The sequence below is a fragment of the Pontibacter aydingkolensis genome, from assembly GCF_019443125.1.
GTDB classification, from domain to species: Bacteria; Bacteroidota; Bacteroidia; order Cytophagales; family Hymenobacteraceae; genus Pontibacter; species Pontibacter aydingkolensis.
This window is the reverse complement of record NZ_JAHYXK010000010.1, coordinates 57,672-115,342: the sequence shown is the minus strand read 5'-3', so window position 1 is coordinate 115,342 and position 57,671 is coordinate 57,672. Positions and strand designations below refer to the sequence as shown.

52 protein-coding genes (2 of these 52 cut by a window edge) are annotated in these 57,671 nt (G+C 44.0%); 14 read left to right on the top strand and 38 right to left on the bottom strand.

Annotated elements, in window-relative coordinates:
• The 3 genes from K0O23_RS13120 to K0O23_RS13110 form a co-directional block, all read right to left on the bottom strand.
• On the bottom strand, positions 1-1,479 hold the 5' portion of the coding sequence (locus K0O23_RS13120) for a bifunctional metallophosphatase/5'-nucleotidase (RefSeq protein ID WP_219877884.1). It extends 177 nt beyond the left edge of the window; 1,479 of the gene's 1,656 nt are visible here — the first part of the coding sequence; it begins with the start codon at positions 1,477-1,479; its stop codon lies beyond the left edge, outside the window.
• A gap of 164 nt (positions 1,480-1,643) precedes the next feature.
• Positions 1,644-2,012 (bottom strand): hypothetical protein, encoded by a 369-nt coding sequence (locus K0O23_RS13115; protein WP_219877883.1) that lies wholly within the window; start codon positions 2,010-2,012, stop codon positions 1,644-1,646.
• Positions 2,013-2,153: 141 nt separating this feature from the next.
• Positions 2,154-3,236, bottom strand: a complete 1,083-nt coding sequence (locus K0O23_RS13110) for a c-type cytochrome (protein WP_219877882.1) — start codon at positions 3,234-3,236, stop codon at positions 2,154-2,156.
• A gap of 235 nt (positions 3,237-3,471) precedes the next feature.
• Between K0O23_RS13110 and K0O23_RS13105 the strand changes: the two genes are divergently transcribed.
• The 4 genes from K0O23_RS13105 (at position 3,472) to K0O23_RS13090 (ending at position 8,187) form a co-directional block, all read left to right on the top strand.
• Entirely contained in the window at positions 3,472-5,004 is a 1,533-nt protein-coding gene (locus K0O23_RS13105) for an OprD family outer membrane porin (RefSeq protein ID WP_219877881.1), read from the top strand.
• A gap of 44 nt (positions 5,005-5,048) precedes the next feature.
• Positions 5,049-6,488 (top strand): bifunctional metallophosphatase/5'-nucleotidase, encoded by a 1,440-nt coding sequence (locus K0O23_RS13100; protein ID WP_246597091.1) that lies wholly within the window; start codon positions 5,049-5,051, stop codon positions 6,486-6,488.
• 61 nt (positions 6,489-6,549) lie between these two features.
• The gene (locus tag K0O23_RS13095) at positions 6,550-7,359 is read left to right on the top strand and encodes a bifunctional metallophosphatase/5'-nucleotidase (RefSeq protein WP_219877880.1); all 810 of its coding nucleotides are present in this window, start codon (positions 6,550-6,552) and stop codon (positions 7,357-7,359) included.
• 72 nt (positions 7,360-7,431) lie between these two features.
• The gene (locus tag K0O23_RS13090; RefSeq protein ID WP_219877879.1) at positions 7,432-8,187 is read left to right on the top strand and encodes a 5'-nucleotidase C-terminal domain-containing protein; all 756 of its coding nucleotides are present in this window, start codon (positions 7,432-7,434) and stop codon (positions 8,185-8,187) included.
• Between the two features lie 371 nt (positions 8,188-8,558).
• Here K0O23_RS13090 and K0O23_RS13085 read toward each other — a convergent pair whose 3' ends face one another.
• The 16 genes from K0O23_RS13085 to K0O23_RS13010 form a co-directional block, all read right to left on the bottom strand.
• Complete coding sequence (locus tag K0O23_RS13085; protein ID WP_219877878.1) at positions 8,559-9,482, bottom strand: sterol desaturase family protein; 924 nt, start codon at positions 9,480-9,482, stop codon at positions 8,559-8,561.
• 18 nt (positions 9,483-9,500) lie between these two features.
• Positions 9,501-9,953 (bottom strand): DsrE family protein, encoded by a 453-nt coding sequence (locus K0O23_RS13080; RefSeq protein WP_219877877.1) that lies wholly within the window; start codon positions 9,951-9,953, stop codon positions 9,501-9,503.
• Positions 9,954-9,977: 24 nt separating this feature from the next.
• Positions 9,978-10,412, bottom strand: coding sequence for a rhodanese-like domain-containing protein (locus K0O23_RS13075; protein ID WP_219877876.1), 435 nt, complete (start codon positions 10,410-10,412; stop codon positions 9,978-9,980).
• A 96-nt stretch (positions 10,413-10,508) separates the two neighbouring features.
• Entirely contained in the window at positions 10,509-11,135 is a 627-nt protein-coding gene (locus tag K0O23_RS13070; protein WP_219877875.1) for a TlpA family protein disulfide reductase, read from the bottom strand.
• Between the two features lie 70 nt (positions 11,136-11,205).
• Positions 11,206-12,084 carry a DsrE family protein gene (locus K0O23_RS13065; protein ID WP_219877874.1) on the bottom strand — a complete coding sequence of 293 codons (879 nt, stop codon included), beginning with the start codon at positions 12,082-12,084 and terminating at the stop codon, positions 11,206-11,208.
• Between the two features lie 148 nt (positions 12,085-12,232).
• Positions 12,233-12,601, bottom strand: coding sequence for a hypothetical protein (locus tag K0O23_RS13060; RefSeq protein WP_219877873.1), 369 nt, complete (start codon positions 12,599-12,601; stop codon positions 12,233-12,235).
• A gap of 107 nt (positions 12,602-12,708) precedes the next feature.
• Positions 12,709-13,959: an MFS transporter gene (locus tag K0O23_RS13055; RefSeq protein ID WP_219877872.1), complete on the bottom strand. Its 1,251-nt coding sequence runs from the start codon at positions 13,957-13,959 to the stop codon at positions 12,709-12,711.
• 83 nt (positions 13,960-14,042) lie between these two features.
• Entirely contained in the window at positions 14,043-14,456 is a 414-nt protein-coding gene (locus K0O23_RS13050; protein ID WP_219877871.1) for a DUF6691 family protein, read from the bottom strand.
• A gap of 48 nt (positions 14,457-14,504) precedes the next feature.
• Positions 14,505-15,071, bottom strand: coding sequence for a YeeE/YedE family protein (locus K0O23_RS13045; RefSeq protein ID WP_219877870.1), 567 nt, complete (start codon positions 15,069-15,071; stop codon positions 14,505-14,507).
• 82 nt (positions 15,072-15,153) lie between these two features.
• Entirely contained in the window at positions 15,154-15,480 is a 327-nt protein-coding gene (locus tag K0O23_RS13040) for a rhodanese-like domain-containing protein (protein WP_219877869.1), read from the bottom strand.
• A 186-nt stretch (positions 15,481-15,666) separates the two neighbouring features.
• On the bottom strand, positions 15,667-17,079 hold the full coding sequence (locus K0O23_RS13035; RefSeq protein ID WP_219877868.1) for an MBL fold metallo-hydrolase: 1,413 nt from the start codon (positions 17,077-17,079) through the stop codon (positions 15,667-15,669).
• Positions 17,080-17,183: 104 nt separating this feature from the next.
• Entirely contained in the window at positions 17,184-18,047 is an 864-nt protein-coding gene (locus K0O23_RS13030; protein ID WP_219877867.1) for a sulfite exporter TauE/SafE family protein, read from the bottom strand.
• Between the two features lie 170 nt (positions 18,048-18,217).
• Entirely contained in the window at positions 18,218-18,871 is a 654-nt protein-coding gene (locus K0O23_RS13025) for a Crp/Fnr family transcriptional regulator (protein WP_219877866.1), read from the bottom strand.
• 105 nt (positions 18,872-18,976) lie between these two features.
• On the bottom strand, positions 18,977-20,314 hold the full coding sequence (locus K0O23_RS13020) for an MBL fold metallo-hydrolase (protein ID WP_219877865.1): 1,338 nt from the start codon (positions 20,312-20,314) through the stop codon (positions 18,977-18,979).
• Between the two features lie 139 nt (positions 20,315-20,453).
• Positions 20,454-21,854 carry a porin gene (locus K0O23_RS13015; protein WP_219877864.1) on the bottom strand — a complete coding sequence of 467 codons (1,401 nt, stop codon included), beginning with the start codon at positions 21,852-21,854 and terminating at the stop codon, positions 20,454-20,456.
• A gap of 50 nt (positions 21,855-21,904) precedes the next feature.
• The gene (locus tag K0O23_RS13010; protein WP_219877863.1) at positions 21,905-22,504 is read right to left on the bottom strand and encodes a class I SAM-dependent methyltransferase; all 600 of its coding nucleotides are present in this window, start codon (positions 22,502-22,504) and stop codon (positions 21,905-21,907) included.
• 488 nt (positions 22,505-22,992) lie between these two features.
• Here K0O23_RS13010 and K0O23_RS13005 point away from each other — a divergent pair, with 488 nt between their 5' ends.
• Positions 22,993-25,128 (top strand): elongation factor G, encoded by a 2,136-nt coding sequence (locus K0O23_RS13005; protein WP_219877862.1) that lies wholly within the window; start codon positions 22,993-22,995, stop codon positions 25,126-25,128.
• Between the two features lie 174 nt (positions 25,129-25,302).
• Here the strand turns inward: K0O23_RS13005 and K0O23_RS13000 are convergent, their stop codons facing one another.
• Together K0O23_RS13000 and K0O23_RS12995 are read right to left on the bottom strand one after the other, a co-directional pair.
• On the bottom strand, positions 25,303-26,565 hold the full coding sequence (locus K0O23_RS13000; protein ID WP_219877861.1) for a Y-family DNA polymerase: 1,263 nt from the start codon (positions 26,563-26,565) through the stop codon (positions 25,303-25,305).
• Positions 26,562-27,038 (bottom strand): LexA family protein, encoded by a 477-nt coding sequence (locus K0O23_RS12995; RefSeq protein WP_219877860.1) that lies wholly within the window; start codon positions 27,036-27,038, stop codon positions 26,562-26,564. The genes K0O23_RS13000 and K0O23_RS12995 overlap by 4 nt, the downstream gene beginning before the upstream one ends.
• 272 nt (positions 27,039-27,310) lie before the next feature.
• Between K0O23_RS12995 and K0O23_RS12990 the strand changes: the two genes are divergently transcribed.
• Positions 27,311-27,772: a SpoIIAA family protein gene (locus tag K0O23_RS12990; RefSeq protein WP_219877859.1), complete on the top strand. Its 462-nt coding sequence runs from the start codon at positions 27,311-27,313 to the stop codon at positions 27,770-27,772.
• A 71-nt stretch (positions 27,773-27,843) separates the two neighbouring features.
• On the opposite strand, the gene K0O23_RS12985 is transcribed toward K0O23_RS12990, so the two are convergent.
• From K0O23_RS12985 to K0O23_RS12965, 5 genes are all read right to left on the bottom strand, one after another.
• The gene (locus K0O23_RS12985) at positions 27,844-28,110 is read right to left on the bottom strand and encodes a hypothetical protein (protein ID WP_219877858.1); all 267 of its coding nucleotides are present in this window, start codon (positions 28,108-28,110) and stop codon (positions 27,844-27,846) included.
• A 238-nt stretch (positions 28,111-28,348) separates the two neighbouring features.
• Positions 28,349-29,425 carry an ABC transporter permease gene (locus K0O23_RS12980; protein WP_219877857.1) on the bottom strand — a complete coding sequence of 359 codons (1,077 nt, stop codon included), beginning with the start codon at positions 29,423-29,425 and terminating at the stop codon, positions 28,349-28,351.
• Complete coding sequence (locus tag K0O23_RS12975) at positions 29,422-30,810, bottom strand: ABC transporter permease (RefSeq protein WP_219877856.1); 1,389 nt, start codon at positions 30,808-30,810, stop codon at positions 29,422-29,424. The genes K0O23_RS12980 and K0O23_RS12975 overlap by 4 nt, the downstream gene beginning before the upstream one ends.
• A gap of 9 nt (positions 30,811-30,819) precedes the next feature.
• A complete protein-coding gene (locus K0O23_RS12970) occupies positions 30,820-32,535 on the bottom strand; it encodes an ABC transporter substrate-binding protein (RefSeq protein ID WP_219877855.1) in 1,716 nt (571 codons plus the stop codon).
• Positions 32,536-32,602: 67 nt separating this feature from the next.
• The gene (locus K0O23_RS12965; RefSeq protein ID WP_219877854.1) at positions 32,603-32,776 is read right to left on the bottom strand and encodes a hypothetical protein; all 174 of its coding nucleotides are present in this window, start codon (positions 32,774-32,776) and stop codon (positions 32,603-32,605) included.
• A 335-nt stretch (positions 32,777-33,111) separates the two neighbouring features.
• On the opposite strand from K0O23_RS12965, the gene K0O23_RS12960 reads away from it, so the two are divergent.
• The 4 genes from K0O23_RS12960 to K0O23_RS12945 are packed head-to-tail and all read left to right on the top strand — an operon-like array spanning position 33,112 to position 38,962.
• On the top strand, positions 33,112-34,584 hold the full coding sequence (locus tag K0O23_RS12960) for a hypothetical protein (protein WP_219877853.1): 1,473 nt from the start codon (positions 33,112-33,114) through the stop codon (positions 34,582-34,584).
• Entirely contained in the window at positions 34,545-36,089 is a 1,545-nt protein-coding gene (locus tag K0O23_RS12955; RefSeq protein ID WP_219877852.1) for a hypothetical protein, read from the top strand. Before K0O23_RS12960 ends, K0O23_RS12955 begins: the two co-directional genes overlap by 40 nt.
• Before the next feature lie 5 nt (positions 36,090-36,094).
• Positions 36,095-37,579, top strand: coding sequence for a hypothetical protein (locus K0O23_RS12950; protein WP_219877851.1), 1,485 nt, complete (start codon positions 36,095-36,097; stop codon positions 37,577-37,579).
• A gap of 54 nt (positions 37,580-37,633) precedes the next feature.
• Positions 37,634-38,962 carry an MFS transporter gene (locus K0O23_RS12945; protein ID WP_219877850.1) on the top strand — a complete coding sequence of 443 codons (1,329 nt, stop codon included), beginning with the start codon at positions 37,634-37,636 and terminating at the stop codon, positions 38,960-38,962.
• A 298-nt stretch (positions 38,963-39,260) separates the two neighbouring features.
• On the opposite strand, the gene K0O23_RS12940 is transcribed toward K0O23_RS12945, so the two are convergent.
• A complete protein-coding gene (locus tag K0O23_RS12940; protein ID WP_219877849.1) occupies positions 39,261-40,922 on the bottom strand; it encodes an amidohydrolase in 1,662 nt (553 codons plus the stop codon).
• 21 nt (positions 40,923-40,943) lie between these two features.
• Positions 40,944-41,717, bottom strand: coding sequence for an AMP nucleosidase (locus tag K0O23_RS12935; RefSeq protein WP_219877848.1), 774 nt, complete (start codon positions 41,715-41,717; stop codon positions 40,944-40,946).
• 89 nt (positions 41,718-41,806) lie between these two features.
• Between K0O23_RS12935 and K0O23_RS12930 the strand changes: the two genes are divergently transcribed.
• The gene (locus K0O23_RS12930) at positions 41,807-42,256 is read left to right on the top strand and encodes a type I restriction enzyme HsdR N-terminal domain-containing protein (protein WP_219877847.1); all 450 of its coding nucleotides are present in this window, start codon (positions 41,807-41,809) and stop codon (positions 42,254-42,256) included.
• 152 nt (positions 42,257-42,408) lie between these two features.
• On the opposite strand, the gene K0O23_RS12925 is transcribed toward K0O23_RS12930, so the two are convergent.
• From K0O23_RS12925 to K0O23_RS12915, 3 genes are all read right to left on the bottom strand, one after another.
• Complete coding sequence (locus K0O23_RS12925; protein WP_219877846.1) at positions 42,409-44,217, bottom strand: LTA synthase family protein; 1,809 nt, start codon at positions 44,215-44,217, stop codon at positions 42,409-42,411.
• A 203-nt stretch (positions 44,218-44,420) separates the two neighbouring features.
• Positions 44,421-45,533, bottom strand: coding sequence for an alanine dehydrogenase (gene ald, locus K0O23_RS12920; RefSeq protein WP_219877845.1), 1,113 nt, complete (start codon positions 45,531-45,533; stop codon positions 44,421-44,423).
• A gap of 241 nt (positions 45,534-45,774) precedes the next feature.
• A complete protein-coding gene (locus tag K0O23_RS12915) occupies positions 45,775-46,557 on the bottom strand; it encodes a DUF1573 domain-containing protein (RefSeq protein WP_219877844.1) in 783 nt (260 codons plus the stop codon).
• A gap of 193 nt (positions 46,558-46,750) precedes the next feature.
• Here K0O23_RS12915 and K0O23_RS12910 point away from each other — a divergent pair, with 193 nt between their 5' ends.
• A complete protein-coding gene (locus K0O23_RS12910) occupies positions 46,751-49,159 on the top strand; it encodes an alpha-ketoacid dehydrogenase subunit alpha/beta (RefSeq protein ID WP_219877843.1) in 2,409 nt (802 codons plus the stop codon).
• A 76-nt stretch (positions 49,160-49,235) separates the two neighbouring features.
• Here K0O23_RS12910 and K0O23_RS12905 read toward each other — a convergent pair whose 3' ends face one another.
• On the bottom strand, positions 49,236-49,829 hold the full coding sequence (locus tag K0O23_RS12905; protein ID WP_219877842.1) for a hypothetical protein: 594 nt from the start codon (positions 49,827-49,829) through the stop codon (positions 49,236-49,238).
• A 276-nt stretch (positions 49,830-50,105) separates the two neighbouring features.
• Between K0O23_RS12905 and K0O23_RS12900 the strand changes: the two genes are divergently transcribed.
• The gene (locus K0O23_RS12900) at positions 50,106-51,026 is read left to right on the top strand and encodes a M90 family metallopeptidase (RefSeq protein WP_219877841.1); all 921 of its coding nucleotides are present in this window, start codon (positions 50,106-50,108) and stop codon (positions 51,024-51,026) included.
• Between the two features lie 390 nt (positions 51,027-51,416).
• Here K0O23_RS12900 and K0O23_RS12895 read toward each other — a convergent pair whose 3' ends face one another.
• The 6 genes from K0O23_RS12895 to K0O23_RS12870 all read right to left on the bottom strand — a co-directional run bounded on the left by K0O23_RS12895 (position 51,417) and on the right by K0O23_RS12870 (position 55,910).
• Positions 51,417-52,583, bottom strand: a complete 1,167-nt coding sequence (locus tag K0O23_RS12895; RefSeq protein WP_219877840.1) for a sigma-54-dependent transcriptional regulator — start codon at positions 52,581-52,583, stop codon at positions 51,417-51,419.
• A gap of 181 nt (positions 52,584-52,764) precedes the next feature.
• Positions 52,765-53,157: a c-type cytochrome gene (locus tag K0O23_RS12890; RefSeq protein WP_246597089.1), complete on the bottom strand. Its 393-nt coding sequence runs from the start codon at positions 53,155-53,157 to the stop codon at positions 52,765-52,767.
• Between the two features lie 4 nt (positions 53,158-53,161).
• Positions 53,162-53,848, bottom strand: a complete 687-nt coding sequence (locus K0O23_RS12885; RefSeq protein WP_219877838.1) for an SCO family protein — start codon at positions 53,846-53,848, stop codon at positions 53,162-53,164.
• Complete coding sequence (locus tag K0O23_RS12880) at positions 53,832-54,269, bottom strand: hypothetical protein (RefSeq protein ID WP_219877837.1); 438 nt, start codon at positions 54,267-54,269, stop codon at positions 53,832-53,834. The genes K0O23_RS12885 and K0O23_RS12880 overlap by 17 nt, the downstream gene beginning before the upstream one ends.
• Before the next feature lie 364 nt (positions 54,270-54,633).
• Positions 54,634-55,059 carry a DUF2267 domain-containing protein gene (locus K0O23_RS12875; protein ID WP_246597088.1) on the bottom strand — a complete coding sequence of 142 codons (426 nt, stop codon included), beginning with the start codon at positions 55,057-55,059 and terminating at the stop codon, positions 54,634-54,636.
• A 521-nt stretch (positions 55,060-55,580) separates the two neighbouring features.
• Positions 55,581-55,910, bottom strand: a complete 330-nt coding sequence (locus K0O23_RS12870) for a DMT family protein (protein ID WP_219877836.1) — start codon at positions 55,908-55,910, stop codon at positions 55,581-55,583.
• A 368-nt stretch (positions 55,911-56,278) separates the two neighbouring features.
• Between K0O23_RS12870 and gyrB the strand changes: the two genes are divergently transcribed.
• A protein-coding gene (gene gyrB / locus K0O23_RS12865; protein ID WP_219877835.1) for a DNA topoisomerase (ATP-hydrolyzing) subunit B crosses the window boundary here: on the top strand, positions 56,279-57,671 show its 5' portion. The gene runs 569 nt beyond the window's last position; the window shows 1,393 of its 1,962 coding nt (coding positions 1-1,393); the start codon lies at positions 56,279-56,281; its stop codon lies beyond the right edge, outside the window.

The window sequence follows — 57,671 nt, the reverse complement described above, 5'->3', positions numbered from 1 at the left end:
GCAAAGCATATCGTCAGGTTCACCTCTTCTTAAACAAGCAGCCATAGTATACACACGTTTTGGGTCTAGTGGCTTGCCACCGATTTGGATAGACTGTACACGCTGCCCTTTCGGAGCATTTGCATTAAACTTAAGCTCCATCCCTGAGAAGCGAATCACCCAGCCACCGAAACGCTCAAGCGGTTTCTCGGCAAACACGTTGTGTAGTTCCTTCTCCATCCATTTCTGAATTTGCTCACCGGTGGCTTTACCGGTTTTCACGTTCTCATTCACAGGTAGCATGTTCCAAAGGTCGCTGTAGGTGATGGCTGCTTTTCTGGAAGCGTATGGTACGATAGGGGAGCTGAAGCGGAAGCCATTTGAAATAGCTACATCTACACCCGTTTTCCAGCGCACGGCATCTGTAATCATGTTATCCATTGGGTTTTCTACTACCAGGTAGCGGTAAAGAGGAGTAGAGGTATAGCCTAATATTTGATCAGTCTTGGCCTTATATGGGGCCATTTCTCGCTCCACAATGCTTTTCACGGTTGGGTCAGCAGGGTATTTGGCAGGGTCCACGTCAATCAGGTTATAACGCTGGCCTACTATCTTTCCGTCTTTCACATCTAAGTCAAGGCGGCCTACAAATGAGGCAAAGGCACCTGGCTCAAGCACCTGTGCATATTTGCGTTTTAGGGGCTGGCGAATACGCTCGTGCGTGTCATTTCCCAGTATAAAGTCTACGCCCTTTATCTGTTCCTGGTCCGCCAAATAGATTTGTTTTGAAATTCCTAGGTGTGTCACCAAAAACAGAATATCTACCTTCTTCTCCTCTTTCAGCTCTTTTATAAGTGGTTCCAGATTATCCTCAAGCTCTTTAAAAATGAGGCCTTTGCTAAAAGAAGGGTTCTGGCGGATAGGCACCTCTGGGTCATTGTAGGAAATAAACCCAAGCTTTACACCTTTAACCTCCTTGATAAAATAAGGTGGGTATAGCATGTCTGTGGAGGCCTCATCGTAGATATTAGCGCAGATGATAGGTTTGCCGAAAGCCTGCAGCACACTTCTCATTTTCTCATTTCCATATATCACCTCCCAATTGCCCGGAATCAGGAAGTCATAATCCATTGCCTTAATAACTGGCGCTATAGCCTTACCTTCAGAGAGCGCAGCCACAGCACTTCCCTGAATTAAGTCACCACCGTCTACAATTACAGTTCCGTTCGGGTTCTCGGCTTTTACTTGCTTGAATATGGTCTGGATACTGGCCATACCTCCACGCTCTTTAAATACAAATTCTCCGTTTTCTATGAAAAATTCTTGGTGTGGCAGCATCTGGCCATGGATATCGGCTGTTTGTAGTATGGTAATGGTTTGAACGTAAGACTCTTGTGCTTCTGTGGTTTTTGCAGAGTTTCCAGACTGGCATGCTCCCAGCACCAGAGCTGCAATAAAAGGGAAAACCGCTCCGGCAGTTTTCTTAAGGTTAATTTTCATGGTATTAGATGTTTAAGTTAAGTGTAGAGTAAACTTAGACACAGTACAGCCCACACAGATACTTCAGTCTTAGTAGTATGACAGTTTATCAGCAGGTAGTTGTGCCCCGAAGGTGGTAAGTAGATCGGTTAAATAATTGATATGGGGTGAGACAAAGTTCTGCCTCAAGCAATTTGTGGGGGATCAGGCTCTATTCCGTATGCTATAGAGTGGTAAGCTGATGCTAAGAATTGGGAAACAGTTAGGCCAATGCTAGAGGCCTGTACAAATGCAAGAAAGTGATCTTGATTTGTATAAAGCCTGGATTCTTCGGTTTCCTCTTCCGTTTCTTCCTCTGTTTGACCGTTCTGAAAATAAATCTGGGAGTAAGTTTGAGGCTCCTGCTCTGCTACAACCGTTATGTTTTGACGGGGATTAGATGCACTATGATTTGCACCGGCTGTTGCTTGAAAGGGTAACGCACAAATAACTATATGCGAGCATAGCTGCAAAAGAAACATCATCATATTTATGTAGTATGAATAGCGCTTCAAAGTTATCTTGTGATTAATTTTAACTTAATAGTTTATTAAGCTCTGCAAGACAAGATAATATAAAAACCCAACCCGCTTGTGTGACTTTTGTCACACAAGCGGGTTGGGTTACTTAAATACAGGGAATTTTAAAGCAAATAGTTACTTTTTCTTCTCCTTTGCAGCTATAATCTCCTGATATGGGCCAAACTTATGTTGCTCTTCACTAAATGAGTCAGCATAAGGACCAAATGGGTGGTCAAATGGTTTCTTGGAGATATCTGGCCAATCTTTCCCTTTGGTATTGTCTGATGTTTTTACAGGCCGTGGAATAGAGTTTACATAAGCTGCCAAATCCCATGACTCCTCGTCTGTTAATTGCGGACGATCATATGTAGCTCCTAATGGCATGTTGGCTTTTACATATTTTGCGAAGTTCGACAAGCGATATAAGCCAGCGCCATTGTTGTAGCTATGCTTACCCCAAAGTGGAGGGTACTGGTATTCCTTGCCATCAGCCATCATTTGTCCTTCTCCCTCTTCTCCATGGCAAACCTGGCATTTCTGGGCATAAATCAGTTTTCCTTTTTCTGGGCTGGCTGCTCTATCTAGTAGCTCAATGTCTATCAAGCCTGCCCCTTTTGGCTTTTCATCTTTCTTTACGTCTTTACCTACCCAGTTAATGTAGGCAACAATAGCCTGCATCTCTTTCATATCTGCTTCTAGTGGCTGACCATTTAAGCTACGCTCAAAGCAATCATTCACACGTTTTACAACATCCTCTTCGGTTCCAGATCTTGCCCTGAACTTAGGATAGGTAGATGCTACACGCGAATAATTATTACCAAAAGGCTTGGTGCCGGCATCGAGGTGGCAGTTCTGGCAGTTCATGCCGTTAGATATTTGTAACACACTTCCCTCTGGACCTAAATACTGGGCAGTATGAGCAATTAACTCACGTCCGTACCGAATCTGGTCTCCCTCTGGTGTGGCTGGCAATTCATCAATATCCGCAGCATGCCACATGTCATCTGCAGGGGCCTCGGTAGTGTTTGCAGCAATGGCATCAACAATAGTGTCTGAAGTATTGCTTTGGGCAAACTCTGGAAGTTTTACAGAAGTAGGACTAACAAGCAGTAAAATAACAAGCCCTAGCAGCAGAACAACCGCAAATGTAATAAGGCTAACTATTCTGCTTATTTTAACAAGGACTCCTCCAAACTCCTGATCTTTATTCTGTTTCATACTTTTCTTTTTAAGTGGCCTATATAACTGAATACTAATTTAGGCTTCAAACTTTGCGTTGTACGTGACTTTTGTCACAAACAGACTAATTGGTAAAAGTCATATTGCAATACTAATACAGTATTAATTGCTTAATAATTATTTAAGGGTAAACTTCTATAAAGTTTAAGCTGATTATTGTTTTAGCCGTAATAATTCAGTCGAATAATTAGTTTTTACTTATTAACAATAGATAATGGTGCATACAAATTCAGCTATTTTATGCCGTAATATATCCAGAGGCGTTTTTTTGGTGATTACTGCTACAATAGCACAATTGGGCTCGGTGCAAGCCCAAAGCATAATACAGGACATTAAAAAAGAAGAAAATACTCAAGTCAAAGAAAAAATAGAGGTAAACAGTGCCAACACCTTTCAAGCACTTGATACAATAACTGCACAAGCATCTATAAAAAAAGATTTACCCCCGCCAACCTTAAAAGCATTTCTGAAGCAGGGTAAATTCAGTGGGCAGGTGCGTAACCTGTTTATGTATACTAACAATGAGGGGGATTTACCTGACTACCATTCCCTGGCATTAGGCACAGGGCTGGGTTACGAGTCTGCCATGTTTCATGGTTTTCAGGTTGGGGTAAGCGGTTTTTTCATCTTCAATGTCTGGTCTAGCAACTTAGGAACAGACCCCGAAACGGGTTTTAAGAGCCGCTACGAAATAGGAAACTTTGACCTGCTTGACCCTGATGACCGGCATGATCTAGGCAGGCTGGAGAATCTATACCTGCGTTATTCTTTCAACACATCTAAAGTAACGGTAGGTAGGCAAAAAATTAATACTCCGTTCATCAACCCACAAGACGGAAGAATGCGACCTACACTCGTTAATGGGATTTGGGTAGAGTACAATGAGCTGGAGAAGCTGAGCTTTAACGGTGGCTATATTATTGGTTTTGGACCACGTTCCACAGCCGACTGGTTTAGTGTAGAAGAAAGCATCGGTTCTATTCCGGCAGCTCGCAGCGTGTACGGGAAGCCCTCGCAGTACGTGGGGAATATAAACAGCGATGGCGTTGCCATTGCCAATGTTACCTATCAACCTACCCAAAATATTAAAACTGTTTTGTGGCACTATTACGTGGACAACCTGTTTAACCTTTCCTTTTCCCAAACTGATGTTGCCATACCAGTAAATCAGGATAAAAGCAGAAGTATTGTGCTTGGCTTTCAGGCTGGTTACCAAAAAGTGTCTGGCAATGGGGGGAATGCAGACTCGCTGAAAGCATATATGCCTAAAGGTGCAGAAACATGGCTGTATAGTGGGAGGTTGGGTTTTAAAACAAAGAAAGTAGAAACTAGCCTGAACTATACCCAAATAGCAGACAAAGACAGGTTTCTGTTTCCGAGAGAGTGGGGGATTGAGCCTTTTTACACCTTTTTACCAAGAGAGCGCTTTGAGGGTGGAGCTGCTGGTAAAGGCATTGCCCTTAAAACCGACTTAAAGCTGCACCCACAATGGAAAGCAAGTATAGGATATGGCCTTTTTGATACCCCAAGTGTAAAAAACGCTAGACAAAGCAAGTATGCTATGCCATCTTACAGTCAGCTTAATATAATGGCGAATTATGCCTTAAAAGGTTATTTAGATGGACTGGTTTTGCAGGGCCTTTACGTGTATAAAGGTGCTAGAGGAGAAACTTTTGGTGACCCACGATTTATAGAGAACAAGGTAAATATGTCGCATTACACCTTTGTGATGAATTACCAATTTTAATTGCCGAATGGAGATTATAAGTAGAAGCAACCTCAACCTATACTATGAAAAAACTGACCATTTTACAGCTAAACGATAGCCATGCCTATTTAGAGCCTCATCAGGAAATGTTTTGGGAGGGAGGAAAGAAAGTGTACCGCAAAGCCGGTGGATTTTCTCGAATTGCAGGGTATTTAAACAAGCTAAGACAAGAAAAGGAAGGGGCAATACTAACCCTGGACTGTGGCGATACGTTTCATGGCACCTATCCGGCTGTGCATACAAAAGGCGAAGTGATGCTTCCGGTACTAAACGCTTTAGGCCTTGATGCCATGACAGCCCACTGGGAGTTTGCCTATGGACCTGAGCAGTTTCGGAAGTTAACTGCAGCGCTGAACTACCCCATGCTGGCCATAAACATTTACGATAAGCAGACGGATGAGCTGGTATATAATCCATATATCTTAAAAGAAGTGAATGGCCTTAAGGTTGGCGTGATAGGCATTGCCTGCAATATTGTAGACAAAACCATGCCCCCGCATTTCAGCAAGGGCCTATATTTTACCCTCGGAAACGACGAACTGCCGGGTTATATCAAAAAGCTGAAAAAAGAAGAAAACGCTGACTTGATTGTACTGATCTCGCATCTGGGCTTTCCTCAGAATATGAAATTGCTCTCAGAAGTACCTGGTGTGGATGTTTGCCTCAGCAGCCATACCCATTACCGAACGCAACAACCCATAATGCAAGGCAACACCATTGTGATTGAATCTGGTTGCCATGGCTCTTTTTTAGGCCGCTTAGACCTGACGGTGAAAGATGGGAAAATAACAGACTTTACACATGAGATGGTGGAGGTATCAGATGATTTGCCAGCCGATGCAGCTGTTGAAAAGCTGGTGCAAGAAGCGACAGCGCCATTTCAGGAAAAATTGCAACAGGAAGTAGGGCAAGTCACCACACATCTGGACAGGAATAATATCCTTGAGGCTACAATGGATAATTTCCTGCTTCAAAGTATGATTTCGGCAACAGGAGCTGAACTCGCTTTTTCGAATGGGTGGCGATACGGTGCTCCAATTGTGCCAGGGCCAGTAACGCTTAACGACTTGTATAATATTATCCCGATGAACCCGCCGGTTCAAACAGCAGAGATTACAGGACAGGAGTTGTGGCAAATGCTGGAGGAAAACTTAGAAAGGACATTTGCCCCTGATGCATACAACCAGCTAGGAGGCTATGTGAAACGGTGTCTAGGTTTGAAGGCATTTATCAAAATCGAGGCTCCGAAAGGTACGCGCATCCAAAAACTTTTTGTGGATGATGAAGAGGTAATCTTGAGTAAAAACTATAAAGCTGCCTTCGTTACTGAGCAGGGGATAAGCAAGAAGTATGGTACTAACAGGCAAGAATCAGGTATAAAGGCCATTGACGCCATGTTGCAGTTTTTAAATAATAACTCGCCAGTTGAGGTAAACTTACGAGGCACGTTTGAAGCAGTATAAATACTATGATAGCAGTCTTTAAATAACAGAATTTAAGATGTACTTATAAAGCAGATAAACTATGAATTTAAACAAGAAAAATTTCCTGACATTCGGCTTGGCACCGCTGTTTTTTGCAGCATCCTGCACAAGCTCTACGGCTCCAGCCAGTCAAACTACTGATTCGCAAAGAATGGACAACACACAAGCGAATGCAAAAACGATTACCATTCTGCATACCAATGATATGCACGGCTCTTATATGCCATTCCGGGCAGTGGATGGTAACTCGACGGCACAAACCGGAGATGAAGGGCGCGATACCTTGATCACTTTTGGAAAGGCATCGCTTATCGGTGGTTTTGGCCACATGGCAAGTGCTATCAAAAAAGTCCGCAATGAAAAGGGTGCAGATAAGGTGTTGTTAGTAGATGGAGGAGATACCTTCGGGGATGACCAGTTAGCAAACCTGACAAAAGGAGAGGCCATGATAAAGCTGATGAACAAGGTAGGGTATGACCTGATGACCATCGGTAATCATGATTTTGACTATGGATTGGAAAGGACACGGGAACTGGAGCAGTTGGCGAATTTCCCGATGCGTGCTGCCAATATTATTGATGAGAAAACGCAGCTGCCACTCTTCGGTGAGCCTTACATTATCAAAGAGGTAGACGGTGTAAAGCTGGCTATTCTTTCAGTGGGTTACCGAAACACGAATAAGACAGGAAACCCGAATAATATGAAGGGCCTGAGATTTGAAGTGGGGCAGGAGGTAGTTAAAAAGTATATGCCTGAACTTCGCGAGAAAGCGGATATTGTGGTGGTAGTATCGCATGAGGGTACAGCTGTAGATGATATGATGGCAAAAGAAGTGCAGGGCATAGATTAGATTATCGGAGCGCACAGCCACGACATACTTTTACCGCCTACAAAAATAGGCCAGACTTTTATAGTGCAAGCAATGTCTGATGCTGCGGTGCTAGGCGAAACAGAACTGCAGATAGTGGACAAAAAATTAAAGGATGTGAACGTGACCTACCACAAGTTGTGGCATGACCAGGTTAATCCTGATCAGGAAGTGTTGCAACTGATAGCGGAACTGCGACAGCCATACGTATCAAAACTGGAAGAGAAAGTTGGGGAGAGCAAGGATGAAATAGGCAGACAGTACAAATCCGAAAGCCCTTTTGATAAGCTGGTGGGCAACATGCTATTGGCAGGTTACAAAGGCGAAGTAGCCATGCTTCCGGGAGTTGGCTATGGCATTACCCTGAAGGAAGGACCTATCACAAGCGAAGACGTTTACAAGTTGCTACCGCACCCATCCAAAATTGCAACCCTAACCATGACGGGCGCACAGCTAAAGCAAACATTGGAGCAGTCAGCCAAAAACCTGAGACCAGATAATAAACTCAATGCGGTGGGTGGTCTAATTCAAACGGCAGGTATAAAGTATGAAATGGACCTAACCAAGCCGATTGGCCAGCGAATCAGTAATGTGCGTATTGGCAACACCCCTGTAAGCGATTCGAAATCTTATAAGGTTGTAACGCATGCCGGTATGATGACAGGGTTACACAACTACGATGAAATAGGTAAAGGCAAAAACGTCAACAAAACTGACAAACTACTCACCGAATTCGTGATTGAACAGATAAAATCCAAAGGCCAAATAGAGATGCCAAAGAATATGGGTGAGGTTGTTATAAAGAAGTAGCTTTTAAGCAGCCCAAGTTTATGTTTTCAAGGCAAACTTGTGGTCCGATTAACCCACCCCTACCCCTCCCAATAGTAGGGCCGTTTCATTCTGATAAAACTATCCCCTTGAGGGGATTATAGGGGTGTTGATATCGTAGATGAAAAGCCAATTATTAACTTCATTGCAATTTTTCTGCAAGAGCAAACACCCCTCTCGCTCCCCTCAAGGGGAGAATCCGCTTGAATGAAACGGCCTTGCTCCCGAGAGGGGAACCTCAGCACGAGTAAAAATTCCCCTCCTCGGAGGGGTTAGGGGTGGGTTTGTGTATAGCAGCTAATTAAACATTAGCATAAAAAAAGAGAGCAGCCTAATTGGGCTGCTCTCTTTTTTTATGCTGTTTCCCGTTTCTGATTTATTACAGCTTCGGGTGGTTTAGGTTTAACCTCCACACTCTCCCGAAAAGGATGCAATTGCTGCTCCAAAAATGATTTTGGGTAGTGCTCTACCTCATCAAACCCAAGCTCAATATCACGACCATCTTCTGGCTCGTAGGCTGTGCCAAACAGATAGTCCCAGAGGCTTAGCGTAATGCCATAGTTGGCACCGTAACGGCGTGGCATGTGCTTGGCGTGGTGCCAGATATGCATCTGTGGGTTATTAAACAGAAAGCGAAATGGCCCAAGTGGTACCTTAAAGTTTGAGTGGTTAAAGTGCCCCACAGCAGTAGCAAAAATGTGCACTAAAAAGAAATCCTGAATACCAAAGCCTATCATGGCCAGCGGAATGTACTCCAGGGTGCGGTACACTACCGTCTCGCCCCAATGGAAGCGAAGGTGTGCTGCAAAGCCCATTTGCTGCACAGAGTGGTGCACCTTATGGAAGTTCCATAGGAACTCAAAGCGGTGCAGCAGGCGGTGCACGTTCCATTGAATAAAATCCCGAACCATAAACAGGGTAAGCAGCTGTGCCCATACAGGCCACGACTGCACCTCAAAGGCTACTAAGTTCTCAATTCCGAAAAGCCCCAGAAAATCATTGAAAGCCTCTACGCCAATATTGGAGATGGCATTGAAACCCACCAACGAGAACAGGAAGAAGTTGAAGAACATATAGAAGCCATCGAGCCAGAAATCCTGTCGGAATTTGGCCTGATGCTGTCGCCAGGGAGCCACGATTTCTAGAAGCCAAAAGAACAAGGACAAGCCCAGTAGCCAATAGAAATAGTTGCCCCAGCTGGGGTTCAGGATCTCACTCCAAAGGTAGCCCCCATAGTCGGAGAACGACCTCAGAAATATGTCCCAGTATTTTTCCATTTTACTCAAATTCAAAAATTAAAGCTTAATGTAACTGTAGCCTTCTTCTTGCTTCTCAATGATCTCTACCACGCCCATAGGCACCGTAAGAACACCTGGCAGCAGTTGCTCTTTCTGTACATTGTGTGCACGCATGGCATTTTCGCAAGCTACGAACTTAACGCCCTTATCCTGAAGCACCTTTAGCTGCTCAGCTGCAGTAGCTTTGCCTTTTACCAGCATATCCAAGCCCTTGCCATGCACTACCATTTCTAACTGTGCATCTGGCCAATGGTTCAACATCTTCTCAAGGTGCTTCATTATTTTACCCTGCTGCGCTGAGTCCGCTGATACAACATCATACACAACGCGATGCTGTGCCACCTGCTCCGTTTTGTTTGCAGTAGACTTTGCTTTAGCCTTAGTTTGAGCAAATGTTGTTTGCGCAATAAGCAAGGCAAATATTGAAAGGAGAATTACTTTAAGCTTCATAGTTATAAGTTTATGTTTCAATAGTTATTCAACAGCTAGTCCTGCACTTTTAAGTGATGAAAAGCCATCAGTAGCATCATACACTTGCTTAAAACCTAACTGTTCCATTAGCTTAGTTGCTCTGCCACTTCTACCACCTACAGCACAGTAAACCAGGTATGGCTGCTCGGGGTCAAGAGCCTTTAACTTCGCCTCAAAATCAGGTGCTGAGAAATCAACTAGCTGTGATTGCTGCAAATGCCCTTGTGCATACTCTGCAGTAGTGCGAACATCTAGCACAACAATATCCGGGTTTTGAGCCAACAGGCTCTTAGCCTCCTCGCTGTTAATAGCCTGCGTTGCAGGAGTGGTTGCTTCAACTGCCTGCCCGTTAGATTGTTCAGCAGCTGTAGTGTTGCTATCTGAACTGCACGAAGCCATAAACGCTAGAGAAGCCAAAAGGAATGTTAACTTTTTCATGTGATGATTTTAAGGGTTTAGATTTGTTGCCTTAGCAGGTTGCCCAGTTAGGTTTAAGCAATGGCTTTATTCTAGGGCCACCTGCTAAGGTATAATTTATTTTTTTACCATCCCTTGCAAGAAGTCTCTCACTTCTTGATTGTCATAATCAGCCATGCCTTCTTGCTTAGCCACTATTTCACCCTCTGGAGAGATGATAAACGTGGTAGGGATTGCATTGCTGTAAAACTCCTGAGGCATAGGGCCGGCAGGCATGTAAACTGGGAAGGTGAAGCCTTTTTTATCGATAAACTTCTTCACTTTCTCAACTCCTCCTTCATCTACAGAAAGCATGACAAAGGCTATTTTATCTGAGCCTACTTTCTCATAGAGCTTTTGGATATTTGGCATTTCAGCCACACAAGGAGGGCACCAGGTGGCCCAAATGTTCATGAACACTACCTTGCCTTTTAAGTTCTCGAAGTTTACTTGTTTTCCATCAAGGGTTTGCATTTTAAAGCCTGCCCCAGCCCTAGTACCAGTGTATGCCGTTGGCTCGCTAGTAGTGCTTAGGTCAGTGGTGGTTTCTGGTACATCTGCATTTTTAACACCTGTAGCCAATAATAAACGCTGTACCTGACCAATAGCCTCAGTATGTAAGCCTGTTAGGTACAATACCCCAAAAATAGCAAGCATAACTGCCCACCCTGGAATGTCCTTTATTGAAAATCTTTTCTTATCCATTTCTGTATTTTAAATCTTAATTATTAGTTTAATTAGCTTAACATGTTGTCTTGTAGGAACTAGCTTTCGTTTACAGTTCAACAGTTGTAAAGCCTTGCAATTTTAGGTCGAACATATGCGTCAGGCCATTTGGCACTACTTCAACACCGTCCATTAAGGTATTTGGGTTAATATCGAACTTTTTCAGCGACATTCCACAAACTCGGTATGTTACACCGGCTTTTTTACCTGCCTCAAATACCTGCGCCATTTCACCGCCCTTAACGAAAGCTTGAACCGATTTGCCACATGCCATTATCACAAAGGCCTCACTGTCATATTTATTCTCCTTAGTGATGGTTTCGGCTGTGTTTACAGCTGCTTTCAAGTGGTCGGGTTGGCTGATTAATACAGCATACTTTTGCTTAGCAGTAGCAGCAGTTGTTTGCTTAGTGGTAGTCTGCGCTATTGAGTTTGTTGTAGTGCAAGCGCCCAGTAAAAACATTAGGCCAAAAGAAGCCACAAGCACAGCGCTGCGTGCCTGCATAGGTGCAAATGATCCTTTTAGCTTTTGGTCTAATCCGTAATACACGGCACCATTAACTGCGAAAAAAGTAAGCACTCCGAGTATAGCAATATTCTTGAAAAGTGGGCCCGCTCCTTCAGGGTTTCCGATTTGTATGGTAAGTGTGATAGGCACAAGTATAGTAATCAATAACAGTGCCGCTAATTTGGTTTTATACCCCATAAGTAGCATAAGTCCACCTAGTAGTAAACCTACCCCCGAAAGGATAACCAAAGTCTCTGCCGAGGCAATCCAAGTGGCCAAGCCGCCCATTGCTGCACTCTCTAGGCGGGCAGCTGCACCAGCGGTTTTAAATAAATGGTTTAAGCCCGCCATAATAAATATCAGACTGCTCATAATGCGCAGTGCTAAAAATGAAGTTTTCTGCAAAGGTGTGAATTCCATGATATTTTCTTTTTTCTTAAATGATAAATCTGAGGCATAGCTATAGCGTGCCTGCTTTTAGAGTTAAAGCACAGCTAATTAGGGTATAATCAAGAGGGTGTACTATCTCTTGTTCTTATGCCTGTTTAGCTGTTATTGACTTATTGATTTAAGAAAATCGAGGTGGGTCGGGGTCTGTTGCCAGATCTGGGGAAAGGTGGTTACGAACACCAGTCATGAAAAAGGTTCGCATTAAAGGGTTATTGTATGATGTGTTATTGTCTGCAGAAGCCAACACGGCATACACCTGCTGACCGCAGTCTACAATAATTGCCGACTTGCCTTGCTGTTCTGAGTGTGTTTGATGCTTGATGCACTTCTTTGCACAGCCACGCTTTAGAGCAAATTTGCTCTTAGCGCAAGACTTTACTTGCACCGTTTGTTTACCTGAATTTAAAGCAGGCACAGTTACGTAGCTTTTCGGCAATACGAAGAGCAAAGTAACCATAGCTAGCAATATATACAGGTAACTTTTCATAATTAAACCCAGCCTAATTAGCTGTTGTTAGTTTCGTTAACACATCTAAAAGGCTTATTGTTTCTTTAATGGTGGATTACTCTACTAATATACAATCAATGTTTTAATTAACCCACACATTCTGGACTATGCCATAAGCTTTTCTTTGTACAGCACATTCGTATTTCTGTCATGACGCCGGCTGTAAACGTTAGCATGGCTGTACCAATCAATACGGCTGACAATCCAAACAAATCACTGAAAACTCCGGCAGCAAGTGCACCTGCCACATAGCCAAAGTCTCTCCAGAACCTGAAGATACCTAAGCTTTCTGGTCTTTGCGATGGGTGCGTGTTTTCTGCCACAACAGATAAAAAGTTAGGGTAAACCAAAGCTGTGCCTGCTCCCAAAATAACCAAAGCGGATACCAAAATAGGGTAGGAGTCTGCAAAATAAAGCAAGCCTATGGCTAAACCCTGAGACAACATGCCTATGGTAAGCAGCTGCTTCTTACAGAGTACATCACCCAACTTGCCTGTCACTAACTGGCCTAATCCCCAAACCACGGGGTAAATACCTGCCAACAAGCCTGTTTCTGCCAAAGAGTATCCTTTAGAAAGTAGCAAGACTGGCAATAAACCCCATAAAATGCCATCATTCAGGTTATTTATGAATCCATTTATCGTAACAGAGCCCAAATTCCCGTGCCTCCAGGTAGTGTCTTGCCAAATATTGCCTAACATCGGTATGCTTGTTTTAGCTGCCTCCGTTTTAGCATGGGCATGTGTATCTCGGATGAAGAAAATGGTAAGTAACAAGCCTGCCACCGAGAACAGAATACCAGGGGCAAACGCATAGGTAACAACTCCTGTGGTAGAGGCAATATACCCTGCAACAAACGACATTAAACCTACAGCAAGGTAACCGGCAAACTCATTGATACCCATGGCAAGGCCCCGGTTCTTTTCACCTACAAGGTCTATCTTCATTACCACTGTTGCTGACCATGCTAGTCCTTGGTTAAGGCCTAGCAGCAAGTTAGCTGCAATTACCAACCACCAGCTGTTCGCAAAGAGCAAAAGCCACGGCACAGGCAAGGCAAACAGCCAACCAAGTGTTAGCAATTGCTTGCGTGTATACTTAGAGGCTAGCCTGCCCATCATAAGGTTGGCAAAAGATTTTGCCAATCCGAAGGCTACAATAAAGGATAGTAAGGCCGTGTTGCCACTAATGTTAAAAACCGTTTCAGCAAACTCAGGCACAACCGAACGCTCCAGACCAACCATGGCTCCCACGAAGCCATTGATCAGCACAAGCAGCCAAAACTGCGAAGCGTTCTCGCGCAAACCAAGCTGAGTCTCAGTTATATTGTTCTTCATTGCCCTAAATAAGCAAGCTTAGTTTTATAAAACACTAAACCGATGACCTGTTAGGACCATCGGCTCTGTAAATTTATGGTTGATTAATGAGGGAGTTTATCCTTAATAACACCATATATGTAAGTGCCTGCAATGGCTCCTACGATGGCTACCGCTATGGCCCAATAACCATAACCCAAGTTTACGGCCATTGGCCCTGGGCAGGCTCCTGTAAGTGCCCAGCCTAATCCGAAAATGATACCTCCGATAATATAACGCGGAAAAGACATCTCTTTTGGCGTAAAGATGATCGGGTTACCCTGATAATCTTTCATATTATACTTCTTGATCAGGTATGTGGCGATGGCTCCGAGTACAACTGCTGTACCAATAATGCCATACATATGGAAAGCCTGAAAGCGGAACATCTCCTGAATTCTGAACCATGAGATAGCCTCAGACTTACTCATCACGATGCCGAATAAGATACCGGCTAATATAAATTTTAATCCTTTCACGGTAGTAATGCTTTTTATTGAGAGATAATTTAGTGCTGTGCCTTACAACTAAAGAATGAATGGCAGCAATAAATGTGTCATGATCAGGCCACCTATAAAGAAACCGATAACGGCAATAAGCGATGGCAACTGCAAGTTAGACAAACCACTGATCGCGTGGCCAGAAGTACAACCACCCGCATAACGAGAACCAAATCCGATCATCAGACCACCGATCAGCATGATCAGGAAGCCCTTTACACTAAATAGTGCTTCTAAACTGAAGATCTCATCTGGCTGTAAGCTGTCCGGAGCAGAAATACCAAGCTGCTGTAAATCCTGAATAGTTGCTTGGGAAATCTGTACTGCATCGCCGTTTGTTAAGAACTCAGATGAGATCCACCCCCCTAAAATAGCACCTACTACAAAAAGCAGGTTCCAAGTCTGAGAACGCCAGTCAAAATCGAAGAACTTAGTATGCTTACCTGCACCGCAGGCCGCACATATTACGCGCAGGTTTGACGAGAAACCAAAAGATTTACCAAAAAACAGGAGCAGCACCATTACAAAGGCGATCAATATTCCTGATGTGTACCAAGGCCAGGGCTGGCTAAGAAATTCTAATATGTTTTCCATTCTAATAATAAGTTCTTACTAATTGGGTAAGTATACACAAGCAACCTTAGCTTCTGTTTTTACTATTGTCTTTAATTAATAATTATTTAGGCCAGGCTCCTACGCCTCCTGCCAAGTTATAAGCTTTAATTCCTTTATCTGCTAATAAGTTGCAGGCAGAACCACTACGGTTACCACTTCTGCAAAACACATAGTACTCTTTGTCTTTGTCCAAGCTGTTAAGAGCAGCCTGAAACTGACCTGATAAGAAATCCAGGTTTTTAGCACCTTGAATTGAGCCTGAGTTATACTCTCCTGCAGTTCTTACATCAAGCAACTCTGCATTTGATGAATTTTCGAACTGAGACTTGAAGGTTTTACCATCCAAATCCTGATATTTTTTTGATCCTGAACCGAATATATTAAACATAGTTTTTTTGTTTCTAAATGATTGCCTTTTAATAACTTACTGTACAAAGATACTACATGTACATCCCTTGTTCAGTGACAAATGTCACGCAGCTACAAGCAGTAAGGGTTTGTTTTTTATCATCCCCTGCTCCCTTTTGATGGGGGCAGGGGTATGATTTACAACTTAACTTAAAACTTTAAACTTTTATTTAAGCGTAGAAGGACAAACGAAAGCTGTTTTAGGAACAGTGGTTTCGCTGATAGCTTTAAAGCCACCTTCTACATTTATAACGTTATCAAAACCTCTTGCCTTCAGGATAGAAGCTGCAATCATAGAGCGATATCCACCGGCACAATGCAGGAACATATCCTCTGATTTAGGCAACTCTGCCAAATGGTCGTTCAGGAAGTCAAGTGGTGCATTTTGAGCGGTTTCTACGTGCTCAGACTGGAACTCACTTGGCTTGCGCACATCTACTACCTCTATGCTGTTGTTCTGTGCATAGCGGTTTGCAAATTCCTCTGCAGAGATAGAGCAAATTGAATCAACTTCTTTTCCTGCATTTTTCCAGCTGTTAAACCCACCTTTAAGGAAACCGATTGCATGATCGTACCCTACACGTGCAAGTCTTGTTACCACTTCTTCTTCACGTCCTTCGTCGGCTACAAACAAGATAGTTTGCTGTATGTCCGGGATAAGAGCACCTACCCAAGGGGCAAAGTTTCCGTCGATGCCGATGTTGATTGCATTCGGAATAAAACCTTTAGCAAACTCCTCTGGCTTACGCGTATCCAGTACCAAAGCACCGGTTTCGTTTGCAGCAGCCTCAAAAGCCTCAGGTGTCAAGGCCTGTAAGCCCTGGTTCATTACATCATCAATATTGGCATAGCCTTCCTTGTTCATCTTCACGTTAAGCGGGAAGTAGCTTGGAGGTGGTGCTAAACCATCTGTTACTTCTTTTATAAACTCTTTAACAGTCATGTCGGCACGCAGGGCATAGTTTGTTGCTTTCTGGTTGCCAAGAGTGTCAGATGTTTCTTTGCTCATGTTTTTGCCACAAGCCGAGCCTGCACCGTGTGCCGGGTAAACAATCACCTCGTCAGCCAAAGGCATAATTTTATTACGAAGTGAGTTGTAAAGGTTCTCAGCTAGTTGCTCTTGCGTAAGCTCAGATTTTGCTGCTAAATCCGGACGGCCAACATCACCGATAAACAAAGTATCGCCTGTGAATATAGCGTAGTCTTTACCTTGCTCGTCTTGTAACAAGTAAGTAGTAGACTCCATTGTATGGCCTGGTGTATGCAGCACTTTAATGGTTAAGTCACCAACTTTCAACTCTTCGCCATCTTTGGCTATGTAGGCATCAAATGTTGTTTTAGCGTTTGGCCCAAACACAATCTGTGCGCCTGTCGCCTTTGCCAGATCCACGTGACCAGAAACGAAGTCTGCGTGGAAGTGCGTCTCCAGTACATACTTAATTTTAGCACCGTTCTTCTCGGCTTGCTCAATGTATGGTTTTACCTCGCGTAGCGGGTCAATAATTACTGCCTCACCATTGCTTTCGATGTAATAAGCGCCCTGTGCAAGGCATCCGGTATATATTTGTTCTACTTTCATTGTATGCGTTTTTTATTTTTTTCTGATAGTGTTTTGTCTACTAATAACACTACAAATGTCGTAACTTAATATGCCAATGTCTGTGACTTTGGTCACGCTCAGGCTTACTGGAAAAATATTTCTTTTCCGATAATATAGATACCCATGGCAAGTACAAACCAGCCAAACGATGTCTTCAGTTTATCGGCATGAATCTTTGTTGAAAGGAATGATCCGATAAAGATACCCACCACTGAAATAGAGGAGAAGATAGCCAGGAACATCCAGTCAATTTCATAGTTGTAGATATCACCGATGAATCCGAAAAGAGACTTTGCAGCGATAATAAGCAGGGAAGTACCCACAGCCATTTTCATGTCTAGCTTACTGAACAATACCAGTGCAGGAATGATAAGAAAACCACCACCAGCACCTACAAGTCCTGTAAGGGTACCTACAACCAAACCTTCTGCAAGTATACCGAAGTAGTTAAACTTAGGCTTAGGGTGAGGCTCATTAGGATCAGTATGCTCCACGTCAATCTCAGTGTCTATGTTCTCATCAACTGGCTCCACAGGTTCTTTGGCTACCTTTTTCTGCTTAATCATAGAGATAGATGCAAACACCATCAGTCCAGCAAAAAGTAGCATCAGCATAATTCCTTTTGTAACCAGAAAATCTCCTACTGAGAATAAGTTGTCCGGAATTGCAGGAACCAAGTAACGGCGTGTGGCATAAACTGCTATAATAGACGGGATACCGAACACTACGGCAGTTTTAAGACTTACTAATCCTTTTTTGTAGAACCTGTAGCTACCAAACAAACTGGTAAGGCCCACAATAAAAAGGGAGTAAGCTGTTGAGATTACCGGACTAAGGCCAAGTAAGTAAACAAGTACCGGAACGGTAAGAATGGAACCGCCCCCGCCAATCAGTCCAAGAGAAAGCCCGATGAGTAGGGCAGCAATGTAACCAAGTATTACTATCATTTTCTTTTAGCTTTATTTTTTTTTAACAATACAAAGGTATTGCATAGGTTGTAGTGTTACTGTGACTGTTGTCACACTCTGTGCTTCAATTAGAAATTAAAAATTATGAATTAGAAATGGTCTGGGTTCATTGGGTTGAATCCTCTATTTCTAATTCATAATTAACTCAATTAATCTAAAATATTGAGGTTGTGTACTTCTATGTAATTTCGGTGCAGCCTAATTGCGCCTGTTTGCTCCAGTTTTTTCAGTAACCTTGAGATCACTTCGCGGGAACTGTTGAGCTCGTAGGCAATTTGCTGATGCGATAGTCTGATTTCTTTGCCACTTACTTTTACATGGCGTTTCAGGTAAAACAAAAGTCTTTCGTCCAGGCCTTTGAAGGCAATACTATCTAAAGTCTGTAAAAGCTCTTCGAAGCGAGCACGGTAAGAGGCTATTACAAAGTTATGCCAGGTGTTATACTTTTTAAGTAACTCTTCTGATAGATGGGTGGGGATAAGCAGCACTTCTGCAGAGTTAACGGCCTTTGCCAAGATCTGGCTTTTTTCGTTACGCGCTGAACACATCATAGACATGGCGCAGGCATTTCCTGGCTCTAAATAGTACATCAGAAATTCATTGCCCTCATCGTCTTCGCGGTATACTTTTAAAAGACCATTCAAAAGTAAAATAGTAGACTTGATGTACTGACCTGACCGCATCGCCTCATCGCCTTCATCCAAATGTTTTACGGTACTTTGGCTGAGTATCTCTTTTAGTAAGGGTTCTTCGAACTGCGGGAAAATCTTATGTAGTTCTTCCTGGTCTATTGTATTGTTCATGGTGTGGTAGAAAGTGGTACTTAAAGATACATGTTTGAAAAAACAAAACCAGTGCTGGGTTTTTACTCCCTGCACTGGTTTGTAAATCAGTTAAATAAAATTCGCTTACTTAAACTCATTGATAGCCTCGCTTAGGTCTAGCACTTTTACATTTGGCAATTTTGACTCTAAAATACTGCTACCTGCAGCAGAGCGATAACCACCTGCACAATGTACTACCACTGGCTTATCGGTCGGCACTTCGTCAGCTCGCTCACGCAATTCCGGTAACGGAATGTTGATGGCCTTATCGAAAAACTTGCCCGATTTCACCTCAGACTCGTTTCTGATGTCTACAATTGTGTATTCGTCTTTATTCTGCTTAAATGAGCTTAAGTCCAATTCAGAAGATTGCTCATCTGCTGCACTATCCATTACAAAGGCGCCTTTAATAAGCAATTCATACCCAATTTTGGCTGCCTTTTGGATGGCGGTGTTTAATTGCTGCTCATCTGCTGCTACCAGGTAAAACTCTTCTTCGGGGCCAACAATGCTACCTAACCAGGTCTCAAACTTACCACCTTCCTGTATGTTTAAAGCACCCTTTAAGTGCCCTTTCTTAAACGTAGCCTGATCACGGGTATCCACCACAATACTATCACCCTCAGGCTTATAGTTATTATCAAGGCGCTTTACCTTTTCGATACTAGTTTTATAAGCAGGAGCACCTTGCTTGTTCAAAGCCACATCATAACCGAAATACTTCGGCACAAATGGCTGCTCTTCTGTAATCAGCTGCACAAACTTCTCCTCGCTCATTTCTTGTAGCGCATAGTTGCCGTTTTTTTCCGCACCTATCGTACTACTATTGGCATCGCTTAGGGCTTTTCCGCATAGCGATCCAGAACCGTGGGCTGGGTAAAGAAGCACATCATTGTCCAGCTTCATCAGCTTATCGCGGGTGCTGTGGTACAGCTGGCGAGCAAGTTCCTCACGTTTAGCCGTTACATTACCAGCGCTCTCACGCAAGTCTGGGCGTCCTACATCTCCTATAAAAAGGGTATCACCTGTAAACACGGCCTTGTCCTTTCCCTCATGCTCCAGCACAATGCTGATGCCATCAGGAGAGTGGCCAGGCGTGTGCAAGGACTTCAGTTTAACCTTACCAATCGTTAACTCAGCACCTTCATCAAATGCCTTATGTGGGTAGTCGGCTCCAACCATGCTGTGTGCGTAAATGGTGGCTCCTGTTTTTTCGTGTATTTCCAGGTGAGAACTCACAAAGTCTGCGTGTGGGTGCGTCTCAATCACGCCTACAATTTTTGCGTCATTCTCTTGTGCATAGTCATAGTATGGCTGTGGATCACGTGCCGGGTCAACCAGTACGATTTCTTTAGTATCCTCACTTAGAATGGCATATGCAAAGTGAGCAAGACCTTTGTCTTCAAACTGCTTTATTTTCATGCTCTATTGTGTTTAAAGTGTTTTTATAGTTTTATTTTCTCGCTTGGTGCACTCTTTAATTTAGTACTCAAAGCTTTATACCTATAAAGGTACTGTATAGTTAAGCCAAGTTCTGTGACGTAGGTCACACAAGATAATTTTAGAAGGTGATTTGTGTGACAAGGTTTATCTGATGGAAGTTGGTTTTATAATACATGTCTTCCAGTGCTAAGCCACTTGTGTCGGAGAACCTGCCTACATACAAAAGCCTAAAGCTTAAGCCATCCAACACTGGTTTTTGGGGTGTGTAATGGATATCTGTAATCAAGCCTACATAGGAGGGCTGCCCATACTTATTAAACCGATGATCGTCTACACTGGGCATCCAAGCCTTTGCAACTGCACCTTCTACTGATAACTGATCAGACCAACGCTTTACAACCCTTAAAGCTAGCAGGTCTGCATTGCCTGTGCCCTCCATACGGCCTCGAGGTAGCGTGGCAAAAAACTGCTCACGTCCCCATTCCCTCGGGAACAGGAATCTACCTTCGTTGCCAGTGTGCAGGTAGTTTAGCGAAAAACTCCAGTCCTTTGGTTCGTATGCCAAACGGCCTCCAATCAGCCACTGCTTTTGATCAGGGAAATAGCGTTTGCCCTCTTCCTTGTTTCCGCCATTACCCAGTTGGTTCTGATACAAGCCTTCGACACCTACCGATACCTGTGGGGCTACTTCTACAAGAGCCTTACCATACAGATTGTTGGATATGTTTTCGATGAAGTAGTTCCAGATTTCTGTTTGCACCCGTGGGTGTGGTTTTGCCTGTAGTCCTGCTATAGCCACACCTGCTGTTTTGGTATGGTGTTCGTATTCAGATGGTTCTCCTTGTGGGTCTACTCCAGAACCATATATGCCGATGCTTTCACCTGCTGTAAACCATTCTACTGTGCTGCGTGGCGAAAAGTGGTCTAACCAAGCTAGTGTGAGGCGGTTATTTTCCTTGATGGGCACTTGCACCTGTATACCCTGTGCCGCATAAGGCTTCATGCGTGTGTCTTGCGGGTTAATGAGCGGAGAGGTAAAGCTGATACGTCCTGCCTGTGCAAACAATCCTTCAGACTTATACTCCAAATACAGCTCATCAAGTCTGTCCAGGTCTGCACCGTTGGTTGGGTCTTCTATATCGAAAAGTTCCAACTCTGTACCTGGCAATCGTCGGGCAATAGGGTCTGCCTCACTTAGGTCTGATGAAAATGCATTGTACGTGAACAAGCCTGCAAAACCTAGCCTAACGCCATGATAGGGAGCTGTTCTGAAGCCTATTTTCGCACCTATTGCATTGGCATAATTATCTGTGAGCTCTTTGTGGTTAATGGTTGCTATAAAGTAATTGCGAATATGGCCTTCCACTTCACCTTTGGTAAACAACTCTCTGATGCTTCTTACCTTTACTGTATCAGATTCTTCTGTTTGTTCTTCGTGTGTGTGGTGTGTCTGCGCTATCGTATTGCCCCACAGTGCCACAGACAGTATAAGGGTTAGCGATATTTTTATAGTGTACATATTATGTTAAATAAAAATTATTTAGCGTTTGTGTATTGGGGGATGGGTGCTTAGGGCTTGCTTGCAACCAAGCGTGTTACATAGCCTTTGCCCAAATGGTAAGTACCTTCTGCCAGTTCTATTTCCTCTTCTTTTACATACTCTACCTGCATCCCCTTAAAGTCTTCTATTAAAGTGGCAGCTGTATACAGCATGTCTTCGTTTTTAGGCCCGCCAGATGGGTAGCCTTCTAACTGCTTCAGGTGAAATGCCTCTACAATAAGTTTTCCGCCAGGTTTTAACCAGGTCATTATGTTTTGGTGCAGCGTAGTGCGTGCAGTAGGGGGCATGTGCGCGTAAATTAGGGCAACTGCATCCAGGCTTTCAGGGGTAGCGCTAAAAGTTTGGGCATCTGCTACTTCATAGTTAATGTTTACTCCTTTTTGTGCTGCTAATTGCATCGCCTTTGCACGGCCAGCATCGCTATAGTCGAAGGCAAGCACATCCCAGCGTTGTTGAGCTGCATAAACGGCATTGCGCCCTTCGCCTTCTGCTGGTAGCAATAGCTTGCCTGGTGTCAGTTTGCTGAGTTGCTCCCGGAAAAAATCGTTTGGCTCAGAGCCATAAATCATTTCCTGTTTTCCGTATCGTTCGTTCCAAAAATTCTGCATATCATTTATCTCTATTTAGTTAAAACGGGAGGGGCGCTTTAAACTGGTATTGCCTGCCATGTGCATCTTACCGCTCCCTTATTTGTGTTTTAATTAACTCTTTTGCAAAGATGCTCTGCTCCAAAGCCCCGTTCAGTAACTTTGGTTACACAAACGATTTTATTTAGAGAAGACTGGTGTGATTCCTTAATAGAGCCGGTACAACTCTCAAAAAATTTCAGGACGTAATGGAAGCCATCTGTCTACCACAAAGGAGGTTGTCAGAGAAAGCAAGAATTTTATGCACTTGTAATTATGGGTGTTACTGTATAATGTATAAAAACTTAAAAAATTAGGACTTTATATATTTTTTAGAGAACCTTTTACGCTACTTTTCGCATAACTAATCAAAGCCCCAACGTGTTGGCTTTTAGCGCTATACTATTGGCTTATTCCTGTCTTTACATACATTGATAAATAAATAAGGTAACCATCATAATTCTGCCCATATGAGAACGTATGACGAAAAGCATATCAAAAACGTGGTGCTGATAGGCCCCGCTAAAAGTGGTAAGACCACACTTGCCGAAACCATGATGTTTGAAGCCGGCATTGTGCACCGGCGAGGCACCGTGGAGGAGCAAAACACTGTTTCTGATTATCATGAAGTAGAGCATGACCGGGGAAGTTCTGTTTATGCTACATCGCTTCATACGGAGTGGCGCGACTACAAAATCAACATCATTGATACGCCTGGGCTGGATGACTTTATAGGTGAGGTGATTACCTCCATCCGGGTATGCGATACGGCTGTACTTTTGCTTAATGCGCAGAATGGCGTAGAGGTGGGCACCGAACTGCTCTGGAACTATGTAGATAAGTATAACAAGCCCACCATACTAGCGGTAAACCAACTCGACTCTGACAGGGCCGGTTTTAACCGGACTATAGAAGAGGCAAAGAATTTCTTTGGCTCTGCAGTAACCGTAATGCAGTACCCGTTAAACACCGGCTCAGGCTTTGATAGCATTATTGACCTGCTTAAGATGGTGATGTACAAGTTTCCGGAGGAGGGAGGAAAGCCTGAAAAACTTCCAATACCAGACAGTGAAAGAGAGCGTGCTGATGCACTACACAACGAACTGGTAGAAAAAGCGGCAGAGAACGACGAGAGCCTAATGGAGAAGTATTTTGAAAAAGGCACTTTGGACGAAGACGAAATGCGCCAGGGCCTTAAAATAGGCATGATGAACCATCAGGTTTTCCCGGTTTTCTGCCTGTCCGCTAAAAAAGACATGGGCTCCGGACGTATGATGGGTTTTATCGACAACGTGGCACCTTCAGCTATAGAAATGCCAGCTGAAGAAACAGAAGAAGGAGAGGAGGTATTCTGCGACCCCAACGGGCCAACCAGGTTGTTCTTCTTTAAAACCTTAGTTGAGCCTGGCTTGGGAAGACTTTCTTTTTTTAAGGTATTGTCGGGTGAGGTTACGGTAGGTATGGAATTGTTGAATGAAAGAACCTCCACCGTAGAGCGTATCAGCCAGCTTTTTATAGCCGACGGCAAAAAAAGAAACACAATAGATAAGCTTCAGGCCGGCGATATCGGATGTACGCTCAAACTGAAAAACACATATACCAACCATACGCTAAACGGCAAAGGGGCAACAGGCAACATCCGGCCTATACTTTTCCCTGATCCAAAACTAAGGGTAGCCATTTCTGCTGTAAACAAGCAGGACGATGAAAAATTAAGTGAGGTGCTTAATGAAATCCACATTGAGGACCCAACGGTGAGCCTGGAATATAACCAGGAACTTAGACAACTTATACTTTCTACGCAGGGAGAGTTGCACCTTGCTGTAACCAAATGGCGCCTGGAAAATCTGTATAAAATGCAGGTAGATTTCCAGAAAGTAAAAATACCATACCGCGAAACTATACAGGGGGCAGCCAATTCCACTTATCGCCACAAAAAGCAGTCGGGTGGTGCAGGCCAGTTTGGCGAAGTATCGATGAAAGTGGAGGCCTATTATGAAGGCATGCCGCCGCTAACAGAGCACCCGGTACGTGATACCGAAATAGTAGACCTGCCCTGGGGTGGCAAGCTGGTGTTTAACAACTGCATTGTGGGTGGTGTGATAGATGCCCGTTTCCTGCCGTCTATTATGAAAGGCGTGATGGAGAAAATGGCGCAGGGACCACTCACTGGTTCTTATGTGCGCGATGTACGGGTAAGCGTGTTCGATGGTAAGATGCACCCCGTAGACAGCAACGATATCTCCTTTAAAATTGCTGGCATGATGGCCTTTAAAGAAGCGTTTATGCAGGCTGGTCCTCAGTTGCTGGAGCCTGTTTATGATGTAGAAGTGTTGGCGCCAACTGAGTTGATGGGAGATGTGATGACAGAGCTGCAGATAAAGAGAGGCGTGATCATGAATATGGAAATGGAAGGCGACAACCAGGTGATAAAGGCACGCGTTCCGTTGGCAGAACTAGATAAACTCCAAACCTCGCTGCGCAGCCTTAGTCAGGGCAGGGCCATTGTGCGAAGCCATTTTGGCGATTATGCTCCTGTTTCTTTGGATATGCAGAAACGCGTTAGTGAGGAGTACAGCAAAGCAGAGCTGGCAGAAGTACATTAGGATTTATACTTTCACGAGTCTATAAAGTGAGTGGAGCCTGCCATAGTGTTATGAAGCGCTTTGGCAGGCTCTTCTTTTATACTTCCCGGGTTTATTTTTTAGTTCTCTCATAATGTCAAGTGCCCATCAGTTCACATTTAGTAATTTCCTATTGTTCAGAGTAGTCTCTTTAACCTAAAGTCTGGCCACTATAACATCATTGAGTTTAGTTGTGTAGCAGGGGGAGAGTTGCTCACTTTTTAAAAGCCAGCTAGCATCTTTTTTTCCTTGTGCAGCCGATTTAACCATACTTTTGCCATACTTGCCATTAAGATTATCAAGTGTTTTCATTAAGTCCCGGTGCTTGCCTGTATCGGCGCCATCAAATAAACTTAACTGCATAGTATTCTCTGGTGCCAGGTCCGAAACGATAACCCCACACTTTTTGTAGATATACCCTTCTACATAAATGCTTTTCAGGGCTATACTGGCATACTGAATCAGGTGCAGGTCGCTGTTAACAGGAGTGGGTACCTGTATAGTTCTGGAGTTATAGTATTGTTTGGTGTTGGCAAAGGTGTTAGTTGTGATAAACACGGTAATAGCACTGGCACAGCTGCCCTGCTGCCTTAGTTTATAGGCACATTTTGAAGCATATAGGGCAGTTGCCTCTTCCAGGCTGCAGAGGTTTTTAACAGGGCTGCCAAAGCTACGGGAGGTGCAGATGTTCTTTTTAGGAGAGCTTACCTCCTCCAGTTCCAGGCAAGGCTCGCCCCGCAATTCCTTTACTAGTCTCAATCCCACAATGGTCAAGTGTTTTTTTACCCAGCTGTCGTTTTGCAGGGTCAGGTCGTAGGCTGTGGTAATGTTGTTGTTCCTCAGAAACCGGGCATGCTGCCTGCCAATACCCCATATATCGTCTACCTCGGTTCTTTCTAAAGCTGCCTTTACATGTTCCGGCTCCTGAAGTACAAGCACCCCGTTAGCCTTATTGCTTTTCTTGGCCAGCCTGTTGGCTATTTTGGCCAGTGTTTTTGTTTTGGCCACGCCAATGCCTACGGGTATGCCTGTCCAATCGAACACCGTATTTTTTATCTCCCAGGCGTACTGCTGTAGATCTTTGCTGTAGAAGTGGCCCAGGTCCAGAAAAGATTCGTCAATGCTGTATACTTCCAGGTTCGGTGTAAACTCCGCCAGTGTTTTCATTACCCGGTTGCTCATGTCGCCATACAAAGTATAATTGCTGCTAAACACCTCTATGCCATGTTGCTTTACCTGCTCCTTTAGCATAAAGTATGGCTCGCCCATCTTTATGCCTAAGGCCTTAGATTCTGCGGAGCGGGCAATCACACAGCCATCGTTATTACTCAGTACCACTACAGGCTTGTTTCTTATGGCGGGGTTAAATACCCGCTCACAGGAGGCGTAAAAGTTGTTGCAATCCACTAAGGCTATCATAACATACTTGTAAGGCAATTGTGGATAGAGTAAGACACAACACCCCAGAAAGTAAAGTCCATGCCCTCGGCCAGTTCTACTTTCTGGTAATTGGGATTGGCAGGCTCTAAGTATATTTTGTCTTTTTCTTTCCGGTAGGTTTTAATGGTAAAGCCTCCGTTCAGCCAGCACACAATAGGATACCCGTTTTTCACTTTGATAGACTTATCTACTATCAGCAGGTCTGTGTCGCGTATGCAGGCCTCGCGCATAGATTCTCCGCTTGCCTTTATAAAGTAAGTAGAGGATGGATTGCGGATAAGGTGCTTGTTCAGGTTAATGGTTTCCTCGATGTAATCTGCGGAAGGGGAGGGAAAACCACAGGCAACGCTATTGCCAAACAAGGCCAGCTCTATATCGTCCTGTAGGTCCGGATAATATGCTTTCCCGAAAACAGTACCATTGGCGTTTCGCATTACAGTTTCCAGTATCATTAGCTAATATTGTTAGTATAAGGTGTGCAATATAACTGATTTTATATATTAAATACTAATATATTTAGCAACTATATACTGTTTTCTGAAGAAATTGTTTGAAGAAAATAAAGGAAAGGAGCAAAACAAAATTGTACTATAGTATGACTTAATATACAGAAAGTATAAAAAAGAGCAGATTTTATTCGCCAAGGCCCTTTTATTTAGAGTGAATAGCACATAGGTAATTACTATAAATGCGTATCATATAACTTGTTGTGTTATAACAATATATGGAGTCTATAAAAGTAAAGCATTTCTATACCTGTAAATATCTGGAAGCATTAAGCCTGTTAGAAGTTGTGTGGCATGGCCATGTTTCCGCATCAGAGCTACAGGAAAGTTTACAGGATGTGGCTACAATACTTAAGGAGAAAGACGTTGGCTATTTTTTAATGGATGACAGGCTATCTAAAGCAGCCAAAGCAACAGACGAAACCTGGATACGGGATTTTTACGTGCCCTTGCTGGCCAGCACAAGTATAAAGAGGTTCGCGCGCATAGCCTATCCCACCGATATACAGCAGTATATTGTAAGCGGCATTATCAGGGCTATTGACCAGGAGCACCTGTACAACTTCGAAATGAAAACATTTAGGGAGAGAGAGGAAGCGATGGAATGGCTGTTTACCACAGAACCCTTTAAAGAGCGAATGCCCTACAGGGGGGACTGCAGGGCACTCAGCTTAATCTAAACACAAACAACCAACAAATTAAAAATTAACTAACCAATTTTAGTAAGGATAATAGTACTCAAAGTATAGTATTAGTAACGCACAAAAGGCAGGTTGCTGATAGAATGGTAACTATCGCTTATGCCTACAAAATAATCTCCGATAAAAATTCCTGCTCCGTTACTGATGGCTTTAGTTCCGGCATTGTAAGTAATTACACCACCATCAATAGTAGAGAAATCAAAAACTTCTTCCTGCATGTTTGTTTTCTTAGCAGGTGACGACAACGGCAGACAAGATTTGCCATAACTGTTGTTTGCCATACGCTTGGCTAAAGGGGTAACAGTACAATTGATCATGTGTCGATGGGTTTTGGGTCTTATTTGATACAATGATAACAGGTTGTACTATTAGGTAACAGGAAATTTTACAACACAGAGTAACATTAGAATTGTGCGGTATATTGCCGGTATTTGTATGTGTGTTGCATTATCATGCAATGTAAAGTGCTTATAAAGCAGTTTTTAGCTGATGCGGGGTAAAGTAGTTCAGGTTGATTTTCGGAGGAAAAGATGCAAAAGGTAACATGGAAATAAGCTACTTTCTTTCTCCAAAATAGTTTAACAGGTGATAACTGATCGTTTGTAAGGCCCAAACGGTGGCGGCAAGTGCAATGCCAGGAAACACAACCAGCCACCAGGCTGATGTATTGGAACGGATACCGGCGATGGTTCTGCCCCAGCTTACGAAAGTGCCCGGCACCCCGATTCCCAGAAAAGATAACGTAGACTCTAAAGCCAAAAGCCCTGCTAAGCCAAATGTAAAGGTTACCACAACCGGCCCAAGCATATTGGGCAAAGCATGCCTGGCAAGCAGTTGCATCCGGGGCACACCTATGCTTTGAGCTGCTTCGAAATATGGTAGCTGCTTGATCTTTAGCATTTCGGCCCTTGCCAGGCGTGCGGTAGAAGTCCAGAAAGTGGCAGCGAAAATGATGGAAAGTAACACCACTGATGGCTGCAGGAAAGAAGCAAGTGCCAGTATGAGCAGTAGCCGGGGTATACTTGTAAAAGCCTCGGTAAGCCGAAGCACCAGATAATCAAGAGGAAGAGATAATTGAACTTCGGCAAATCTCCATTTTTTTAAGAGCGGCAACAGAGCTTTGTGTAGCACCAAAAGTATAAGGAGCAAAAACAGTAAGCTTAGCCATGTATACTTTAAAGGCAAATCAGTGCTATGCAGGCTAAGTGGCAGATATAAGGCATAGTAGAAAATGGCTGAAAGAGAAAGCACTGAAACTAGTGCAGCAGCACGACTGACCTTTAAACTGTTATTCCCGAAAAAACCTGCACTTGTTCCAGCTACCAGCCCCAGCACTGTAGAGAATAGCATCACCGGAAAACTGATCATCATCGCGGAGCGGGCACCGTAAAGTATGTTTGCCCACACATCCCGGCCCAGCACATCTGTTCCAAGCCAGTGCCATGCATCGCTGCCCTTTGTAAGTGGGCGGGCAAAAGTATAATGCAGGTCCAGTTCGTTTGGGCTGTAAGCTATCGGTAAAACAGGCAGTGCCAGTACAAGTGCCAATAGCAGCAGCATGTATGATGCCGCTATTTTAAACGCAAGCTTTTCGTGCCAGAGCTGCTTAAAACCAGTGAGTAGCTGTATCATGAGGCGGCGTGTCTTATACGGGGATCAGCAAGGCTGTAGCCTACATCGGCCAGTAAGTATAAAACTACCCGGAAAACCGCTACCACCAGTACAATGGCAACTATAACAGGGTAGTCTCTGGCTAAAACGGCATCTACCAACAGCCGGCCCATCCCCGGTATGGCAAAGATGGTTTCTACCACGATAGCACCTGCCACAAGCGCTGGCAAGGCCTCAGATAATACCGTAATGGTGGGTAGCAGCGTGTTACGCAGCAGTTGGGTTCTTATAACCTGGCGCTCTGAAAAACCTTTTGCTTTGGCAGTCCTGGCATAGTCTTTTTTACTCTCTTCGGAGAAAGACCTGTAAATAAGGCTGGTTAAGTATGGAATGTTGCTTAGCGTAAGGCAGATGGCGGGCAAGGCCATGTACTGAGAAAGTATACCGATTCGCTGCAGCCACGAACCTCCCTGCATTGTATGGTACCCAAGGCCAAACACCGGGAAAAGCTGCAGAAAGGATGGCGTAGCCAGCAGTACAAGCAGGAGCAGCGCCAGCAGGAAAAGGGGAATACTGTCAATAATAAAAAGGGAGGGAAGCAGAAGTTTCCGGAGTTTTATACTTTGAGGCATTGCCAGCAGCATTCCCAGTTCAAAGGAAATCATAAAAGCCACTATTATACTTATCAGTATCAGCCACCAGGTATTTGCCATGGCATCGTAAAGTATGGTGTTTACCGGCCGGCTGTCACGGAAAGAAATTCCCATATCTCCCTGTAATGCATTTATAAACCATATGTGATATTGGTTTGCAGTACCATGCCACCGGAAAGAGGGAAGGAGGTAAGTATAGGTGTTTTGTTCCTGGATTAAATTTTCGCCAGCAGCCTCCCATTCTGCCACCTCTGTATTAATAGAAGCATTGGACACTACTTTCGGGAACGAGGCAAGCGCCTGTTTTATAATTTCGGGTGAGGTGGTTTGGTACAGACTTTCAAAGTATGGCTGGAAGTGGTTTTTGTGTGCTGTGCCCAGCGCCTGCTCCAGGTTTTTTATACTTGTAAAGTATCGGTTTACAGCTACAGGGTTGCCATACTGCCAGTGCAACTGCTTCAAGAAAGTTCTGTGCGCCTCGGGGTGTACCAGGTGCAGCGTATCCGGTTCGGGGGTGGCCTTTATGGTAAAATAGAAAAGTGGCAGGTTTTGCCCAGTGCGCTCCAGGTAACTTATGTAGGCCTTCTCCCGGCTGGCAGTGCTGCCTTTGCTGTAAAACCCGCCGCCATCCTGTAAGATCTGTTCCTCCCCGGGTGTTCCTGTTAATAGCCTGCTCAGTAAAAACACGAGCGTAACCAGCAGCCAGAGCGCAGGCAAAGACAGCAGGAAACGCTTGAAAATGTACTGCAGCATTGGGCGCTGTTAATTTTTGAGTGTAAAAGCGCTAACGTCGTAGTTAGGAGACAGTCCCGATATTTTAGTGTTGGTAAAGCGATTATGCACTGCTATTCTCTCTTTCTGATAGTATAGCGGAATAAAGGTAGCTTCATCATACAAAGTGGCCTGGAATTGCTTCAGTAATTTAGCCTTTTCTGCTGTGGTTTCGGCTGCGTTTATATCATCCAGCAAATTGTCGCTGGCCTGGTCTCCGAAGCCAGTGTAGTTAGGGCCTCCTAGTTGTGCTGCAGACGTGCCAAGCAATCCTTTAAAATTAAAGGCGAAGGGATTACCCGAAAGGGAGCGGAAGAACATGTCAAACTCATGGGCCTTTAACTTCTGGCTTAAAAGGCTGTTTTCCATAGCCTGAAGCGTAACCGGTATGCCTGCTTTGGCTGCGCCTTGCTGAAAGACCAGCGCAGCGTTCTCGAAATTGGTGTTGCCGGCACGGTAAACTACCTCTATAGTAAGCCTGGTTTTTTTACCATTGATGATCTTGTACCAGCCATCCTGCTCCCGGCTCCATCCGGCTGCACTCAAAAGGCTTTTAGCCTTAGCTAAATTGTACTCTCTGGCTTTAAGACTATTGTTATAATACTCTTTAATAGATGGGGGGATGATGCTTACCGTTGGGGTGGCATAGCTCTGCTGCGATACTTGTATCATGCTGTTTACATCCAGCAGTTGGGCTATGGCCTGTCTGGTACGCTTATCAGCAAATTTAGCGAGTCTGCTGTTCAGGCCTACGTAAGTGCACTCATAGGCATCGGGCGTATGCAGGGCAAAGTTTTTGGTAAAAGCTTTATCTGCTTTAAACTGGTCGAACTCAGCAGCCGGTATATTATCCAGTACATCCAACTGCTGATTTTTTAGAGCCAGCAGCGCTGTAGTATTGTCTGGTATAATATGGAAGCTGATGCGTTCCGGTTTTGCAGTCAGATGAGACAGGTGGGATTCGTTGCCCCACCAGTTTTGCTTGCGCTGCAATACAAGATACTGGCCAGGGGTATGGTTATCCAGCAGGTAACCACCACTGCCCTGTAACAAAGCTTTGTCGTTCTTAAAATTAATGGCATTGAACTTATCGGCAAAAGCTTTTAAGTCCGCATTGTTTTCTAGCCCGGAAAGATCGTCGCTAAGATCCGCAACCTGTATCGACTTCAGTAGTCCCTGAGGGTCGAACAGGTAAGACGGTAGTATGAAAAAATCACCAGTCAGGAGCTCCATTTCAGGAGCATACCCTACACACACGAAAGTGAACTTTCTCGGATTCGTATTATCAAGCCGGATATCACGGATGAACTCGACTTGCGGTTTGATTCGATCATTGTTCACCAAAGGGGCTTTCAGCACCTTTAAGGTAAAAGCAACGTCACCTGCTGTTACGGGGGAGCCGTCAGACCAGGTGGCATTCTCTCTTAGCTCATAAGTAAACAGCGTTAGCGAGTCCTGCCTAACTATGGAAGGCATATTAGTAGCTAACGCTGGTTGCAATTTGTCTTTCTCCAGATCAACTACCAATAAGCTTTGAAACAGCAGATTGATAATCTGCACTGCCTCAGCTCCGGCATAATTTGCCGGGCTAAGTGTTTCTGGTTCTAATGGTAGTCTAACTTTTACTTCGTTCAGCCCTTGTTGCGGTTGGCTGCAAAAGCTGAGAGTTAATAAAAGAAGCGGCAGGAATAAAATTACTTTCCTCATTTAAATAAAGATCCTATAGGGTGTTATTTAACTGAGGGCAAGATAGAAAAATTAATCTAAAGGTAGATTAACCTTCGATCCAAACAACACTTCCTCCAAATGTACCTGCTGCAGGATCAGAAGTAGTTTTATCTTTTCCTTTAGTCTCAGTTGTAGGTTTTGCAGGATCTTGCGTAGTTGGCTGACCTGGTGTTGTTCCGGTAACTATGGCGATAACTATTGCGATGATGGTAGATAACATAAGATTTCAGGTTTTAAAGTTATAGTATTACAAATATGCCATAAGCTACTTTCATTTTAAATGAAAGTTTTGTGAAGAAAGTAACTTGGTTTATGCGAATATATCTTTTCACTTTGTTATATTAGCAGCTTATAATATTTGCTTAGCAGCTTGTTTGGTCATTTTGTTTTAGTCTTAAAATCTAATAAAGTAACTTAGAGATCAGATGCCAGCCATTGAATTTAAAGTTTTTAGCTTTTATTATTAAAGAAGGAAATAGTCTGAAAGTAACATAAGCTTACTTCTGTTCTAACAGCATTATATCATTATTGATAGCTTTTATTAATCGTTAACCAATGAATGAATTGATTTCACTTTCCAGAATGGTAACATTCTGCAATAGCATTTCTAGCTCTTTACCTGATAAAGATTTAAAAGGAAAAGAGGGATTCTTTGTTGATAAGCTGATACAAAAGAGCTATGAAACAGATGAAGAAGCTGCCTTGGAACTTTATAACTCGAATCCTAATGATGTTCGGTACAAGATGCTAAAACATAGGGTAAAAAAGAAGTTTTATAACAATCTGTTTTTAATTAATTATCAAAAGTTAAAAGTAAAGCCGTATGTACAGGGTGAGCAGGAATGTTTCTTGTTATTGCACCATGCAAACCTGTTTTTAAAGCAGATTGACTACAGATTGGCTGAGTTAAATGCAAGAAAGATAATAAGTATAGCTAATGAATTTGATTTCACAAATTTTAAGATAGCAGCATTAGAAATTTTATTATTCTGTAACTCTGAATCTGGCTCATACAAAGACTTTGAGAGAAATAGAAAGGAACTAGACAGTTTGATGCGTAAGAAAGCGTATGAAAGAGATGCTGTCAACTTATTTCAAGTCATTAAAATTAAGTTAAACAAATCGATTAAATCAAGAAGGGAGTACTTGCCGCAACTTGAGAAAGATGTAAGGAAGCTGGAAGTACTTTGGAAGAAAAGCAAAACATTTGACGCTTTCAACGCATACTACAAGACTCACATTAGCTACTATGAACTGATAGGTGATTTCTCTAAAATTGTTGAGCTTACAATCCTATCTGAAAAGCTGCTTGAAAATGGGGAAGTTTGTGCGCAGAGGTTTGATTCAAGCTTTAACAAGTATGTTCTCGTATATGCACATTTAAAAGCCGCAGATTATAAAAAGGGACTATTCTATGCGGAAAAATATTTACCAGATTTTAATAACACACATAATCTGTTTAACTATTTAGAAAACTACTTTCTATTAGCTCTTCATTCACAGAAGTATGAATTAGCCAGTCTACTTTTAGATAAAGTATTCACTAATAACTCTTATAGTAAGATATCTGCAACTGCTAAAGAAAGGTGGCAGCTGTATCAGGCATACTTATCTATTATAAATGGGAACCTGTATCTAAAGAAAATCAGTAATCCTTATTTAATTTCACTACCTGAGTATAGTAAAGATAAACAAGGGTTTAATGTTGCCATATTGATACTTCAATTCTTCTATTTTCTTCAAAGAAGAGATCTTGAAGCTCTTCTGTACAGAATTGAAAGCTTAAAGAAATATGTGCATACGCATTTAAAAGATACCTTTAGCCTAAGGAGTAAGCTATTCCTCAAGCTGCTTATCCTATCTGTTACAGAAGACTTCGATGCTGAAAGCATCCGCAAAAAAGGAAGAAAGAATTTTGAAAAATTGAGCGATATGCCACCCCCTGGGGATGCATACGCTGAAATTGAGATTGTGCCTTATGAACATCTGTGGGAGTTAATCTTAGACGTTCTTCAGAAAAGATATTAAACTTTTGTATTTACCCAGCTTTTGAAATAATGCAAGAGTTAAAAAGGTTAGTTGAGATTATTGCAGACAATACACCCAAAGTTCTTCCTGTAATAGATCAATTCGACAATGTAAGCCTCGAGGGCAAGCTGTATAATATTATAAAAGATAGTAGGAGCCTTACCGATAAAGAAGCATGTTTGTATTTGTATGGTGAAGATAAACTAACGCCAAGTTATCGCATGCTGAAGTCAAGGCTGCGGAAAAAACTGCTCAATAGCCTGATCCTTACTGAGATATCTGAAAGCCATCTTAGACTATATAGAATTCATCAAGCGGAGTGTCTTACTCTTATTCAGCAGGCAAATAAATTAATGATGCTTGGAGATTATACTTTGGCAGATAAATTAACCGACCAAGTAATTGTGATAGCAGAGAAAGCTGAGTTGAATGATATACTTGCCAAAGCGTATGAGGTAAAGCAACACTTTGTTTTACTATCAAATGACAGAGATAGATTCGAAAAAACATTGGGGCTGCTGAAGCACTACTATTATTTAGACTCAAAAGAACGAGAGGCTAATATCCTATATAATGAGTTAAAATTCGAAGTAAGTATAAATATTAGTAATAGCAGAAAGCAGGGGGCAACTTACACTGATAAGCTGCTTAAACTAAAGGAACTCTGGGAAAGTACAGGATCCTCATACATTTATGATTATTATCACATGTTGCATATAGGGCACTGTGAAATTTATGGTGATTATGAAGGAATAATATTAGCTATCGAAGAGGCCGAAGATTTAAACGCTAAAGGCCTGATTAACGATATCTGGGTAAACCATCGCTTTCATAACTACATTAAAGTATATGCTTACCTTAGATTGGGGCAGTATACTGCTGGACTACATTACGCAAAGCTTTACTTAAGTTCTTTCCAAAAAGGTTCTAATAACTGGTTCGCTTTTTTAGAAAACTACTTAATACTGGCACTACATAGTAAGAACTATGGATTAGCTCTGGAAATAAGCAAAACAGCTTCTGAAAATGATTTATTTAACAATCTACTGCCAAGATTTAAAGAGATGCTGGGTTTATTGTTAAGGTATACACAGCTACTCGTACAGGATCAATCTTTAGATATATCATACGAAACGGAATACAGAACCCTTATCATCTCCAAAGACAAAGAAGGCCTTAATTTACCGTTGCTGATTTTAGAATACCTGGAAGACCTACCTAAACTGGATACTGAGGATATGGAACAGTATATAGCCCGCTTTAGCAAATACTCATCCAAGTACCTGAAAGGTGAGATTTGGGCAAGGGCCAGGCTATTTATAAGGATGTTACTTTTAAGTATGAGAACGGAGGGAAATAAACTGCAGGAAAAAGGTGCTGCTTTGCTGGAGGAGCTGAAAAACACGCCACCGCCCCACGATCCTGTTGCTGAAGTGGAAATCGTTCCTTACGAACATCTGTGGGAGTTAGTGCTGGAGTTACATTCTAAAAGAAGCCAACGTTAATTTGGATGCAAGATTTAAAACGACTTGTTAAGGTTATTGCCGATAATACTCCTAAGGTAATGCCTTTGATAGACCACTCTGATTATACAGGCCTGGAGAGCAAACTTTACCAGTTTATAAAAAATAATGAGGCGCTAACAGATGAGGAGGCGTGTACATACCTGTATGGTGAGCAAAAAATATCACCGAGTTACCGGATGCTGAAGTCGAGGCTGCGGAAAAAACTGCTCAATAACCTTTTTTTCGCAGAACTATCCGAAAACCATTTCAGAAAGTGTAGAATCGTGCATGCTGAGTGCTCCTCTCTTTTACTACAGGCACAAAAACTGGCGTATTTAGGCGAACCTTATATGGCCGAAAAGCTTGCTGACCAAGTTATTGTAATTGCACAGAAAGCAGAGTTGAATGATATATTAACTAAAGCGTACGAAATAAAACAGGATACTGACCTGATATCCAACAATAGAGGAAAATTTGATCAGAACTTTGCACTGTTACAGCGTTACTTTTCTCTGGAGACACAAGAGCGCGAGGCTTTACTTATTTATAACAAGCTTAAATTCGAGGTAAACTTTAACCTAAGCAATTACAGGAAGCAAACCGAAGCCTATTGTGAATCGCTGGCCTTATTAAAAAGTTTGTGGGAGGCCTCTGGCTCATCTAAAGTGTTTGATTTTTACCATATGATGCGCACTGCTTATTGCGAACTTACAGGGGATTATGAGGGTGTAATTACAGTTATAAAAGAAGCTCAACAATTGTTAGCTGATGGTTTAATTAACGAGCATTGGTTTAATGAGCGTTTTAACAACTATATTTTAGTTTACACTTACCTACGATTAGGGCAGTTGGCAGATGGGCTGTATTATGCTAATTTATACTTGAAGAACTTTCGGGAAGGCTCAAACAACTGGTTTGCTTTCCTGGAAAATTACGTGATCTTAGCACTCTATAGTAAAGATTATACTTTGGCAGTTAAGCTGTGTGCTCTAGCAATTAGTAAGGGCGCACTGGAGTATCCCAGAGCCTCGATGAGAGAAATGTGGGGCATGCTTGAGAAGTATGTCTATTTAATTTCTAATAAAGCACCGATTAATAATAACGTCTCATTTTCTTTAAAAGAACTTGAAACCTCCATTATCTCCAAAGATAAAGAAGGGTACAATCTTCCGCTGCTTATACTGGAGTACCTGGAAAACCTGCCAAAACTGGATGCGGAAGATATGGATATGTATAGCGCGCGCTTTAGCAAATACACATCCAAGTATCTGAAAGGTGAAGCAGGATCCCGGGCCAGACTATTTATCCGTTTGCTGCTTTTAAGTATGAAAGGGGAGGGAGATAAACTAGAGGAAAAAGGAGCTACCTTGCTGGAGAAGCTAAAGAACACGCCTACGCCCCGTGATCCAATTGGTGAAGTGGAGATAGTACCTTACGAGCACCTGTGGGAACTTGTGCTGGAAATACACCCGCATCGGGTAAAGAATTAATATTCTGGGCGTATGGCAGGGTGATGGTGTTGATATTTTTGCTATTTTTCAAGTATGGAAAAGAACAATCCCACTGTTACCCGCGCCTGGTGCTTTTATGATTGGGCCAACTCTGTTTATTCGCTGGTAATTACCTCCACTATTTTTCCGATCTATTATAGCGCGGTTGCCGAAAATCCGGATGGTACTTCTATTGTGAGTTTCTTCGGGTTTAGCCTGGAGAGCTCAGTGCTCTTTTCCTATGCCATTTCGGGGGCGTTTCTGATTATTGCCCTGATAAGCCCACTGCTCACGGCCATTGCCGACTACAGCGGACGCAAAAAGCTGTTTATGCAGCTGTTCTGCTATCTGGGCTCCATTTCGTGTGCCGGGTTATACTTTTTTACCCGTGAAACCTTTACCGTGTCGGTTATACTTTTTGTGATGGCCTCTATAGGGTTTAGCGGTAGTATCGTTTTTTATAATTCATACTTACCCGAGATCGCCACCGAAGACCAATATGACAGGCTAAGTGCCAAAGGCTTTTCGATGGGGTACATCGGGAGCGTTTTGCTGTTGATTTTTAACCTTGCCATGATCCTGGAGCCGGCATTTTTTGGAATAGCTCCGGAAAATAAATCGCTGCCACCTCGCATCGCTTTTTTAACAACAGGCATCTGGTGGTTTGGGTTTGCACAGTATACTTTTTACCACCTGCCCAGCAATGTGTACCACCGCAGGCCAGAGGGCAGCTGGGTATTAAACGGCTTTAAAGAACTGCAAAAGGTACTGAGCCAGGTAAAGCAACTACCCATGCTGAAGCGTTTCCTGCTGGCCTATTTCTTCTTCAACATGGGGGTGCAAACAGTAATGTATGTGGCTACTATCTTCGGAATTGAAGTGCTTAACCTGGAGAGCAACGCGCTTATTACTACTATCCTGATCATACAACTGGTGGCAATCGGCGGTGCTTATGCTTTTGCCATACTTTCTGGTAAGTACGGCAACATCAGAGCCCTTATTGTAGCTGTTATTATCTGGATAGGCATTTGTATTGGCGCCTACTTTATTCGTGGCGAGTTCGATTTTTATGTACTGGCTGCTATTGTCGGTTCGGTAATGGGTGGTATACAGTCGCTGTCTCGTTCTACTTACTCTAAACTTATACCGGCCACCACACATGATCATGCTTCATACTTTAGCTTTTATGATGTAACCGAGAAAGTATCTATTGTACTGGGTACACTGGCATATGGTGCCATTGCTCAGATAACAGGCTCTATGCGCAACAGTATACTTGCCCTGATCGTCTTCTTTGCTCTGGGTCTGATGTTTTTGTTTAAGATAAAGGGCAAGAAATCTCTGGAGCCCCAGGCTGAAGTAAAGGAGCCGGCTAAAGTATAGTTATCTTGGTTATTAGTCGTTGGAGATGTAGAGACGCAATACTTTGCGCCTTGTTTGCTACAAGGCAGTGCATCTTGAAGTTTGCAATAGAAGCCATTTAAAAGTATATAACATTACTCACGGAAGTCTGAAGACTTCCCATCATGAAAAGTCACAAGTGGCGCTGCGCTAAACACTTACGCTAGAAAGGGTAGACCGACCATCTAGAGTAATAGGATCCATCAAAACAAAAATCCCGCTGAAGTATAACCTCCAGCGGGATTTTCAATTTCAGGTAGAGCCTTAAACTCTATAACTCTTACTTCTTATAAACTTGCTTGCCGTTCAGGTAAGTATAAAGTACCTGTAGGCCGCGCATCTCCTCAGGCTTTACTTTCATCAGGTCTTTATCTACAAGTATAAAGTCAGCGAATTTACCTGGTTCTATACTTCCTTTCTCAGTCTCTTCGAAGTTAGACTTGGCTGCCCAGATTGTCATGCCTCTTAAAGCTTCTTCGCGGCTCAGTGCGTTCTCCATCTGGAAACCGGCTGATGGCCAGTTTTTTGCATCCTGGCGTGCTACTGCCGAGTGGAAAGTATAAAATGGGTTAATATCTTCTACAGGAAAGTCGGTACCCAGCGGGATGTAGCCATTCTGCTGCAACAATTGCTTGAACGGATAAGCATGCTTGATACGCTCCTTACCCAGTCTGTCGCCGGCCCAGTACATATCCGAAGTAGCATGCGTTGGCTGCACCGACGGGATAATGCTGTACTGGCCAAACTTGTTCATATCGGCTGGGTTGATGATTTGGGAGTGCTCAATTCTCCAGCGTTTGTCATTTTTGCCGCCTAATACTTCGCCATAAATATTTAACAGCAAACGGTTAGCAGAGTCGCCAATTGCATGCGTGTTCATCTGGAAACCGTGCTGGTTCATTAGCTTTGCCAGGTCACGAAACTCTTGCTCTGAAGCCAGTAAAAAGCCATAGTGATTGTGTTTGTCAGCGTATGGCTTTAGCAGGTTGGCACCTCTGGATCCTAGTGCACCATCAGAATACACTTTAAATGAGCGCACGTTCAGCCTGTCGGTTTTGTAAGGGCCATTCTTAAAGTAGTAATCCTGGTTCTCTTTACTAGGGTTTAGCATGGCATAAATACGCATCTGCATTTCCCCTTTTTTATGCATGTCGTCCATCAGGTCTATCGTAGACTTATCCAGGCCGGCATCATCTACAGACGTTAGGCCAACTGCAAAACAGTTTGCTTCAGCGTTTTTAAGGGCCTGGCGTTTATCTGCTTCGTCCGCCTCCGGAATTTTAGCCGATACCAGGTCAATAGCATTATCGACCAGTATACCGGTCATTTTACCGCCTTCTACCTCAACCAGTCCGCCTACCATTTTGGTTTTTGGTGTGATACCTGCCAGATCTAGCGCCTTTTGGTTAACCAGAGCAGCATGGCCATCTACGCGGGTAAGTATAACCGGCACATCCGGAAACAGCTTGTCCAGGGTATCCTTCGTCGGGAACTCCTTAACAGCCCAGTCATTCTGGTCCCAGCCACGGCCTGTTATCCATTCGGTATCCGGAAACTTCTGGCGCTGCTCCGTTACTTTCTGCACCACCTCCTTAAACGACTCAGTACCCACTAGATCAGCAGACTGTAGCGCCAAACCATAACGGTAGAAATGTGCGTGGGCATCGATAAAGCCAGGGTAAACGGCTTTGCCTTCGGCATCAAGTTCTTCGGCGGCTTTATACTTCCCACGGATATCTTCTGATGTGCCCACAGCTATGATCTTGCCGTCTTTCACGGCAAATGCCTCGGCTGTATCGAAGTTATCGTTAACAGTATATACCGTGCCGTTATACACGATCAGGTCGGCTTGCTCTGTGCCTGTCTGGGTGCTGGTGCAGGCACTTAAAGTAGCTGCGCCTAACAATAAGGCAGCAGCAAAGTTGCGTAAGGTTCTGGTCATAAGGGTTGGTGGTCGTGCCTTTTATTCGAAGCGCATGTGTTTTACGGAGTCGCCGGTGTTGATAAGCTCTGTTAAAGAATCGATACCAATGCTCAGGTGCTTCTCTACATAGTTTGTAGTTACTAGTTTATCACTTTCAGATGTCTTCACACCCTCCGGTATCATCGGGTTGTCTGAAACAAGCAACAAGGCACCATGTGGGATTTCGTTAATAAACCCAACCGTGAAAATAGTGGCAGTTTCCATATCGATACCCATGGCGCGTATCTGGCGCAGGTATTCTTTAAAGTCATCATCGTGCTCCCAAACACGGCGGTTTGTAGTATAAACCGTTCCGGTCCAATAGTCCATTTCGTGTTTTTTGATCATAGACGAAACGGCACGCTGCAAACGGAATGACGGAAGCGCAGGAATTTCAGGTGGCAGATAGTCGTCAGAAGTACCCTCGCCGCGAATAGCTGCGATCGGAAGTATAAGGTCGCCTATCTGCGTTTTTCTTTTCAGGCCACCGCACTTGCCCAGAAACAAAGCAGCCTTAGGTTTAACGGCAGATAGCAGGTCCATAACGGTGGCAGCCATGGCACTACCCATACCAAAGTTGATAATGGTGATGTTATTGGCTGTAGCTGTTTGCATGGGCTTATCAAGGCCGCGTATCTCTACACCGAACCGGTCGGCAAACATTCTAACGTAATTTATAAAGTTAGTAAGCAGAATGTACTCACCAAACTCATCGAGAGGCACGCCGGTGTACCGGGGCAACCAATCGCTAACTATTTCATCTTTGGTCTTCATAATGTCAAGTTAAGTAATTTGATATAAAAAATCCGCCTTAGTAGGATAGCTACTGGGGCGGAGCATAATAAAAATGGCTAAATTGCGGCATGGAAGCACTCAACTTGCCACCATTTAAATACAAAATTACAAAATCCGGCGCTAATTACCTGATTTTTGATGCCCTGCGCCGAAAAAACGTTGTACTTACGCCTGAGGAGTGGGTACGGCAGCATTTTGTGCATTACCTGATCGGCACATTGGGCTACCCTAAAGGCCTGGTAAGTATAGAGCGCGGCACCAGTTACAACACCTTACAAAAACGCACTGATCTCTGTGTATATAACCAACAGGGTAAGCCGCACCTGCTCGTAGAGTGCAAAGCTGCTTACGTACCCATTACGCAGGATGTTGTGAAACAGGTTTCTGTATACAACCAGACACTACAGGCAGAGTTTGTGGTTATTACGAATGGCCTGCAACATTTTTGCTGGCAGGTAGATTTTGAAACAAGAAAGTTTGAACCGCTACAGGAGATACCTCTTTGCAGTTTTGAATGAGTGAATAATTTTCCTGACATTTCGAACGCTAGTGAGAAGTCTGGAGCATTTCGCAGTTCTACACTATTTCAGATTTCTCCCGAAGGTCGAAATGACAGAGTGAAGACTATTCAATTATACATCCACTCAATCACTCATTCACTCATTCAAAATTATTCCAAATAAAGCCTGTTATTCACCATCCCGCTCCTGAAATACTGTACGTAAGCTTTTAGCTGTTGCTCCGAAGCCGGGGCAGGAGAGGAGGTTGGGACAAAGTCTGGGAAAGTATAAAAACGGACCTGATCATCTAAAGTAAGCTCTGTTACGGCGTTCTGCTGCACGAGTAAGTATGAGTTGCCATTAAAAAGTATGGCGTTTCCGGTGGTTGTACTGTTTAACAATGATTTTCCGAAAGGGAGCACTTTGTTGGTGTTGATGTTCAGGTAATCGACTATAGTTGGAAGTATATCGGTATGCTGGGCAATTTGCTCCGGGTTTATACTTTGAAGCCTTTTACCAGGGTGGAAGAGCAGTAGTGGTACTCGATAATAACCTAATTCATTTTGGTAGGCTGGATCTAAACTTTTCTGGGTATGGTCTGCAGTAAGTATAAACAGCGTATTATTATACCAGGGCTGCTTAGATGCCGTTTTAAAGAACTCACGTAATGCATGGTCTGCGTAGCCAATAGATTCGTGTATCTCCAACTCACCCTGTGGGAAACGGCCTTTATACTTTGCTGGTACGGTGTACGGCTGGTGAGAACTTAGGGTAAACAGGGTAGCAAAAAACGGTTTATCGCTGTCGTTTAGCTTAGTTGCCACATATTGCAGGTATGGCTCATCAAAAATGCCCCAGAGACCATCAAAATCCTTGGCTCGTTTTTCAGATGGATATTCATCAAGGCCATAATACTCCTGTATCCCGGCCAGCTTTGAGTAATTGTTAAAACCCATAGTACCATTGGCAGCACCATGGAAAAAAGCTGTATTATAGCCAGCTTCCTGTAACACAGTACCTATACCATGAATTTTGTTGGCCTGGTAAGTAGATGTAATATAAGGGTCCTGCATCAGCGAGGGTATACCAGACAATACAGACGGCAGCGCTTCGATAGACTTACGGCCATTGGCAAAGGCGTTGTTGAAAAGTACTCCCTGTGTTGCCATCGAATCCAGGAACGGAGTATAGCCTTTGCCATTGTTTAGTGCACCAACATATTCTGCGGCAAAACTTTCAAGTATAATAATGACTACATTTTCCTTTAACTGCTCACCATCCTGCTGGCTATACTTTGTCGGGTCAAAAGCCATGGCTGCAAGTAAACTCTGCTGGTCCGGGAAGTAATTTTTCTGCTCCAGCTGCACCTTTCCAATGCCTTTAATAAACGTGAAAGGGCTGTTTAGTGATAAATGCCCAAGAGAGGCAGGCTCAAGTATAAACGCATGGCTTACGCGCAATGGCTTTAGCTGCCAGCCACCACGTATGGCCAACACTGCAAGTGCTGCCACAAACAAAAGCCGCATAGCACGCAGCATTATATTTTTTTGGAAAGTGTAAGGTTGCCTTAGTGTAGGGTATACTTTAGCAAATAAATAAACAATAAATATGAAGCCGAGCACAACAAACCAGTAGTTCTGCATGAGTTGGCCCAACTGGTCTGCTATGTCAGCTGTAATGGTAGCTACCTCGTTGCTGGAGCGCTTCCCGATAAACTTAAAAAACTCTACGTCTACCAACGCCAGGGCAATAAATGGCGCATTGGTGAGTATAAACCATACTTTTAGCACACGCTGGTAAACCGGATTTAGCGTATTGCCCCACGGGAAAATCGATGAAAGTATAAACGGTGCATTTATGATGGTGATGGCAGCAATATCGAAGCGCAGGCCGTAGATAAAAGCCAGAAACGTTTGCCCCGCCGATGCATCAGCAAACGCGCTGTAATTGAAAGTATAAAACAGAAGCCGAAGCAGCATGTAAAAGACCAGAAGAAGGCCCAGTCTGCGTAACAACAACTTTAGAGAACTATCAAACATCAAGTATAATCTTTTCAAAAATGCAACTTACTCGCTACAGGTAACAATCTAACTACAAAGATAAAGGTAATTTCGTGCATAAAAGAAGAGCGCCTTCCCGACACAAGTCAGAAAGGCGCTCTGTAAGTATAAAAGCTTAAAGCTTATAGTACAGACTCAACTGGTGTGTAATCCAGGTTAAATGCTTCTGCAACACCTTTGTACACAACTTTGCCCTGAACCACGTTCAAGCCTAGTTTCAGTTCGTTGCTGTCTGCGCAAGCCTGCTTCCAGCCTTTGTTTGCCAACTGAATAGCGTAAGGCAAGGTAGCGTTGGTAAGCGCAAGCGTAGAAGTATAAGGTACAGCACCTGGCATGTTCGCCACGCAGTAGTGAACCACATCATCAATAATGTAAGTAGGGTTCTCGTGTGTAGTTGGCTTGCAGGTTTCAATACAGCCACCCTGGTCAACAGCCACGTCTACTACCACAGTACCTGGGCGCATATCCTTCAGCATGTCTCTGGTGATCAGGTGAGGAGCCTTAGCGCCTGGGATAAGCACAGCACCAATGATCAGGTCGTGCGTAGAAAGCAGTTCACGAATGTTGTATTCGTTCGACATGAACGTGTTCACGTTGGCAGGCATTACATCATCAAGGTAACGCAGTCTTGCCAGGTTGGTATCCAGTATAGTTACATCTGCACCCATACCAGCAGCCATTTTAGCAGCGTTTGTACCTACTACACCACCACCCAGGATCATAACTTTGGCAGGGCGCACACCCGGTACACCACCTAAAAGTATACCACGTCCCTTAAGCGGCTTCTCCAGGTATTTAGCACCTTCCTGGATAGACATACGGCCGGCAACCTCTGACATTGGAACAAGCAAAGGCAAGCTTCTGTCAGCTCGTTCTACAGTTTCGTAGGCAAGGCAAACAGCTTTCTGCTTAATCATGGCGTGCGTAAGCGGCTCGTAAGAAGCAAAATGGAAGTAAGTGAACAACAACTGGTCTTCCTTGATCAGGCTATATTCAGACTCAATCGGCTCTTTTACCTTGATGATCATCTCAGCGATACTATATACATCCTCAATAGTTGGAAGTATTGTAGCACCAGCGCCTTCGTACATATCATCTGTAAATCCGCTACCCTCGCCGGCAGTAGACTGTACATAAACTGTGTGGCCATTGCGCACCAGTTCTACTACACCAGCAGGAGTAACACCTACGCGGTTCTCGTTATTCTTAATTTCCTTAGGAACACCAATAATCATGTCGTTCTTAATTTATAGTAAACTGTGTTGGTTTTTGTTAAAGTTGCGCAAATATACCACAAGTTACCTTAAATAAAAGGACAAAAGAGAAGAGCTTGTTAAGTGTTTGATTTTTAGGTAGGAATTGCTCTAAAAGAGTGCAATTTAGTTTGAGTTGAAAGTATAAACCCAGACCCTTGTAAATGAAAAAAGGCAGCGATAAAATCACTGCCATTAGTACAAAATAAAACTATGAAAAAAACTATCTGAAAGGTACCGGCTGGTTGCCCTCCCTTAACATATTCTTTGAGGCCAGACTCTCTACTACATTTGCCTTTAGCGTTAGCTTCAGGTCTGGCATTACTATATCGTTAGAAATAATGGTTACTACCTCATTTTGCTCCTTTAACATCATCGGAACGTAGGTAAGTTCCAAAGTTGCCGTTTGTCCGGGCTTTAATGATGGCTGTGAAACCTGGAAGCTTACACAATTGCAAGCTACCTTTACACCTTGTATAACAAGAGCCTGCCGCCCATTGTTTTTTACTGTAAATTTAGCTACAGCTTTTTGGCCTTTTTCAAGTTTGCCGAAGTTGTAATTGGTACTTCCAACTGCCAAACGCGGCGACATTGCTTTTTGTTCCGGCGTGTAGCTAGTTTTCAAATCTTTTGGTCCAACCTCGCCTTTAATGTACAAAACCTGGTTAGGAGTTGCCGCATTAGACGTAATAGTAATGGACTTATGAAATGGGCCCGGCCGGCCCGTACTGTTATACATCGCTTTTATCGTGCCAGTTTTGCCCGGCAGAATAGGCTCTTTAGTCCAGTCTGGGGTGGTGCAGCCGCAAGATGGCTGAACCGCAGAAATAATTACCGGTTGGTTGCCTACATTTTTAACCTTAAACTCGTAAGCAGCCTGTGTGCCTTCGGCAATTGTACCGAAATCGTGCGTTTCTTTCTCAAACTTTAACTCACCCTGCGCACTGGCTGAGCCAGCAACAAATATAAAGCAAAGTAGCAATAATAAGTAAAGATTTCTTTTCATATGCTTAAAGAAAGCAAAAATTTAGTAAAAAATATCTGGTTACGCCCAATCAAAGCAAATATATGAAATATTTTTTCAAAAATTGCAGTGCCACTATTGTGCCAATTTACTGCAGAATCGCCCCTAATTTGAATTTAGGCGAATCTTCTGTACTTTTGACTGAAACAAATTCATTTGGTTTAAAAGAGAAAACATGCAAACTGCTGAAGCATCTATAACTCAAAGACTAACAGCTGAAGAAATACTTAACGATTATCGTATTGCGTGGGAAAGCCGACAGGCCAGCCTGGCAGGCCGAAAGGAAGTTTTCATGGGCAAGGCCAAGTTCGGGATATTCGGGGATGGCAAAGAGGTGGCGCAACTGGCTATGGCAAAGTTCTTCCAGAACGGTGATTTCCGTTCGGGCTATTACCGCGACCAGACCTTTATGTTTGCCATAGGTGAGTTAACGCTGCAGCAATATTTTGCCCAGTTATATGCCCATACTAATGTAGAGGCCGAGCCATCTACGGCAGGCCGTGCCATGAATGGCCACTTCGGTACACGCTTACTCGACGACGAAGGCAAATGGAAGAACCTGACTGAGACCAAAAATTCAAGTTCTGATATCTCGCCAACAGCCTCACAAATGCCACGCCTGGTAGGCTTGGCCTATGCCTCTAAACTGTACCGCCAGAACCCGGAACTGCAGAACAATAATAACTTCTCGGTAAATGGCAACGAGGTGGCTTTTGGTACTATTGGTAACGCGTCTACTTCCGAAGGCATGTTCTTCGAGGCTATAAACGCCGGTGGTGTACTACAGGTGCCAATGCTGGTGTCGGTTTGGGACGATGGCTACGGTATTTCGGTGCCAGCTGAGTACCAAACCACGAAAGGAAGCATCTCTGAGATTTTAGCCGGTTTCCAGCGCAACGCTGAAGGAGAGCAGGGCTACGAGATATTTAAAGTAAAAGGGTGGGACTATGCCGCCCTTTGCGAAACATATGAGGCAGCCGTACGCGTTTGCCGTGAACAGCACGTGCCGGTGCTGGTACACGTAGAAGAGCTAACACAGCCACAGGGCCACTCTACATCAGGCTCTCATGAGCGCTATAAATCTAAAGACAGATTAGATTGGGAAGCGGATTATGACTGCCTTAAAAAGATGCGTGAGTGGATACTGGAAAGCGGTTTAGCTACCACTGAGCACCTGGATAATATAGAGTCAGAAGCAAGAGAGGCTGTTAAAATAGCCAGAGGAAACGCCTGGAACGCTTTTGCCAGCGACATAAAGGCTGACCACGAAGAGGCGCTTCGCCTGTTGGATAACCTGGCTGTTGCCAGCGAACACATCACAGAAGTAGCCACTATTACAGAGGAACTACGCAAGGTAGGCACCCCAATCCGAAGCGATGCTGTTAGAGCGGTACGCCGTGCCCTGCGCTACGTACGCGATGAGCGCAACCAGGCTAAACGTGAGCTGGTGGAGTGGCTGGAGCAAACACTTGGCGAAAATTCAGATAGATTCAATTCATACTTATTCAGCCAATCCGACGAGTCGGCGCTGCTGGTAGAGGAGGTAAAGCCTGAGTTTGATGATAACTCGCCTGTAGTTGATGGCCGTGAAGTGCTGCAGGCATGCTTTGATGCAATGCTTGCCCGCGACCCGCGTGTATTTGCCATCGGTGAAGACGTAGGGTTTATAGGCGACGTAAACCAGGCTTTTGCCGGCTTACAGGAAAAGTATGGCGAGATACGCGTAACTGACACCGGTATTCGTGAGTGTACGATCATCGGGCAAGGTATAGGCGCTGCATTGCGCGGCCTGCGCCCAATAACAGAAATCCAGTACCTTGACTATTTGCTTTACGCCATCCAAATCTTGTCTGATGACGTGGCTTGCCTGCAGTACCGCACCAAAGGTGGCCAGAAAGCCCCGCTGATCGTGCGTACCCGCGGCCATAGGCTGGAAGGTATCTGGCACTCAGGTTCACCAATCGGCATGATCCTGCACAGCATCAGGGGTATGCATGTGCTGGTTCCGCGCGATATGACACAGGCAGCTGGTTTCTACAACACTTTACTTAAGTCAGATGAGCCAGCATTAATTATTGAGTGCCTGAACGGTTACCGCCTGAAAGAGCGTATACCGAATAACATTTCCGAATTTACAGTACCACTCGGTAAACCAGAGATACTAAAGCAGGGTGATGATATTACCATTGTTACGTACGGTTCTATGTGCCGCATCGTACTGGAGGCCGCTAAACAACTAGAGGAATTCGGTATCACTGCAGAGGTAATAGACGTGCAAACCCTATTGCCATTTGATATTGAACATGTAATCACAGACTCTATCCGTAAAACGAACCGTGTACTGTTTGCTGACGAAGACGTGCCAGGAGGCGCTACAGCTTACATGATGCAGCAGGTAGTAGACGAGCAGGGAGCCTGGAGATGGCTGGATTCTAAACCGCAATGCCTGTCAGCGCAGGCGCACCGTCCTCCTTACTCATCTGATGGCGACTACTTCTCTAAGCCAAATGCAGAGGATGTGTTCGAAACGGTTTATGAGATACTAAACGAGGCAGACCCTGAGGCATATCCAAAGATCTACTAACGAAGTATAAGTTGAAGTATAAAAAGAAATGCCCGGCAACAATTTTGCCGGGCATTTCTTTTTATACTTTGCTAAACTACTCTTTAAACGTGAGCTTAATAGGTCTTGTCTCTACAATATTGCTTTTGTTTGGAATTGGCGTGTTGCGGTCATAAATGAATATCTGAAACTTTATGATGTCGCCTGGTTTAAAAAACTCGTTTGTAATGCTGCTCAGCGAATACCTGATCTCACCTTCGAGGGGTTCCGAACGCTCATCATTTGTAAGTCTGCGGAAGCGGCCACTAAAATCAAAGCCCTGCACCGGTAACTGATACCTTACAAAAGCAGAATCAGTAGCACTGCCGAACACTGGCTCTTTAATAAAAAGCTCAGCGATAAAGTTTTTCTCGTACGGAGAACCTGGGTTAAACGGGGCCTGGCTATCTGGGTCTGATGAACCACCCGGGGTGCTAACGAGAGGATTTAAGCCAAGGTCGCCGTTTCCGTCTTTATAGCTGATTACGATCGTCATATTCGCAGTAGTAATGCCAAACTCTGTTGTGTAGTTTACATCTACCCGTTCAAACTCGATCTGGGGCTCATCCGGGTAACTGGGTTCTTTTCGGCAAGAGCTCAAAGCTACGAAGCATAACAGTAGCGCTGCACTATACTTTAGCAGGTATCTCATGTAGATTTTCAGAAAATGAAGCTAAATTTACTAAATCAAACGCATACAATATAGGAATTGTTGTAACTTTCTTTGTAGGCTTTCTGGCTTGTAAAAGTGAGCGGTAAGTATTCGGATGTCAGTGGTTTAGTGTCGTAAATGCGCTTTATACGTTGTCCGGTTAATGATTTAACAAACCTGTGTGTATAACCTAATAAATCCTGGGTAATAGCTCGCAATGGCTTAAATACGTTGATTATATAACATCCTTCTTCCGGAAAGTGCGTTTAAGCTGCCATGGGATACATTGTTTTTATCTTACTGGTAGCAGGCATGTGCCTGCTTTTTTACAGATGGGCCACGCGCAAACAGCGCAACCGAAAAATGGTACTGGCGCAGGAGTTTCCGGCAGAGTGGCGCAAAATTTTAACAGACAGGGTTGGGTTTTACCATACTTTGAAAACGGATGAGGAGAGGGAACACTTTGAAAAAATGCTGCAGCTGTTTCTGGCTGAGAAGCGCATTACGGGCATTCAGGTAGAGGTAGATGATACAACTAAAGTACTTGTTGCCGCCAGCGCCATCATTCCCATATTTGGTTTCCGCGACTGGGAGTACCAGAAACTGGGCGAGGTGTTTGTTTTTCCGGGAAGCATACAAAAATTTAAAGATCAGGATAGTGAGGCTGTGTCAGAGACTCTGGGGCGCGTTAACCCCTTTCAGAACGACCATTACGTAACCCTGTCTAAACCGGCTTTAGAGCGCGGCTTTAACGATATGGCTGACCGTAAAAATGTTGGCATACACGAGTTTGCCCACATGCTGGACCAAGCCGACGGTGAGATAGACGGAACACCAGCAGCATACCTGCCGGCAGAGTTGGTGCAGCCGTGGCAGGAGTTAATGTACCGCAAGATACAAAGTATAAAAAAGGGCAAATCTGACATTGACAGCTATGGTGCAACAAACGAGGCTGAGTTCTTTGCCGTTGTTACCGAGTATTTTTTCGAGAAACCAGACCAGTTAGCTGAAAAGCATCCACAGCTTTATACTTTATTAACCAAGGTGTTTAAGCAAAACCCGAAGCGCCGCTTCCGGCTCAATTTCAGAGAACTATTGAACCCCTACGGCAAACGCCTTGGCCGCAACGAACCCTGCCCCTGCGGCAGTGGCGAAAAGTATAAAAACTGCTGTTTAGGTAAAAAGCAGGCGGCATAGGTATAGTGTTTATGTTATTAGTGACGAAGACTCAGCAAAGTATAAATATATTCTAGAGGAAAAGGTAGTGAGCTGTACGATGTAGGGCTGTAGCTATGAAACTTATATATTCGCTAAAGCAACAGTGGAAATTCCCCTTTTGAGAGCAGGGACTTTTCATTCTAATTATTTTCTGGCGCGAGTCTCCAGACTCGTGTCTTATAGTGGTGTAGAGTCTCTGACTCTACTGGGCCAGAGGCCCACACTATAGCAAGTCACGAGTCACAGATCCCGGACTTGCTTCGGGACGAGGACGCTCGCGCCATACTAAGTCATTATAAAGATATGTACAAAACAAAAGCCTCCGCAACACAAGTTACAGAGGCTTTGAAGTATAAATCAGCCTTAAACTTAAGTCACTACCGGCCTTGCATAAGCCTTAGCATCTTCAGCGGTTATTTCTGGCCCGCTCATGATCACAAGCCTTTCTACCACATTGCGCAGTTCCCGTACGTTGCCTCGCCAGTCAAGCCCTTTTAAATACTCTAAAGCGTCTGCAGTAATAACTTTAGGCTTGTTACCGTAATCGTTGGCGATGTCGTTCAGGAACTTAGTCACCAGGTCAGGGATATCTTCGCGGCGTTCGTTTAGCGGAGGTACGTGTATAAGTATAACTCCTAAGCGGTGATACAAGTCTTCCCGAAAAGTTTTGGCTTCGATCTCCTCCAGCAGGTTTTTGTTTGTAGCAGCCAATACGCGCACATCTACCTGAATGTCTTTGTCACCGCCAACGCGTGTAATTCTGTGCTCCTGCAGGGCACGCAGTACTTTGGCCTGTGCCGATAAACTCATGTCGCCTACCTCATCCAGAAACAAAGTGCCGCCATTGGCCTGTTCAAACTTACCGATGCGCTGTTTTACAGCCGAGGTAAAAGAGCCTTTTTCGTGGCCGAACAGTTCGCTCTCGATTAGTTCGCTTGGGATGGCGGCGCAGTTTACCTCTATTAAAGGGCCGTTGCTGCGGTTGCTGTGCTCGTGTATGGCGCGTGCCACCAACTCCTTACCAGAACCGTTTGGTCCTGTAATCAGCACGCGGGCATCGGTAGGGGCTACTTTCTCTATGGCTTGCTTTACACGGCTAAGCGCTGACGAAGTACCCACCATTTCGTAGGTCCTGGAGATTTTTTTCTTCAGGATCTTGGTCTCCGTTACCAGGTTCGACTTATCGAGGGCATTGCGCACTGTTACCAGCAGACGGTTAAGGTCTGGTGGTTTTTGCAGGAAATCGTAGGCGCCTTTTTTAGTGGCCTCCACGGCAGTATCTATTGTGCCGTGTGCCGATATCATAATAAAAGGGGTGTCAGGCGTAAACTCCATGGCTTTCTCGAGCACTTCAATGCCATCCATGCCGGGCATTTTGATGTCGCAGAGCACTACGTCATACTTGTTCTTGCTGAGTTGGTGTAGTCCTTTTTCTCCATCCTCGGCTTCGTCTACAGTATAGTTCTCAAACTCAAGAATCTCTTTTAACGTGCTCCGGATGGCCCTTTCGTCGTCTATAATCAGAATTTTGGGCATAGTCTTATTTTATGTCAGGCTAAGTATATGAAATAAACAGCCGCTTGTCAAGGTTGCGGCTGCATTGCTGCGGAATTTCAGTTTTAACTGAATTAGGGGAGGGGAGGTTACAAGTTTATAGTTTGGGATGAGTATATTTCCTCGTAGGAACAGGTCACGACCTGTTCCTACGAAGTTATTACTACCTGTGCGGCGGGCAAGTCTCCAACTGTTTCTCTACTTCCGGCATGGTATAGCGCGCGTTGTTGTTGCCGAAGTTGGTTTGGATGTAGTTTAGCAGGTTCGTGATCTGGTCTTCACGCAGGTCTACGCCGGGCATTGGTTTGTTATATTCTATCCCGTTTACGGTTATCGGGCCGTCTATACCATGCCGGATGAGGCAGGCCAGCTCGTCGCGGTGCTGTTCCAGGTAATCTGCGCCGGAAATGGGTGGTATAACACCACGCAGGCCGCTGCCGTCTTCCATGTGGCAGCTCTGGCAGTTGGTTTCGTACAGGCGCTGGCCTTCGTTTTTCTTATTAGTGAAGCACTGGGTAAGGGTTGTTAGAACCAAGCCTCCCAGTGCTACTGCCATAAGTCTATTTCTGGCCATTTTGCTTTTCTTTCAGCAGTACCTCCATGTCTTTCATCAGCCTGTCTACATCTTCCTGCTCTGTGCCGTGGTAATGGCCGCGTATGTGACGGTTCTGGTCTACCAGCATAAAGTCTCCGCTATGCGCAAAGCCGCCTTCTGCCTGGGCATCTTCTTGCACTCCAGTAAAATATTGCAGGGCCATGTCGTAAATGCTGTCTTTATCGCCGGTTAAAAAGTGCCATTTATCAGACTGTACGTTTAGGCGGTCCGCATAATCTCTAAGTACAGCTACGGTGTCGTGCTGTGGGTCTATGCTATGCGAAAGAATTACTACGTTAGGGTTATCTTTAAACTTCTCGTACACGCGCAGCATCTGGCTTTTCATTTTAGGGCAGATAGAAGGGCAGGTGGTAAAGAAGAAGTCCGTTACGTAAATTTTACCGGCTACAGTTTCTTGGGTCACACGCTGGCTGTCTTGGTTTATAAAAGCGAAATCTGGTATCTGGTGGTAAACAGTATCTACTACAGTTTTACCATCAACTACACGCTCCACGGCTTCGCGGTGGCCAAGTATAGGTAAAGTTTTATCGGTAGAGTCGCTGCTGTTGCAGGCAGTTAAAAAGCCTATACTAAAGGCTGTTGCCAGTAGCAAAGTATACTTTCTAAGCGTTGCTTTATTTATTCTGATCATAAGGTTTATAAGTTGTACGGGCAGCGTTTATGGTGCTGTCCATAAGGGTTTGTACTTGCTTTATCTTAACAAGCTCCTGCTGTAAGTAGTTTATGACCTGCTCGTTGGGCATGTCTTCTGCAGGCGTTTTGTACTGGCGCATCCAGCCCATCATGGCCTCGTCGGCGCGGTTCAGCAGCTGTATCTGCGTTTGCAGGTTGTTTAGTGTAACAGAGTCGGCTTGCTGCGTTTCTAAAGTGTCGCGGAGGGTGCGCAGACCTTTACGCAGTTTGTAGATGTTTCCCATTTTAGCCATCGCTGTGTCGTGCACGGCCAGCACGCGCTCCTCCAGTGCCTCTTTCTGCTCTTTGGGGCTCTGGCCCTGGCTGCAGCCGCAAAGTATGGCAAATGCAAGGCTTAAACTTAGTATGATATGTTTCATGCTTTTAGCTTAGTTTGAGAAGATATACTTTTTATACTTAGGAAATTAGCTTAGCAAAGATGCTATATTAAAATGCTGCATCCAGCAAAGGTACGGCTGCAAGGCGGGATGTGCAAAAGAGCAGGAATGTAGTTTGATTGAAACACGACCAATAACTTGCCTAAATATGGAGCGAGCAGGCTGATGGGGTTTAGGCTAATCTTTTCTTACATTGTAAAACTACCTGGATAGCAACTTTTAAATCTTTTTTGTTTCAAACCCTGCGATACTCTTCGCGCCCTTTGTGGTAAATTAATCTCTATTAGAATGCACACAAAAAAGGCCTGACATGTGTCAGACCTTCTATTTCCTATTTAAACAGAGTTTAAGCCGGTACGGTAATGTCAGAATGCAGCGCCTGTGTTACCTGGTTATACTGGCCCTCAGAAATATGGTCACGCAGAAACGTCATCACATCCTGGAAAGCGTAAAAGGCATGGTCCAGGGTAGGGAAGTCGGCATCTTCGGCAAATGCATCTTTAGTGCGGATAAACTCCAGCCATTCGTCTTCGTGCCGGATGCGTACGGGGCTGTGCATATGGAAACCGTCGTAGTATACCCCTTTCCAGATTATAGGCAACTGTGCCCCTAAATGGATGGCTTCGGCAGTGGGAATTCGGTCGCGGATGGCATGAAGCACCGCCCTGAATATCCTGTTTGCCTTGTTCTCATCCTCAATGCCCAGGTAAGTGCAGAGTTCGTGCGTCCAGGTTTTAGCGTCTTTTACATAATTCTCAAAGTTCATAGCCATTTTAACCTCCTTTTTTAGTTTAAAAGATGTTCCATTTAAATGAACGCGGCAGCTATAACAGGGTTATCGGTTAAACGGGAAGAGAGGTAAGTATAGGGTGAAGGGGAAGAATAATGTTGTCTGAATCTTTACATAGGGCCCCTTCCCCAAGGATTTACAGGATTTTAAAGGGTGGTCTCTTATCCCAAATGCTATTGCTTTCTGATAATTTCAAATTAAGAAGCGCCCTCGCTCGCCTTTGGCGAGCGAGGGCGCTTTCAAAAAGTGGCAGGATTATCTTAGCTAAACAATATTCTATTGCTGTTCGGGATATCCCTGGCCGAAACCCCCGCCTGCTGCGGACTGCTTGTTCTGTGTAGTGGGGCCAATCTATGGGGACTAGGAAGTCCCCGGCAGACAGCTTTCGGACTTGGAAGTCCGAAAGAGCATTAGAGCATTAAAATTAGCGGATACTTAAAGTCCAAAAATTCAACAATCAACCATTTAGCAATTCAACAATTTAATAATTCAGCCATCAACAATTACCACTTTTTAAACACAAAGAAAACAGCGGCAAGTATAAGTATGAAACCCACAATGTAATTCCACTTTAACTCTTCGCGCAGGTAAAGCACCGAAAAGCCGATAAACACCACCAGCGTAATTACCTCCTGTATGGTCTTAAGTTGAAAAGCTGTAAACTGCCCGTAGCCGATGCGGTTTGCCGGCACCATAAAACAGTACTCAAAAAACGCGATCAGCCAGCTGATGAGAATGATCTTCCAAAGCGACACCTCTTTAAATCGCAGATGCCCATACCAGGCAAAGGTCATAAAAATATTAGAGATCAGCAGAAGTAAAACCGTTTTCATACTTTTAGAAAAATGCCTGCAAAGCTGCTAAAAATTAAAGTATGATCTGCTGCCACTACACTTAAATTCTTTTGGGTATTAATTCGCTATTGGCTTGTGTGCAGCATAAAGTATAAACTTTAAGGGCATGCCGAAACCGCACAAAGTATACTTATAGAGGTATTTTCCTTTTTTGTGTTTTTTATAGTTTTGATCAGCATTTTAAGGCACTATCGGGGTAAGTAATTTGTTTAAAATAAGTGGGTTGCAAAGCAGTAACAAACCGAGTATAGTACCCGATGGTTCTGCTGCATAATTCAACCCTTAAAAAGTATAGCATAAACCAAATAAAAGTGCTAGTTTTACCTATTCAATCTACCCTAAAACACATGAGTGAAGTGGAAGAAAAACAATTGCATAACAATTATTCAGCAGATAGTATTCAGGTACTGGAGGGGCTAGAAGCAGTACGGAAGCGCCCTGCCATGTATATCGGCGATATCGGTATCAAAGGTTTACACCACCTGGTTTGGGAGGTAGTAGACAACTCGATTGATGAGGCCCTTGCCGGCCATTGCGATACCATTAACGTAGCCATTAATCCAGATAATTCCATCACAGTATCCGATAACGGCCGTGGTATTCCAACGGATTTTCACCAGAAGGAAGGCCGCTCTGCCCTCGAGGTAGTAATGACGGTACTGCACGCCGGTGGTAAATTCGATAAAGACACTTACAAAGTATCAGGTGGTTTGCACGGTGTGGGTGTGAGTTGCGTTAACGCGCTCTCCACAGACCTGCACGTAACGGTGCACCGCAACGGTAAAATATTTGAGCAGCATTACAATATTGGTGCGCCTGCTTACCCGGTGCGCGAGATCGGTACTACCGACAGAACAGGTACCACGGTACAGTTTAAGCCGGATGGTTCTATCTTCACTACCACCGAGTATAAGTACGATACCATTGCCAGCCGTTTAAGAGAGCTTTCCTTCCTGAACAAAGGCATCCGCATAAACCTGGAAGACCTGCGCGAACTAAACGAGGCAGGTGAGCCATTGCAAACAGACTCTTTTTTCTCTGAAGGTGGTCTGAAGGAATTTGTGGCCTATCTGGACGAAACACGTGAAAACCTGATTCCGGAGCCAATCCATATTGAGAGTGAGAAAAACGGTGTACCTGTAGAGATTGCTTTGCAGTACAACACGTCTTATACCGAGAACATTTTCTCGTATGTAAACAACATCAACACCATTGAGGGTGGTACGCACGTAGGTGGTTTCCGCCGCGCACTTACCCGTACGCTTAAAGCTTACGCCGATAAGTCGGGTATGCTGGATAAGGTGAAGATCGAGATCGCTGGTGATGACTTCAGAGAAGGTTTAACAGCTGTAATTTCTGTAAAAGTACAGGAGCCGCAGTTTGAAGGCCAGACCAAAACCAAACTAGGTAACTCCGATGTTGGTGGAGCCGTGGATATTGCCGTTGGCGAAATGCTGAACGAGTTCCTGGAAGAAAATCCGAAGGAGGCACGTATCATTGTGCAGAAAGTTATACTTGCCGCCCAGGCGCGTTTCGCTGCCCGTAAGGCCCGCGAGATGGTGCAGCGTAAGAGTGTTTTATCCGGTACCAGCTTACCTGGTAAACTGGCCGACTGCTCTGACAGCAACCCGGAGAACTGCGAGATCTACCTGGTAGAGGGTGACTCAGCGGGCGGTTCTGCCAAGCAGGGCCGTAACCGAAGGTTTCAGGCTATACTGCCGTTGCGCGGTAAGATCCTGA

Coding starts and splice junctions, on each gene's coding strand:
- K0O23_RS13100 (WP_246597091.1), top strand. CDS start 5,049: ATGAAAAAACTGACCATTTTACAGCTAAACGATAGCCATGCCTATTTA.
- K0O23_RS12985 (WP_219877858.1), bottom strand. CDS start 28,110: ATGATCAATTGTACTGTTACCCCTTTAGCCAAGCGTATGGCAAACAAC.
- K0O23_RS13010 (WP_219877863.1), bottom strand. CDS start 22,504: ATGCAGAATTTTTGGAACGAACGATACGGAAAACAGGAAATGATTTAT.
- K0O23_RS12935 (WP_219877848.1), bottom strand. CDS start 41,717: ATGAAGACCAAAGATGAAATAGTTAGCGATTGGTTGCCCCGGTACACC.
- K0O23_RS12925 (WP_219877846.1), bottom strand. CDS start 44,217: ATGCTGCTTCGGCTTCTGTTTTATACTTTCAATTACAGCGCGTTTGCT.
- K0O23_RS12875 (WP_246597088.1), bottom strand. CDS start 55,059: ATGGCTATGAACTTTGAGAATTATGTAAAAGACGCTAAAACCTGGACG.
- K0O23_RS12975 (WP_219877856.1), bottom strand. CDS start 30,810: ATGCTGCAGTACATTTTCAAGCGTTTCCTGCTGTCTTTGCCTGCGCTC.
- K0O23_RS13080 (WP_219877877.1), bottom strand. CDS start 9,953: ATGAAGCTTAAAGTAATTCTCCTTTCAATATTTGCCTTGCTTATTGCG.
- K0O23_RS12880 (WP_219877837.1), bottom strand. CDS start 54,269: ATGAAACATATCATACTAAGTTTAAGCCTTGCATTTGCCATACTTTGC.
- K0O23_RS12905 (WP_219877842.1), bottom strand. CDS start 49,829: ATGAGATACCTGCTAAAGTATAGTGCAGCGCTACTGTTATGCTTCGTA.
- K0O23_RS12870 (WP_219877836.1), bottom strand. CDS start 55,910: ATGAAAACGGTTTTACTTCTGCTGATCTCTAATATTTTTATGACCTTT.
- K0O23_RS13075 (WP_219877876.1), bottom strand. CDS start 10,412: ATGAAAAAGTTAACATTCCTTTTGGCTTCTCTAGCGTTTATGGCTTCG.
- K0O23_RS13095 (WP_219877880.1), top strand. CDS start 6,550: ATGAATTTAAACAAGAAAAATTTCCTGACATTCGGCTTGGCACCGCTG.
- K0O23_RS13025 (WP_219877866.1), bottom strand. CDS start 18,871: ATGAACAATACAATAGACCAGGAAGAACTACATAAGATTTTCCCGCAG.
- K0O23_RS13005 (WP_219877862.1), top strand. CDS start 22,993: ATGAGAACGTATGACGAAAAGCATATCAAAAACGTGGTGCTGATAGGC.
- K0O23_RS13110 (WP_219877882.1), bottom strand. CDS start 3,236: ATGAAACAGAATAAAGATCAGGAGTTTGGAGGAGTCCTTGTTAAAATA.
- K0O23_RS12930 (WP_219877847.1), top strand. CDS start 41,807: ATGGAAGCACTCAACTTGCCACCATTTAAATACAAAATTACAAAATCC.
- K0O23_RS12890 (WP_246597089.1), bottom strand. CDS start 53,157: ATGGCAGTAGCACTGGGAGGCTTGGTTCTAACAACCCTTACCCAGTGC.
- K0O23_RS12965 (WP_219877854.1), bottom strand. CDS start 32,776: ATGTTATCTACCATCATCGCAATAGTTATCGCCATAGTTACCGGAACA.
- K0O23_RS13020 (WP_219877865.1), bottom strand. CDS start 20,314: ATGAAAATAAAGCAGTTTGAAGACAAAGGTCTTGCTCACTTTGCATAT.
- K0O23_RS13055 (WP_219877872.1), bottom strand. CDS start 13,959: ATGAAGAACAATATAACTGAGACTCAGCTTGGTTTGCGCGAGAACGCT.
- K0O23_RS13090 (WP_219877879.1), top strand. CDS start 7,432: ATGTCTGATGCTGCGGTGCTAGGCGAAACAGAACTGCAGATAGTGGAC.
- K0O23_RS12960 (WP_219877853.1), top strand. CDS start 33,112: ATGAATGAATTGATTTCACTTTCCAGAATGGTAACATTCTGCAATAGC.
- K0O23_RS12995 (WP_219877860.1), bottom strand. CDS start 27,038: ATGATACTGGAAACTGTAATGCGAAACGCCAATGGTACTGTTTTCGGG.
- K0O23_RS12950 (WP_219877851.1), top strand. CDS start 36,095: ATGCAAGATTTAAAACGACTTGTTAAGGTTATTGCCGATAATACTCCT.
- K0O23_RS13085 (WP_219877878.1), bottom strand. CDS start 9,482: ATGGAAAAATACTGGGACATATTTCTGAGGTCGTTCTCCGACTATGGG.
- K0O23_RS13060 (WP_219877873.1), bottom strand. CDS start 12,601: ATGAAAAGTTACCTGTATATATTGCTAGCTATGGTTACTTTGCTCTTC.
- K0O23_RS12900 (WP_219877841.1), top strand. CDS start 50,106: ATGGGATACATTGTTTTTATCTTACTGGTAGCAGGCATGTGCCTGCTT.
- K0O23_RS13030 (WP_219877867.1), bottom strand. CDS start 18,047: ATGATAGTAATACTTGGTTACATTGCTGCCCTACTCATCGGGCTTTCT.
- K0O23_RS12970 (WP_219877855.1), bottom strand. CDS start 32,535: ATGAGGAAAGTAATTTTATTCCTGCCGCTTCTTTTATTAACTCTCAGC.
- K0O23_RS12915 (WP_219877844.1), bottom strand. CDS start 46,557: ATGAAAAGAAATCTTTACTTATTATTGCTACTTTGCTTTATATTTGTT.
- K0O23_RS13035 (WP_219877868.1), bottom strand. CDS start 17,079: ATGAAAGTAGAACAAATATATACCGGATGCCTTGCACAGGGCGCTTAT.
- K0O23_RS12895 (WP_219877840.1), bottom strand. CDS start 52,583: ATGCCCAAAATTCTGATTATAGACGACGAAAGGGCCATCCGGAGCACG.
- K0O23_RS13040 (WP_219877869.1), bottom strand. CDS start 15,480: ATGTTTAATATATTCGGTTCAGGATCAAAAAAATATCAGGATTTGGAT.
- K0O23_RS13065 (WP_219877874.1), bottom strand. CDS start 12,084: ATGGAATTCACACCTTTGCAGAAAACTTCATTTTTAGCACTGCGCATT.
- K0O23_RS13000 (WP_219877861.1), bottom strand. CDS start 26,565: ATGATAGCCTTAGTGGATTGCAACAACTTTTACGCCTCCTGTGAGCGG.
- K0O23_RS13015 (WP_219877864.1), bottom strand. CDS start 21,854: ATGTACACTATAAAAATATCGCTAACCCTTATACTGTCTGTGGCACTG.
- ald (WP_219877845.1), bottom strand. CDS start 45,533: ATGATTATTGGTGTTCCTAAGGAAATTAAGAATAACGAGAACCGCGTA.
- K0O23_RS12910 (WP_219877843.1), top strand. CDS start 46,751: ATGCAAACTGCTGAAGCATCTATAACTCAAAGACTAACAGCTGAAGAA.
- K0O23_RS12990 (WP_219877859.1), top strand. CDS start 27,311: ATGGAGTCTATAAAAGTAAAGCATTTCTATACCTGTAAATATCTGGAA.
- K0O23_RS13105 (WP_219877881.1), top strand. CDS start 3,472: ATGGTGCATACAAATTCAGCTATTTTATGCCGTAATATATCCAGAGGC.
- K0O23_RS13070 (WP_219877875.1), bottom strand. CDS start 11,135: ATGGATAAGAAAAGATTTTCAATAAAGGACATTCCAGGGTGGGCAGTT.
- K0O23_RS12885 (WP_219877838.1), bottom strand. CDS start 53,848: ATGATCAGAATAAATAAAGCAACGCTTAGAAAGTATACTTTGCTACTG.
- K0O23_RS13045 (WP_219877870.1), bottom strand. CDS start 15,071: ATGGAAAACATATTAGAATTTCTTAGCCAGCCCTGGCCTTGGTACACA.
- K0O23_RS12940 (WP_219877849.1), bottom strand. CDS start 40,922: ATGACCAGAACCTTACGCAACTTTGCTGCTGCCTTATTGTTAGGCGCA.
- K0O23_RS12980 (WP_219877857.1), bottom strand. CDS start 29,425: ATGATACAGCTACTCACTGGTTTTAAGCAGCTCTGGCACGAAAAGCTT.
- K0O23_RS12945 (WP_219877850.1), top strand. CDS start 37,634: ATGGAAAAGAACAATCCCACTGTTACCCGCGCCTGGTGCTTTTATGAT.